General features: G+C 64.2%; 55 protein-coding genes and 1 tRNA gene (1 of these 56 running past the window's edge). 34 read left to right on the top strand and 22 right to left on the bottom strand.

The genetic code is table 11. The features are described 5' to 3' along the window. The 6 genes from argB to rpmH form a co-directional block, all read right to left on the bottom strand. Positions 1 to 615, bottom strand: the 5' portion of a protein-coding gene (argB, locus tag IVB48_RS34355; RefSeq protein ID WP_007597683.1) for an acetylglutamate kinase. 273 nt of this gene lie to the left of the window's left edge; 615 of the gene's 888 nt are visible here — the first part of the coding sequence; the start codon lies at positions 613 to 615; its stop codon lies off the left edge, out of view. Between the two features lie 82 nt (positions 616 to 697). After that, entirely contained in the window at positions 698 to 1,069 is a 372-nt protein-coding gene (locus IVB48_RS34350) for a DUF423 domain-containing protein (RefSeq protein ID WP_247407197.1), read from the bottom strand. After that, positions 1,069 to 1,722, bottom strand: coding sequence for a ribosome biogenesis GTP-binding protein YihA/YsxC (gene yihA, locus IVB48_RS34345; protein ID WP_027514321.1), 654 nt, complete (start codon positions 1,720 to 1,722; stop codon positions 1,069 to 1,071). Before yihA ends, IVB48_RS34350 begins: the two co-directional genes overlap by 1 nt. A 113-nt stretch (positions 1,723 to 1,835) precedes the next feature. After that, positions 1,836 to 3,710, bottom strand: a complete 1,875-nt coding sequence (gene yidC / locus IVB48_RS34340) for a membrane protein insertase YidC (RefSeq protein WP_027565786.1) — start codon at positions 3,708 to 3,710, stop codon at positions 1,836 to 1,838. 13 nt (positions 3,711 to 3,723) lie between these two features. Next, positions 3,724 to 4,152, bottom strand: coding sequence for a ribonuclease P protein component (gene rnpA / locus IVB48_RS34335; RefSeq protein ID WP_027565785.1), 429 nt, complete (start codon positions 4,150 to 4,152; stop codon positions 3,724 to 3,726). A gap of 27 nt (positions 4,153 to 4,179) precedes the next feature. Beyond that, positions 4,180 to 4,314, bottom strand: coding sequence for a 50S ribosomal protein L34 (rpmH, locus tag IVB48_RS34330; protein WP_008542748.1), 135 nt, complete (start codon positions 4,312 to 4,314; stop codon positions 4,180 to 4,182). A gap of 383 nt (positions 4,315 to 4,697) precedes the next feature. Here rpmH and IVB48_RS34325 point away from each other — a divergent pair, with 383 nt between their 5' ends. Continuing rightward, positions 4,698 to 6,197, top strand: coding sequence for a HAMP domain-containing sensor histidine kinase (locus IVB48_RS34325; RefSeq protein ID WP_027565784.1), 1,500 nt, complete (start codon positions 4,698 to 4,700; stop codon positions 6,195 to 6,197). 162 nt (positions 6,198 to 6,359) lie between these two features. Next, positions 6,360 to 6,436, top strand: a tRNA-Arg gene (locus IVB48_RS34320). Positions 6,437 to 6,493: 57 nt separating this feature from the next. On the opposite strand, the gene IVB48_RS34315 is transcribed toward IVB48_RS34320, so the two are convergent. Further along, positions 6,494 to 6,802: a hypothetical protein gene (locus IVB48_RS34315; RefSeq protein ID WP_247407194.1), complete on the bottom strand. Its 309-nt coding sequence runs from the start codon at positions 6,800 to 6,802 to the stop codon at positions 6,494 to 6,496. A gap of 271 nt (positions 6,803 to 7,073) precedes the next feature. After that, positions 7,074 to 7,298 carry a hypothetical protein gene (locus IVB48_RS34310; RefSeq protein ID WP_247407192.1) on the bottom strand — a complete coding sequence of 75 codons (225 nt, stop codon included), beginning with the start codon at positions 7,296 to 7,298 and terminating at the stop codon, positions 7,074 to 7,076. Between the two features lie 228 nt (positions 7,299 to 7,526). Here IVB48_RS34310 and IVB48_RS34305 point away from each other — a divergent pair, with 228 nt between their 5' ends. The 5 genes from IVB48_RS34305 (at position 7,527) to IVB48_RS34285 (ending at position 13,604) form a co-directional block, all read left to right on the top strand. Next, entirely contained in the window at positions 7,527 to 8,012 is a 486-nt protein-coding gene (locus tag IVB48_RS34305; protein ID WP_007597670.1) for a hypothetical protein, read from the top strand. Between the two features lie 196 nt (positions 8,013 to 8,208). Next, positions 8,209 to 8,367 (top strand): hypothetical protein, encoded by a 159-nt coding sequence (locus IVB48_RS34300; protein ID WP_197031098.1) that lies wholly within the window; start codon positions 8,209 to 8,211, stop codon positions 8,365 to 8,367. 271 nt (positions 8,368 to 8,638) lie between these two features. Next, positions 8,639 to 10,792 carry a GumC family protein gene (locus tag IVB48_RS34295; RefSeq protein ID WP_247407189.1) on the top strand — a complete coding sequence of 718 codons (2,154 nt, stop codon included), beginning with the start codon at positions 8,639 to 8,641 and terminating at the stop codon, positions 10,790 to 10,792. 2 nt (positions 10,793 to 10,794) lie between these two features. Continuing rightward, entirely contained in the window at positions 10,795 to 11,958 is a 1,164-nt protein-coding gene (locus IVB48_RS34290) for a cellulase family glycosylhydrolase (protein ID WP_247407187.1), read from the top strand. A 77-nt stretch (positions 11,959 to 12,035) separates the two neighbouring features. After that, on the top strand, positions 12,036 to 13,604 hold the full coding sequence (locus tag IVB48_RS34285; RefSeq protein WP_247407185.1) for a hypothetical protein: 1,569 nt from the start codon (positions 12,036 to 12,038) through the stop codon (positions 13,602 to 13,604). Between the two features lie 45 nt (positions 13,605 to 13,649). Here IVB48_RS34285 and IVB48_RS34280 read toward each other — a convergent pair whose 3' ends face one another. Next, entirely contained in the window at positions 13,650 to 14,672 is a 1,023-nt protein-coding gene (locus tag IVB48_RS34280; protein ID WP_247407183.1) for an LLM class flavin-dependent oxidoreductase, read from the bottom strand. 527 nt (positions 14,673 to 15,199) lie between these two features. Continuing rightward, a complete protein-coding gene (locus IVB48_RS34275) occupies positions 15,200 to 15,898 on the bottom strand; it encodes an outer membrane beta-barrel protein (RefSeq protein ID WP_247285619.1) in 699 nt (232 codons plus the stop codon). 362 nt (positions 15,899 to 16,260) lie between these two features. Between IVB48_RS34275 and IVB48_RS34270 the strand changes: the two genes are divergently transcribed. Next, positions 16,261 to 16,779: an AAA family ATPase gene (locus tag IVB48_RS34270; RefSeq protein WP_247407181.1), complete on the top strand. Its 519-nt coding sequence runs from the start codon at positions 16,261 to 16,263 to the stop codon at positions 16,777 to 16,779. 84 nt (positions 16,780 to 16,863) lie between these two features. On the opposite strand, the gene IVB48_RS34265 is transcribed toward IVB48_RS34270, so the two are convergent. Together IVB48_RS34265 and IVB48_RS34260 are read right to left on the bottom strand one after the other, a co-directional pair. Then, entirely contained in the window at positions 16,864 to 17,190 is a 327-nt protein-coding gene (locus IVB48_RS34265) for an HAD-IA family hydrolase (protein ID WP_247407179.1), read from the bottom strand. 70 nt (positions 17,191 to 17,260) lie between these two features. Next, entirely contained in the window at positions 17,261 to 17,506 is a 246-nt protein-coding gene (locus IVB48_RS34260; protein ID WP_247407177.1) for a hypothetical protein, read from the bottom strand. Between the two features lie 206 nt (positions 17,507 to 17,712). On the opposite strand from IVB48_RS34260, the gene IVB48_RS34255 reads away from it, so the two are divergent. Together IVB48_RS34255 and IVB48_RS34250 are read left to right on the top strand one after the other, a co-directional pair. Next, positions 17,713 to 18,219: a GNAT family N-acetyltransferase gene (locus tag IVB48_RS34255; protein ID WP_247407174.1), complete on the top strand. Its 507-nt coding sequence runs from the start codon at positions 17,713 to 17,715 to the stop codon at positions 18,217 to 18,219. Between the two features lie 672 nt (positions 18,220 to 18,891). Beyond that, complete coding sequence (locus IVB48_RS34250; RefSeq protein ID WP_247407171.1) at positions 18,892 to 19,125, top strand: hypothetical protein; 234 nt, start codon at positions 18,892 to 18,894, stop codon at positions 19,123 to 19,125. A 1,392-nt stretch (positions 19,126 to 20,517) separates the two neighbouring features. On the opposite strand, the gene IVB48_RS34245 is transcribed toward IVB48_RS34250, so the two are convergent. Continuing rightward, positions 20,518 to 22,539, bottom strand: a complete 2,022-nt coding sequence (locus tag IVB48_RS34245; protein WP_247407165.1) for a YgiQ family radical SAM protein — start codon at positions 22,537 to 22,539, stop codon at positions 20,518 to 20,520. 193 nt (positions 22,540 to 22,732) lie between these two features. Here IVB48_RS34245 and IVB48_RS34240 point away from each other — a divergent pair, with 193 nt between their 5' ends. Beyond that, on the top strand, positions 22,733 to 22,918 hold the full coding sequence (locus tag IVB48_RS34240) for a hypothetical protein (RefSeq protein WP_035961037.1): 186 nt from the start codon (positions 22,733 to 22,735) through the stop codon (positions 22,916 to 22,918). Positions 22,919 to 23,070: 152 nt separating this feature from the next. Next, on the top strand, positions 23,071 to 23,235 hold the full coding sequence (locus IVB48_RS34235) for a hypothetical protein (RefSeq protein ID WP_197031097.1): 165 nt from the start codon (positions 23,071 to 23,073) through the stop codon (positions 23,233 to 23,235). Positions 23,236 to 23,241: 6 nt separating this feature from the next. Here IVB48_RS34235 and IVB48_RS34230 read toward each other — a convergent pair whose 3' ends face one another. After that, the gene (locus IVB48_RS34230) at positions 23,242 to 23,907 is read right to left on the bottom strand and encodes a GntR family transcriptional regulator (RefSeq protein ID WP_247407162.1); all 666 of its coding nucleotides are present in this window, start codon (positions 23,905 to 23,907) and stop codon (positions 23,242 to 23,244) included. 8 nt (positions 23,908 to 23,915) lie between these two features. After that, a complete protein-coding gene (locus tag IVB48_RS34225; RefSeq protein WP_247407159.1) occupies positions 23,916 to 25,328 on the bottom strand; it encodes an FAD-binding oxidoreductase in 1,413 nt (470 codons plus the stop codon). Between the two features lie 116 nt (positions 25,329 to 25,444). On the opposite strand from IVB48_RS34225, the gene IVB48_RS34220 reads away from it, so the two are divergent. The 3 genes from IVB48_RS34220 (at position 25,445) to IVB48_RS34210 (ending at position 30,120) form a co-directional block, all read left to right on the top strand. Continuing rightward, the gene (locus IVB48_RS34220) at positions 25,445 to 26,329 is read left to right on the top strand and encodes a dihydrodipicolinate synthase family protein (protein ID WP_247407155.1); all 885 of its coding nucleotides are present in this window, start codon (positions 25,445 to 25,447) and stop codon (positions 26,327 to 26,329) included. Between the two features lie 206 nt (positions 26,330 to 26,535). Continuing rightward, on the top strand, positions 26,536 to 28,863 hold the full coding sequence (locus tag IVB48_RS34215; protein ID WP_247407152.1) for a TonB-dependent siderophore receptor: 2,328 nt from the start codon (positions 26,536 to 26,538) through the stop codon (positions 28,861 to 28,863). A gap of 63 nt (positions 28,864 to 28,926) precedes the next feature. Beyond that, positions 28,927 to 30,120 carry a PepSY-associated TM helix domain-containing protein gene (locus IVB48_RS34210; protein WP_247407149.1) on the top strand — a complete coding sequence of 398 codons (1,194 nt, stop codon included), beginning with the start codon at positions 28,927 to 28,929 and terminating at the stop codon, positions 30,118 to 30,120. Positions 30,121 to 30,177: 57 nt separating this feature from the next. Here IVB48_RS34210 and IVB48_RS34205 read toward each other — a convergent pair whose 3' ends face one another. After that, positions 30,178 to 30,846: a hypothetical protein gene (locus IVB48_RS34205; RefSeq protein ID WP_247407146.1), complete on the bottom strand. Its 669-nt coding sequence runs from the start codon at positions 30,844 to 30,846 to the stop codon at positions 30,178 to 30,180. 184 nt (positions 30,847 to 31,030) lie between these two features. Between IVB48_RS34205 and IVB48_RS34200 the strand changes: the two genes are divergently transcribed. The 3 genes from IVB48_RS34200 (at position 31,031) to IVB48_RS34190 (ending at position 35,350) form a co-directional block, all read left to right on the top strand. Continuing rightward, a complete protein-coding gene (locus IVB48_RS34200; RefSeq protein ID WP_247407143.1) occupies positions 31,031 to 32,263 on the top strand; it encodes a rhodanese-like domain-containing protein in 1,233 nt (410 codons plus the stop codon). 98 nt (positions 32,264 to 32,361) lie between these two features. Further along, positions 32,362 to 33,606, top strand: coding sequence for a phosphoglycerate dehydrogenase (gene serA / locus IVB48_RS34195; RefSeq protein WP_247407140.1), 1,245 nt, complete (start codon positions 32,362 to 32,364; stop codon positions 33,604 to 33,606). Positions 33,607 to 33,688: 82 nt separating this feature from the next. Then, positions 33,689 to 35,350 carry a tannase/feruloyl esterase family alpha/beta hydrolase gene (locus IVB48_RS34190; RefSeq protein WP_247407136.1) on the top strand — a complete coding sequence of 554 codons (1,662 nt, stop codon included), beginning with the start codon at positions 33,689 to 33,691 and terminating at the stop codon, positions 35,348 to 35,350. 94 nt (positions 35,351 to 35,444) lie between these two features. Here IVB48_RS34190 and IVB48_RS41035 read toward each other — a convergent pair whose 3' ends face one another. Next, on the bottom strand, positions 35,445 to 35,897 hold the full coding sequence (locus IVB48_RS41035) for an ATP-binding protein (protein WP_253075331.1): 453 nt from the start codon (positions 35,895 to 35,897) through the stop codon (positions 35,445 to 35,447). Continuing rightward, complete coding sequence (locus IVB48_RS34185) at positions 35,821 to 37,092, bottom strand: ATP-dependent Clp protease adaptor ClpS (RefSeq protein ID WP_253075332.1); 1,272 nt, start codon at positions 37,090 to 37,092, stop codon at positions 35,821 to 35,823. Before IVB48_RS34185 ends, IVB48_RS41035 begins: the two co-directional genes overlap by 77 nt. A gap of 209 nt (positions 37,093 to 37,301) precedes the next feature. Between IVB48_RS34185 and IVB48_RS34180 the strand changes: the two genes are divergently transcribed. From IVB48_RS34180 to IVB48_RS34165, 4 genes are all read left to right on the top strand, one after another. Further along, a complete protein-coding gene (locus tag IVB48_RS34180) occupies positions 37,302 to 37,751 on the top strand; it encodes a MarR family winged helix-turn-helix transcriptional regulator (protein ID WP_027565761.1) in 450 nt (149 codons plus the stop codon). After that, positions 37,748 to 38,518, top strand: coding sequence for an enoyl-CoA hydratase (locus tag IVB48_RS34175; RefSeq protein ID WP_247407133.1), 771 nt, complete (start codon positions 37,748 to 37,750; stop codon positions 38,516 to 38,518). The genes IVB48_RS34180 and IVB48_RS34175 overlap by 4 nt, the downstream gene beginning before the upstream one ends. 119 nt (positions 38,519 to 38,637) lie before the next feature. After that, complete coding sequence (locus IVB48_RS34170) at positions 38,638 to 40,719, top strand: methyl-accepting chemotaxis protein (RefSeq protein ID WP_247407131.1); 2,082 nt, start codon at positions 38,638 to 38,640, stop codon at positions 40,717 to 40,719. 123 nt (positions 40,720 to 40,842) lie between these two features. After that, positions 40,843 to 41,784: a dihydrodipicolinate synthase family protein gene (locus IVB48_RS34165; RefSeq protein WP_247407128.1), complete on the top strand. Its 942-nt coding sequence runs from the start codon at positions 40,843 to 40,845 to the stop codon at positions 41,782 to 41,784. A gap of 108 nt (positions 41,785 to 41,892) precedes the next feature. Here the strand turns inward: IVB48_RS34165 and IVB48_RS34160 are convergent, their stop codons facing one another. From IVB48_RS34160 to IVB48_RS34150, 3 genes are read right to left on the bottom strand one after another with little or no spacing between them, the layout of a single operon-like run. Further along, on the bottom strand, positions 41,893 to 42,591 hold the full coding sequence (locus IVB48_RS34160) for a DUF1045 domain-containing protein (protein ID WP_247407125.1): 699 nt from the start codon (positions 42,589 to 42,591) through the stop codon (positions 41,893 to 41,895). A gap of 18 nt (positions 42,592 to 42,609) precedes the next feature. Continuing rightward, positions 42,610 to 43,803, bottom strand: coding sequence for an alpha-D-ribose 1-methylphosphonate 5-triphosphate diphosphatase (locus IVB48_RS34155; RefSeq protein ID WP_247407122.1), 1,194 nt, complete (start codon positions 43,801 to 43,803; stop codon positions 42,610 to 42,612). Continuing rightward, complete coding sequence (locus tag IVB48_RS34150; protein ID WP_247407119.1) at positions 43,800 to 44,471, bottom strand: chloramphenicol acetyltransferase; 672 nt, start codon at positions 44,469 to 44,471, stop codon at positions 43,800 to 43,802. Before IVB48_RS34150 ends, IVB48_RS34155 begins: the two co-directional genes overlap by 4 nt. 183 nt (positions 44,472 to 44,654) lie before the next feature. On the opposite strand from IVB48_RS34150, the gene phnC reads away from it, so the two are divergent. From phnC to phnE (IVB48_RS34130), 4 genes are all read left to right on the top strand, one after another. Next, on the top strand, positions 44,655 to 45,464 hold the full coding sequence (phnC, locus tag IVB48_RS34145; RefSeq protein ID WP_247407100.1) for a phosphonate ABC transporter ATP-binding protein: 810 nt from the start codon (positions 44,655 to 44,657) through the stop codon (positions 45,462 to 45,464). A 63-nt stretch (positions 45,465 to 45,527) separates the two neighbouring features. Continuing rightward, positions 45,528 to 46,463 carry a phosphonate ABC transporter substrate-binding protein gene (gene phnD, locus IVB48_RS34140; RefSeq protein ID WP_027565753.1) on the top strand — a complete coding sequence of 312 codons (936 nt, stop codon included), beginning with the start codon at positions 45,528 to 45,530 and terminating at the stop codon, positions 46,461 to 46,463. 76 nt (positions 46,464 to 46,539) lie between these two features. Then, the gene (phnE, locus tag IVB48_RS34135) at positions 46,540 to 47,424 is read left to right on the top strand and encodes a phosphonate ABC transporter, permease protein PhnE (RefSeq protein ID WP_247407094.1); all 885 of its coding nucleotides are present in this window, start codon (positions 46,540 to 46,542) and stop codon (positions 47,422 to 47,424) included. 82 nt (positions 47,425 to 47,506) lie between these two features. Continuing rightward, entirely contained in the window at positions 47,507 to 48,268 is a 762-nt protein-coding gene (gene phnE / locus IVB48_RS34130; RefSeq protein WP_247285850.1) for a phosphonate ABC transporter, permease protein PhnE, read from the top strand. A gap of 99 nt (positions 48,269 to 48,367) precedes the next feature. Here the strand turns inward: phnE (IVB48_RS34130) and phnF are convergent, their stop codons facing one another. Next, positions 48,368 to 49,096, bottom strand: a complete 729-nt coding sequence (gene phnF / locus IVB48_RS34125; RefSeq protein ID WP_247407092.1) for a phosphonate metabolism transcriptional regulator PhnF — start codon at positions 49,094 to 49,096, stop codon at positions 48,368 to 48,370. A gap of 118 nt (positions 49,097 to 49,214) precedes the next feature. Between phnF and phnG the strand changes: the two genes are divergently transcribed. From phnG to phnN, 8 genes are read left to right on the top strand one after another with little or no spacing between them, the layout of a single operon-like run. After that, complete coding sequence (gene phnG / locus IVB48_RS34120; RefSeq protein WP_027565749.1) at positions 49,215 to 49,679, top strand: phosphonate C-P lyase system protein PhnG; 465 nt, start codon at positions 49,215 to 49,217, stop codon at positions 49,677 to 49,679. Between the two features lie 4 nt (positions 49,680 to 49,683). Next, entirely contained in the window at positions 49,684 to 50,292 is a 609-nt protein-coding gene (gene phnH / locus IVB48_RS34115) for a phosphonate C-P lyase system protein PhnH (protein ID WP_247407090.1), read from the top strand. A gap of 2 nt (positions 50,293 to 50,294) precedes the next feature. After that, positions 50,295 to 51,398, top strand: coding sequence for a carbon-phosphorus lyase complex subunit PhnI (locus tag IVB48_RS34110; RefSeq protein WP_247407087.1), 1,104 nt, complete (start codon positions 50,295 to 50,297; stop codon positions 51,396 to 51,398). Continuing rightward, a complete protein-coding gene (locus IVB48_RS34105) occupies positions 51,395 to 52,291 on the top strand; it encodes an alpha-D-ribose 1-methylphosphonate 5-phosphate C-P-lyase PhnJ (protein WP_247407084.1) in 897 nt (298 codons plus the stop codon). Before IVB48_RS34110 ends, IVB48_RS34105 begins: the two co-directional genes overlap by 4 nt. After that, complete coding sequence (phnK, locus tag IVB48_RS34100) at positions 52,284 to 53,081, top strand: phosphonate C-P lyase system protein PhnK (protein ID WP_247285660.1); 798 nt, start codon at positions 52,284 to 52,286, stop codon at positions 53,079 to 53,081. Before IVB48_RS34105 ends, phnK begins: the two co-directional genes overlap by 8 nt. 38 nt (positions 53,082 to 53,119) lie before the next feature. Then, positions 53,120 to 53,818: a phosphonate C-P lyase system protein PhnL gene (gene phnL, locus IVB48_RS34095; protein WP_247407082.1), complete on the top strand. Its 699-nt coding sequence runs from the start codon at positions 53,120 to 53,122 to the stop codon at positions 53,816 to 53,818. Positions 53,819 to 53,829: 11 nt separating this feature from the next. Continuing rightward, positions 53,830 to 54,984 carry an alpha-D-ribose 1-methylphosphonate 5-triphosphate diphosphatase gene (locus IVB48_RS34090; protein ID WP_247407079.1) on the top strand — a complete coding sequence of 385 codons (1,155 nt, stop codon included), beginning with the start codon at positions 53,830 to 53,832 and terminating at the stop codon, positions 54,982 to 54,984. Next, positions 54,981 to 55,577, top strand: coding sequence for a phosphonate metabolism protein/1,5-bisphosphokinase (PRPP-forming) PhnN (gene phnN / locus IVB48_RS34085; RefSeq protein ID WP_247285663.1), 597 nt, complete (start codon positions 54,981 to 54,983; stop codon positions 55,575 to 55,577). The genes IVB48_RS34090 and phnN overlap by 4 nt, the downstream gene beginning before the upstream one ends. The last annotated feature ends 3 nt before the right edge of the window (positions 55,578 to 55,580 follow it).

Genomic DNA, 55,580 nt, shown 5'->3' with positions numbered 1-55,580 from the left:
GCCGGCCACGGCGCCGGCGAAAGTGTCGGCGTTGACGTTCAGCGTCTGGCCCTCTTTCGAGGTCGCGAGCGGCGCGAGCACGGGGATCAGCTCGTAGCCGATCAGCTGGTTGAGCAGCGTGAGGTCGACTTTCTCGGGATCGCCGACGAAGCCGAGATCGACCGCCTTCTCGATGTGCGAGTCCGGATCCATGATGGTGCGCGTCGTCTTCGACGCCTTCACCATGTTGGCGTCCTTGCCGGACAGGCCTACGGCCTTGCCGCCCGCCTCGTTGATGTAGCCGACGATCTGCTTGTTGACGGAGCCGGCGAGCACCATCTCGACGATCTCGATGGTGGCCGCATCGGTGATGCGCAGGCCGGCTGCGAATTCCGAGACGATGCCGAGGCGCTTGAGCATGGTCGCGATCTGCGGGCCGCCGCCATGCACCACCACCGGATTGATCGCGGTCTGCTCGAGCAGCACGATGTCGCGGGCAAAATTCTTGGCGGTCTCCTCGTCGCCCATGGCATGGCCGCCATACTTAATGACGATGGTTTCCTCGTCATACTGCTGCATGTGCGGCAGCGCTTCGGACAGGATGCGGGCCTGGTCGAGCGGGGAGATTTCGGTCATGAGGCGGATCTCGCTGGCGGGATACTCGGGCCGCGTTCTATCCGATTGGCGGGCGGGGCGCAAAGTGGTCTTCGTCCCCGGGCTACGGACTGCGCTTCACCACCACCGCCGCGAGCGTCACCGCCACCCAGCTCAGAATCATCACCGATCCACCGGTCGGCGCCGCATAGGGAAACAGCGAATGGCCGGCATATTGCCGCAAGGTCAGATCGCCCGCGAACAGCGCGGCGCCGGCTGCGAAGCCGGACGCGGCGACGATGCCAATTCCGCCGTGCAGAAGGTCGCGGCCGAGCAGGGCGACGGCCGCTAGCACGGCCGTTGCATGAAACAGCAGCATGGCGCTTGCGGCGGCGAGCCGGCTCGCATCGCCGCCATGCGCGGAAGCGGCGGCCAGCGCGACGCCGGCGGCGCCCATCAGACCGGCAAGCCCGATCAGCAGGCGGAATGCCGCCATCACGAGGTCCGCTCTTCCAGCAGCTTTGCGATCGCGGCGCGCAGCTCGGCCATGCCGGTTGCGCTGCGCGACGAGGTCGCGAGCACGTTCGGGAACGCGGCCGGACGCTTGGCGAGCGCAGCCTCGGTCTCGACGATGCGCGATTGGAGCTCGGCGGCCTTGATCTGGTCGGCCTTGGTCAGCACGAGCTGGTAGCTGACCGCGGAGCGATCGAGAGTCTTCAGGACTTCGAGATCGACGTCCTTGAGGCCGTGCCGCGCGTCGACCAGCACGTAGACGCGCGCGAGACTGGCGCGTCCGAGCAGGAATTTGTGGATCAGCTCTGTCCAGGACGCGACCTGACTCTTCGGCGCCTTGGCATAGCCGTAGCCGGGCATGTCGACGAGGCGCAGCTCGCCTTTCCCGGGGACCTCGAAGAAGATCAGTTCCTGGGTGCGGCCCGGTGTGTGCGAGGTGCGCGCGAGCGCGTTGCGGCCGGTCAGCGCGTTGATCAGGCTGGACTTGCCGACATTGGAGCGGCCAGCAAAGGCGATCTCCAGCCCCGCCATCGGCGGCAGCGTTTCAGTCGAGGGCGAAGCCCAGATGAACTGCCAGTCGCGCGTGAACAGCTTTCGCCCGACCTCGATCAGCTTCGCATCTTTGTCGTCGGTCATGCGAAAGCTTTCTGTCTGTCCGCGTCATTGCGAGCGAAGCGAAGCAATCCAGAAATGCATCCGCGGAGGGACTCTGGATTGCTTCGTTGCTTCGCTCCTCGCAATGGCGACCGCTACGTCGCCTTCTTCGCGAACGTCGCCTTGAGATTGTCGAACAGCTCCACCTTCACGCCGTTGCGGCGCATGATGAAGCTCTGCTGCAGCACCGAGAGCGTGTTGTTCCAGGCCCAGTAGATCACGAGGCCCGCCGGGAAGCCCGCCAGCATGAAGGTGAAGATCAGCGGCATCCAGTTGAAGATCATCTGCTGCGTCGGATCCGGCGGCGTCGGATTCAGCTTCATCTGGAACCACATCGTGATGCCCATGATGATCGGCCAGATGCCGAGCGCGAGGTAGTGGCCGAACAGCGGGATCGTGGTCGGGTCGAACGGGATCAGCCCGAACAGGTTGAACAGGTTGGTCGGGTCCGGCGCGGACAGATCCTTGATCCAGCCGAAGAACGGCGCGTGCCGCATCTCGATTGTGACGAACAGCACCTTGTAGAGCGAGAAGAACACCGGGATCTGGATCACCACCGGAAGACAGCCGGCGACCGGATTGATCTTCTCCTTGCGGTAGATCTCCATCATCTCCTGCTGCTGCTTCACCTTGTCGTCGGGGAAGCGCTCCTTCAGAGCCTGAAGCTGCGGCTGGACCGACTTCATCTTCGCCATCGAGGCGTAGGACTTGTTCGCCAAGGGGAAGAACAACAGCTTCACGATCACGGTCACGAGCAGGATCGAGATGCCGAAATTGCCGAAGAAGCGGTAGAAGAAGTCGAGGCCGAGGAACATCGGCTTGGTGATGAAGTAGAACCAGCCCCAGTCGATCAACAGGTCGAAATGGTTGAGGCCGAGCTCCTTGTTGTAGCCGCCATGGCCGGCGAGCGGGAAGTTGATGCCGACCACGCCGGCTTCCTTGGCGCCCGCGAACAGCCGCGCGTTCGTTGTCGTCGTGCCGCCGATCGGGACCGTCTGCTCGCTTTGCAGATAGTCGGTCTGGTATCGGATCTGGGTGCCGGGTTCGGCGACGAAACGGGCCTTGAGCGTTGCCGACGTGTCGGGAAGGAGCGCAGACGCCCAATATTTGTCGGTAATACCGAGCCAGGCATTGGTGACGTTGTTGAATTCGAACCCGTGTCCGCCGTTGCCGATCGCGGGTGCTTCGCCGACAGCCTTATAGGCCTTCTCCTGCAAACCCTGCTCGCCCAGGTAACCGATCAGGCCTTCATGCAGGATGTAGTAGCCCGAGACCTGCGGCGTGCCGTGGCGCGAAATCAGTGCGAAGGGAAAGAGTTTGACCGGCGCGTTGCCGACATTGGTCACCTCGTCCTTGATGCTGAAGAGGTAGTGGTCGTCGATCGTGACGGTGCGGCGGAAGGTGAGGCCTTCGCCATTGTCGTATTTCAGCATGACCGGCGTGGACGGCGTCAGGCTGTTGGTGCCCTCCTGCTGCCAATCGGTGGTCCGGTCGGGCACCTTTGTGCCAGCCGTTCCGGCTACCCAGCCAAATTCGGCGTAATAGGGCTCCGCGGTGCCCGACGGCGAATAGAGAATGATCGGCGGCGACTTCGGGTCGACCGTTTCGCGATACTGCACCAGCGCAAGATCGTCGATGCGCGCGCCCTTCAAGGCAATGCTGCCGGTCAAGCGGGGCGTATCGATCTTGACACGCGGAGAGGCGGCAATCGCCGCCTCGCGGCTGACGGTCGGCTGGGCCGGTTGATTGGCGATCTGGGGAGCGGAGGGCGCGCCTGCGCTGCCGGGCTGCGGCGTGGCGCTCGGCGTCCCGGAAGCCGTCGGCTGCGGCGTGGTCTTATGCAGTTCGGCCTGCGTCTGTTGCAGGGCGCGTTGCTTCTCCATCGCCGGCATGTTGTAGAAATATTGCCAGGCGATCAGCACGAAGCCCGACAGAATGACGGCGAGGATGGTATTGCGGTTGTCAGTCATCATTCTCTCGTCATCAATCCGGTTTGCGGCTGGTCGCAGGAGCGGGGCCGGGCTTTGAGCCGTCGGTTCTTGAGTTGGTTTTTGGGCCGCGTCCCTTGTGGGTATGCCGCGCGGGCTTCGCGAACGCCATGCGCAGATCGTCGAGCATGGTGGCGAAGCCGCGCGAGAGCGCGTCCCTTCGGCCGACCAGCACATAATCATGATGGGGCTGCATCGACATCGGATCGAGCCGCTTCACCAGTTCGCGAAGCCGGCGCCGGATGCGATTGCGCTCGGGGGCGTTGCCGTTCTTTTTGGTGACGGTGAAGCCGATCCGGATCGGGCCGCGATCGTCGTGGTCAAGGCTTTGGCGGTCAAGGCGTTGCAGGACGAACGCAGGACTATTCACCCGCGCGCCATTGGCAACGGCGAGGAAATCCGCCCGCTGCCTCAGCCGATCCATGATGAAATCCCAAAAAGGGGGTCCGGCTCAGGCGCTCAGACGCTTGCGGCCGCGGGCGCGGCGGGCGGCGAGCACCTTTCGGCCGCCGGCCGTGGCGAGACGGGCACGGAAGCCGTGACGGCGCTTGCGCACCAGTTTGCTGGGTTGATAAGTCCGCTTCACGGGTTTTTCTCCGCTGACCGGGCAATTTGCCTGTAGAATTGATGATAAAGTCCGGAAGATGCTGCCCAAAACGGGCCTTTTTCGGCCCCAAGAGAGCCGCTCCCGGCGGTCACACCGGGTCATCGCGGACAATTGGCCGGCTTATAAGCGAGCGCCTTCTTTTCGTCAACGCCGCACAAGCGCTCAATTCCGGCGAATATCGCTGTTTGTGCGGGGTTTTTAACCCTTGAGGTGGCGACTCGCCAAATCTGCGCTTACATCCGACCTTGGCAGATTGACGATCTGTAATTTGACCGCGCTGGGGGCGGGCCGCATCTTGATACGCGCCAAGACCCTTCACCCGGCGACATCTTCAATCCGGTAAAGGCAGCGAGGGCGATTTCGTGGCAGCGACAGACCTCCAGCCGATCCAGGATGGGGATCAGCGGGACCCGCCGACGGCGCTGCCGCGGGGGACGCGCGGGCTTGGGCTGTCCGGCAAGCTGCTGCTGCTCACCGTTCCCCTGGTGATGATCGCGGCCATCCTGCTCTACGTGCCCGCCATCGCCAACTTCTGGGTCAACCGGCTCAACGACCGCGTCGCGGCGGCGAACACAGCGGCGCTGGTGCTCGATGCCGCGCCGCTCGGCATGGTCCCCGATTCGCTGTCGCGCCAGATCCTGAAGAGCATCAATGCCCGCGCCGTCGCCATCAAGATGGGCCAGCAGCGCCGTCTGCTCGCCAGCGACAATCTGCCCGCGGCGATCGAGCACGACATCGACCTGCGCGACATGACGGCGTGGGAGGCGATCACCGGCTCGTTCCGGATGATGCTGGAGACCGGCAACCAGGCCATCCGGATCGTCGGGCCGGGCGTCGGCAACGCCCAGTTCATGGAGATCGTCACCGACGAGCTGCCGCTGCGGCAGTCGATGTACCGCTTCTCCCGCAACGTCGTGGTGGTCGCGCTGATCATCGCGGTGCTGACCGCCGGCCTCGTCTATCTCGCGATGCATTATCTCTTCGTGCGCCCGATGCGACGGCTGACCGCGAGCCTGGTCGGCTTCCACGAAAATCCCGAGAGTTCGGCGGGGATCATCGTGCCGAGCCAGCGCAGCGACGAGATCGGGGTCGCCGAGCGCGAATTGTCGGACATGCAGCGCGACCTGATGTCGATGCTGCATCAGAAGAGCCGACTCGCCGCCCTCGGCCTCGCAGTGTCCAAGATCAATCACGATCTGCGCAATCTGCTGGCCTCGGCGCAACTCCTGTCGGACCAGCTCGCCAGCGTGCCGGATCCGCGGGTGCAGCGCTTTGCGCCAAAGCTCGTGCGCTCGCTCGAGCGCGCCATCGCCTTCTGCCAGTCGACATTGTCCTATGGCCGCGCCCAGGAAGCCGCGCCCGACCGGCGCATGATCATGATCGAGCCGGTGGTGCTGGAGGTGCGCGAGACCGCCGGCCTTGCCTCCGACGCGTCGATCTCCTGGGTCGCCGCAATCGAGCGCGGGCTCGCGGTCGACGCCGATCCCGACCAGCTGTTTCGCGTGCTGCTCAACCTCGTCCGCAACGCCGCCCAGGCGCTGGAAAGCCATGCGTCGGCCGAGGGCGGCGCGCAGCAAATCCGGATCACGGGAAAACGCGAGGGCGCGGTCGCCATCCTCGAGGTCTCCGATACCGGCCCCGGCGTGCCCCAGAGGACCCGCGATCACCTGTTCGAGGCGTTCCAGACCTCCGGCCGCCCCGGCGGCAGCGGCCTCGGCCTTGCCATCGCCGCCGAGCTGGTCCGCGCCCATGGCGGCGACATCCATCTGGTCGAAGGCACCATCGGCGCCACCTTCCGGATCGTCATCCCCGACCGCCCCGTGGAACTGCTCTCCGTCCGCAACGAGCGGGCGCGGGCATAGTCGGCTCGCGGTTGAGTGCGGAAACTCTCATTTCCCAGCAAAATCTCCCCAATCCGGACCTTGCCAATCGGGGCAAGAGCGGTTAGTCAGAGCGCTCTTTCGCACCCCTCCGGCGTCGCCGGGGGCTGCCTGCGGGCCACGCCCGCACTGTCAGCGAAAAACGCGCCCGTAGCTCAGCTGGATAGAGCATCAGACTACGAATCTGAGGGTCGGACGTTCGAATCGTTCCGGGCGCGCCATTTCGGTACCGACTGTCGCCTGGTCACGCGGACCGAAGTCATCCTTCCGCGGTGAAGTCATCCTTCCGCGGTCAAGGCTTCCAGCTCGGCGAAATAAGCCTCGTTCAGATCCTGCTCGAACCTCGTATCGAGGTCGCCGCCGCCCGACCTGAGTCCGCGCATCCGGTCGTTCAAGTATCCGACCAGCACCGAGCCGATCGCATGGATGGCTTCGTGACGATCGAGCCCCTCTGACATCAGCCGTTGCGCTGCGGCTCGGACCGGCAGTTCGCGATCCGCAATCTGGCTCTCGACGACGGCGTGAATAACGGCGTGCAATGTCGCGCGCGGGAGGCGGATCCGCGCACGCCGATGATACTTCTTCACGAGATCGATACGTTCTTGTTCGCCTAACGCGAGCCACTGCTCCGGGTCCGCTCCGTGAATGGATCGTAGGCTCGGATCTCTTCATTCCCTTGGTCGAGCACTGATCGGGCGAAGACGAATGCGATTTCCGAAAACCTAGGGCTACATTCCGCAGATCAGTCTCCATCCAATCGGCCGGCGCGCCGACGATGCCCTGCTCGCACCGCTCACCGAAGCCGCTGCAACTCGCTGCACTGCTTCCAGGATTCCGCGTGCCGTAACAAAGCCCGCTTTAGCGCCGGGCAACATCACGCGCCGCTGGATTCGAACCAAGCCCCCTGCTCGCCAGCAAACGGTTGAACTGATCGGCTGAAAAAAGCTGCCCGTCCGGAGCCGTGATCGAAACCACAAAACCATTCACCGCGTGCTTGCGGGCCAGGATCACCGCAACGATCGCGCTGTCACGGAAATCCACGGTGCGGCAGTCGTCTTTAATAGCTTCGATGATAAATGTCATTTGGTCCATGACCACAATTGGCACGCGCGAATTGCGCGCCCGGCAACTCAACCTCGTATCGGTGAAAATGATATTGCCGACAAGCCAGCTATTGACCCGATGGAACCGCGACCATACCCATATTGGGGGAAACAGCAGACCGGTCCTGCCTCACGCGCGGTGCGCCACGGATACATAGAACCGGCTTGTGAGCGTCGAACCGGACATCCGTAGAAGCAGGCACTGGCCATGGTTGGTACGACTGAAGGAGAGGACATCGCGGCGGATTTGATCCGAACCGTCTCTCGCCACTCGTTGGCCTACATGCTGTGCGCAGCCAGCGAAATGTTCCGCCACTACGATTTCGATCCGCTGGACTTGATGATCATTCATGCGGTCTTGAACGCCAACGTTCTCAAGATCATGAAGAACCCCGAACTGGACCGGCAATTTGGCAGTATCCAGGCGGTTGAGCCGGACAAGATCAAGCAGGGCGTTTCCCGTGCCGCCCTGTCCCGCTTTTTCGGTCTGCCGATCGAAACCGTCCGGCGGCGCGCCGATCGCTTGAAGAAGCAAGGCATTTTCCGCGAGACCGACCAGGGACTGATCGTAACCGAAGCCAATCAATTCAAGTTCGGCAATAATCACGAGCTGCAGCGAACCAACATGCTCCTGGTGCGGAAATTCCTCCGTGACCTGACGGAAGCGGGCGTTGAGCTTCCCGGCGGGATTTGACGGCCGGATCCAGCGTTTGTTTGCCCGGGGTATCGCGGCGCAAAGGCGAGACGATCCGGTGGGATTCTTCTTCGCACGTCGCCGCCGTGTGAGCTTCAGCACGCAACATCACCTGTAATCTGCTTCACACGCAAATGCGTCCAATGACGCTAGACAAAACAGGTCGCGCCTCCGCGCGGCCTGTTCGGAGCTTGCAATGATGGCCGCACTGGCAAAGGCGATATCCCGCGCGACGAGAACCAACGTCGATGTCGAAACTCTGAAAGTTGTCGTGATTTTCTCGGGCGCGGGTTTGCTGCTCTCTCTAGCGGCCGCAATGATCTACGGACAGGCTGCCAGCGCCGCCTTGTTTTGAGATCCGGCGCAGAACAATCCGGTGCGCCCGGTCGCCGAAGCGCAGGAAAGTCTTTCGCAAGCGTCCGCGCCAACCCATAGCGGACTTTATGCATTCGGTGTGGCCCGGTATCCGGACGCGCGGAACCCCTCTCCGCGCAGGGCTGTGGGTCGTCTCCTTAACGATCCGTTTACAGAGCTTCGCGGCAACCGTAACCGCGGGTTAACCATGGATATTTACGGTGTAGCAAGTCTCTAGGCTGTGCCTGTTAGTTGATTTCGAGTCCAACCCCATGGCGTTCGGTAGAAGCGCATCTCCGCGAAGCATCGCCCCGACGGAGCCCGCGGCTTCGTGGGAAGCGCCGCGGGCTGCGGCGGCGACGCCCGACAACACCGCCCCCGCGCTGATCAAGGGATCGCTGACCCTGCCCGGCGCGTTCGCTTTCCTGCGCGAGAACGGCCGGCGCATCCTGATGCTCGCGCTGGCACTGTTCGCGCTCGGCGTCGCCGTGCTGATGGTGCTGCCGGTCCGGTATGCCGCGACGGCGCTCGTCGTGGTCGATCCCCGCGAGCTGCGCGTGACCACGGACCAGGACGTGTTGCCTGGCATCGGCCAGGACGCCGCTGCGCTTCAGAGCCAGATCGAGATCGCCAAGTCGGACGGCTTTCTCCGGCCCCTCATCGAGAAGCTCAAGATCGCCGACGACGAGGATATCGCAGGGGGTCATACCGACATGACGCGCCTGCTCGAAAAACTCCGCAACCGTCTCGATATCTCGCGTCGCGGCCTGACTTACGTCATCGCCATCTCGTTCACCTCGAACAGTGCGGAGCGGGCGGCGTATTATGCCAATGCCATCGCAGAGGCGTTCGTCGCGACCCAGAGCCGCGTCCGCAGCGATGCGACGGACGTGGCGGCGGACTGGCTCAAGGACCGGCTGAAGGAGCTGAACGAGCGCCTGCGCGTCTCGGAAGACGCCGTTGCAGCCTTCCGGCTCGAGCACAAGATCCTCAATGCCGGCAAGGATTCCACCACCCAGCAATTGCGGGTGACTGACCTGAACCAGCAGGTCTCCGCGGCTCGCGCGCGCACCGAGGAAGCCAAGGCGCGTTACGACCAGGTGCAGCGCGATCTCAAAGCCAATGTCGAAGGTCCGGTGAAGCAGGATCTCCTGAGCATGCTGCGCGCGCAGCGCTCGACCCTGAACGACCAGATCGCACAGAAGAAGGCGGTGTACGGCGAGCGCCATCCTGATCTTGCGATCTCCTACAGCCAGTTGGCTGACATCAACAGGCAGATCGAGGTCGAGCGGAAGAAGAACATCGACACCGCGAAGTCCGAATACGAGGCCCAGCTCGAGCAGCAGGCCGCGCTGGAAAAGCAGCTCAAGGCGGTCGAGACGCAGATGTTGGTGGACGGCCAGGCGCTCGTGAAGCTGCAGGAACTGCAGCGCGATGCCGACGCCAACAAGAACATCTACGAGCAGTTTTTGTCGCGGTTCAAGACGACCAACGAGCAGCGTCAGCTTCAGAGCTCGCAGACCAAGATCGCCTCGCCCGCGATCCCGCCGCTGCGCTCGACGCGTCCGCCGCTCGCCCTGTTGCTCGCCGCGCTCGCAATCGGCTCGCTGCTGACGTCAACCGCTACGGTTGCGGCCATGACGGGCATGTCCGACAAGTCCGATCCGGCCGAGGCTCCGGCTCGAACGCACGTGCATGCGGAGGCGAGGGAGACGCCCAAGCGGCAAGCCCAGCGTCCGGCTCCGGCCGTGCCGCAATCCGAGGCGATGCCGAACCTTCCGGTCTGGTCCCGCATTCCCGAACTGGCGTCGGGAGCGGCGCCCAACACTGTCTGGCAACGACCGATTGCCGCCACAGCCGAGCTCGATCTCGGCGCTTATTTGCGTCCGCTGCTCGAGCGTATCGATCGTGCCCCGCTGCGTGGTTGCAAGGTCGCCCTCGTGCTGTCGGTCGGCAAGAGCGCCGGCGGCAACACCGTTGCGCGCTCGCTCAACCGCGCGGCCGTCAATCGCGGCATGATGAGCGTGCTGATCCGGCTGCAGCCGGAATTCGCGGGCGCCCAGCCGCCGGTGACTGAATGGCAGGACGGCTCCACCACGGCAGGACTCCAGTCGATCGACGAGCTGCTGAGCGCCGGCAGGAAGGCCGATGCGCGGCCGGAGGACGATATTCGCTCGGAGTTCGACCTGATCATCATCCATGCGAACAATCTTGCCTTGCAGCCAGATGCGATCGCGCTCGCCGCGCACGCGGACCTGATCATCCCGGTGGTGCGCGCCGGCGAGCTCGGTTCGGCGGCGATGCGACGGGTGACCGCCGCGCTGTCGAAGTACGACACCGTGTCGACCGGTTTCGTCGTCAATCACGCACCCGCGGGCTCTGCCGCGCCTCACCCTGACGGCGGCGCGCTTAGCAGGGCGGTTTGACAATGGCGACGCCGCGCCGTCGTCTGCTCCTTGCCGCGATCTTGCTGTCCACGATCTTGCTACCAACGTCGCTCGCCTCCGCGGCATCGGCCGAAACTTGCGTGCCTGTCCCGCAGACCGTCGCGCGCGACAGGCTCGCCGCGCTGTCGCGCGGGTTCAATGCCGACGGCTGGATCAACGGCGAAAAATCCGCGCCTCCAACTCGCGAGTTGCTGCAGCAACTTCGCAAGGCCGGGATGAGTCATGTGCGCTTGCCGGTGCCGGCCGAGCGGGTGATGCTTCGTTTCGCCTCGAAGGCGGAACGCGATGAGACGCTGCGGGCGCTCGACAAGGCATTGAAGCTGCTCATCTCGCTCGGCTATTCAATTTCCGTCGATCTTCATCCCGGCGATCGTTTCAATCGCCTGCACAAGGACGACGCGGACGCGTCGCTGCGCGAGCTGGAGGATGCGTGGGGCACGCTCGCTCAGGTCATTCAATCTTTTCCGGCCGACCGCGTCTTCGCCGAGCTGCTCAATGAGCCCGACATCGAAGCCGACAGATGGCAGAAGCAGGTCGAAACGCTCGCCGCCTTCGTTCGCCAATTGCTTCCCGCGACCACGCTGATCGTCGGCCCGGTCGACTGGCAACGCGCGGACTCGCTGCCGCGGTTTCGCCCGTTGCCGGATCCAAACGTCGTCTACGCCATCCATTTCTACGATCCCATGGTGTTCACACACCAGGGCCATTGGGACGTGCAGGATCCACTGCACGACATCACGGATCTGCCTTATCCGATCAACGCGGGCGATCCCGGGGTTCAGGCGCTCCGCCGGGATTTGCAGGACAGAGGCGCGACGAAGGCGCTCGGCATGCTCGACACGGCGATTGCCGCCGCCAGGGACAAGCCGGATGTCAGCCGCTGGCTCGAGCCCGCGGTCGCGTGGCAGCAGCAATTTTCGCGGCCGATCATCATCAACGAATTCGGCGTGTTGAAAGCCGCGGCACCCCGGGACAGCCGCGTGCGCTGGCTCGCGGCCGTGACCGCATATGCGCGGGCGCATTGCTGGGGCTGGGCGCATTGGGAGCTGGCGCAGGGATTCGGCCTGCTCGAAAACGGCACGGGCAAGCCCGATCCCGACGTCATGCGCGCGCTGCTCGGCGCGACCAAGCCCGGCCGGCGCTAAACCCGTGCGCCATCGTTAACGAATCCTTGCGCTTCCTGCCGCTATCGTTGCCGCCGCGCTGTGCCAAAGGACGAGTCATGAGTGGCGGGACCTCACCGCATCTTCAAGCCGTGCAGGGGGGCTGTCGCGAGCCTTCACGTTCGCCTTGGCGCGAGCTGATCCCGACGCTCTGCATCGCCATCGCAGTCATCGGCTTTGTGCCGGTCCTGCACGTGGCGAGCCCGGTCCTGTCTCTGACGGTCGAAGTTCTCGTCGCCGTCGCCATCGTGGTTGCGGTTCCTACCTACGCGCCGGCCATCGCGATCTTTGTGCTGTTCTTCCAGAACCTGTTCGTCTCGATCCTGTCGCCGCTGATTTCGGCGCCGTCCGACCTGGACTTCATCAAAGGCTATAATTTTCTCGTCTGCTCCGTGATGTGGCTGACGACATTTGGGCTCTACGTCGCCGGCCAAAGGAACCGCTCGACTGAGATCAACCAGATCATGCGCTGGGGCGTCGTGACCCTCGCGGTGGTGTCGTTGTATTTCGCGATCGGCTTCGTGCAGGATGGCCAGGCGGCGACGGTCTATCTGCGCAACATCGTGCTGCCGCTGTTCCTGTTTCAGCTCTCGCTGCTGACGGCGGCGACCTATGAGGTTCGCGCCACGCCATTCCTGGTGACGCTTGGAGCCATTCTGATCCTGTGCGGATACGTCGAGTTTGCGTTTCGGGATTTTTGGCTGGCCATCACCAACGGCTACACGTTCTGGGGTTTCGACGAGCTCAAGGCGGCCCGCTCCGGCGTTTGGGAAGCCGAGATGCGCGCCACCGGCAATGTGCCGGTCGATCTGAAGGATCGTTTCAGCTTCGACTTTCTCAATACGCCCCTGCTCGAAGGGTTCGGCCTGTCGAAGATCCTCCGTATCCACGGACCGAATATGCATCCGATCAGCTTCGCGTACGGGATCGGTTTTTTCGGGCTTTTCCTGTTTTCGGTAGGGCGTCCGTTTCTGGCCCTCGTGGCGTTGCCGCTGCTGATCGTTTGCAGCGTGAAGGGGGCGCTCATCGTGGTGGTGTTCGTCGCCACGGCCTGGATATCGACCCGTCTGCTCGGCGCCGTGGTGACGCTATGGCTCGGCTTCGTGGCCTTGATCATGTTTGCAATTGTCGCGATCCGCGTTGGCTTGCAGATCGGCGACTATCACGTTCTTGGCCTCATGGGAGGCTTGAACGGATTTCTCGAAAGGCCGTTTGGGCGCGGCTTGGGAGTTGGCGGAAATCTATCGGACGACTATTTCTCGATTGACTGGAGCGCCGCGCAGGCTGCCGGAACGACCAACGGCGCCGTCGAGAGTGCGATCGGCGTCCTGCTGTACCAGATGGGCATCGCAGCCCTCGTTCCGTTGGCGTTTCATTTCGCGGTGGCGCTGAAGGCCTGGCGTCTTTATGCATTCTCCGGATATTTGACGCAGGGGCTCGCGGGCTTCGGCGTCATGGTCGTGCTGCTGAATGGATTGTTTCAGGAAGAGGCCTTGTTCGCGCCGCTGGCGCTTGGGCTCATGCTCTCGCTCACGGGCCTCGTGATCGGCAGCCACATCAGGATGCAGACGGTCTCCGTCCCGGAGGCCGAGCCAGAGCGGCTGACGCACTATCAGGCCGCGACGTAGCCTTTAAGAGACGTAACCTTCAAAAATTGTGTGGCGGTCCAGGCGTCACCGCCACCCAAGCGCAGGCGCCACGTGCGTGAGGATCGCCTCGATGGCGTGCGCGCAATAGTCGACACCGAGCTGGTTCGGGATCGTCAGCAGCAGCGTGTCGGCCTCGGCGATCCCCTCGTCCGCTCGGAGCTGCTCGATCAGCACATCCGGCTCCGCCGCATAGGAGCGGCCGAAGATCGCGCGGGTCCGCGGGTCGATGAAGCCGACCTGGTCCTCGCTGCCGCGCTCGCCGCCGAAATAGGCGCGGTCGCGATCGTCGGCCAGCGCGAAGATGCTGCGGCTGACGGACACGCGGGGCTCGCGGGTATGGCCGGCCTCTTTCCACGCGGCGCGATAGGCGCGGATCTGCGCGGCCTGCTGCACATGGAAGGCTTCGCCGGTCTCGTCGTTCTTCAGCGTCGAGCTCTGCAGATTCATGCCGTGCTTGGCGGCCCAGACCGCGGTCGCGTTGGAACCGGCACCCCACCAGATCCGTTCGCGCAGGCCTTCCGCATGCGGCTCGAGCCGCAGGAGGCCCGGTGGATTTGGGAACATCGGCTGCGGGTTGGGCTTTGCAAAACCTTCGCCGCGCAAGATGTCGAGAAAGACCTCGGCATGACGCCGGCCCATCTCGGCGTCGCTCTCGCCCTCGGCCGGCTGGTAGCCGAAATAGCGCCAGCCGTCGATCACCTGCTCGGGCGAGCCGCGGCTGATGCCGAGCTGCAGCCGCCCGCCGGCGATGAGGTCGGCGGAGCCCGCGTCCTCCGCCATGTACAGCGGATTCTCGTAGCGCATGTCGATCACGGCCGTGCCGATCTCGATCTTGCTGGTCCTGGCGCCGACAGCGGCCAGCAGCGGAAAGGGGGAGGCGAGCTGCCGCGCAAAATGGTGCACGCGAAAATAGGCGCCGTCGGCGCCGAGTTCTTCGGCCGCAACCGCAAGCTCGATCGATTGCAGCAGCGTGTCCGCGGCCGAGCGGGTCTGCGATTGCGGCGAGGGCGTCCAATGCCCGAAGGAGAGGAATCCGATCTTTTTCATGAAGGCAACATATGGACGACGGGCGGAGTTTGCGACACCTCGGCCGTAGGAAAGACGGCAAACGTGAAAAGGCGTGTGCTCGTATGTGATGCCGCCCGGGGGAAGCACACTAAGCGGACAAAGCAGCAAGCACGCCATGCTTTGCACCGCTCAGACTGAGCGATTTAGCTAATTCACGAGCGAGGCTAACTCCTAAGCCGGCCGCGGTCTCGGCAAGTGATCTTGCCGATCTGGGCGCCGTTCCACCAGGCTTGTTTTACCACATCATCAGCGAGGAGTGGGTTGGTTTCCTTGACCAAGCGCGTACCCGTTAGGGCCCGGCTTCTCTTCAATTCATATGTCCGCTTCTAGCCCACCGCTGACTTGCCGCGCGCAGCCGGCCGCGGACCGCTGTTGCCCGTAGTTGACATCAAGTAGTTTCTGGAGAGCTTCGTAAAAACGCAAGCCGCCAACTCGCGCCAGCCATTCCGTCTTAGCAGAAGGGGCCAGCCCGTATGGCTGGCCCCTTGAGGATATTATGTAAGCCGTCAGTAACGAGAAGCCGACGCGGCGCCCCAATTGAACCGGTAGTTCAGGCCGGCCTTGATGGTGTGCTCGTCATTGCGGAAGCCGACGGCGGTAACAACACCGCCGGCGCTGGTGAAGAGAGCGTTCCGCGTGCCGAAGTCGTAGTACTGGTATTCGACCTTGCCCGACCAGTTCTGGGCGAACATGTATTCGAGACCACCGCCCACGGTGTAGCCGTCGCGACCACCGCCGTTGTTGGTGAAGGTGCCGCCGCCGAAACCGTTCGTAAGGCGGGAGTCAGCCCAGGCGTAACCGCCTTTGACGTACAGCAGCGCCGGACCCCAGGTGTAGCCGAGGCGACCGGTGACCGAACCGAGCCCACGGTTGACGAAGGGATTGTTGTTGGTGTCGAGGAAGCTGTAGTTCGCTTCAATGCCCAGCACCCAGTTCGGCGAGAACTGATGGTCGTAACCGACCTGCGCGCCGCCCATGAACACACCATCGTTGCTGCTGGTGCCGGTGAAGCCGGGGGCCAGAATGTTGTTGCTGCCGCCGAATGCGCCGCCGACGTGACCGCCGATGTAAAAGCCGGTCCAGTTGTAAATCGGCGAGGCGGCCATCGGTGGGGCTTTGGTGTAAGGACGCGCGGCCATATCAGCCGCCGATGCTGTACCCGCTAAGGCGGCGAAAGCGACAGTAGCGAGAAGGAACTTTTTCATTTCGAGTCTCTCAGGTTTAAAGAATGTGTGCCAAACGCTAACTCAACTCACCGAATTTGCTGTAGCGCGCGAGACACACGTCGCCGATCTACGTGTGGAACGCTCTGGTCATTTGTTAATTGAGGAACCGTGTCGACCCGGAACCGGGCGTCTGAGCGACGAGTTCCGCGGTTCCGCCATCGCGAAGGATTTATCATTGTGCATTCCAAAGCTCTGGCATGATTCAGAACTTTTGCCGCTCATACTGGAAGCTCATCGACCCGGGATGTCGCATCTTGTCCGCTAGCTGACCTGCCGCACGCAGCCGGTGGAGGACCGCCGGTGACCATTGCGGACTTCCGAATGCCGGCCGATGATGTCGCATGACAGGCCGTCCACCAGCGCTGATAGTCTTTGGTGGCCTTCCCGGCACGGGCAAGACAACAGTTTTCCGGGAGCTGACCAGACGTCTCGCGGCCACGTACCTTCGTATCGATGCCGTTGAGCAGACGCTACGGACCGCAGGTCATAGGGTCGGCGCGATGGGCTATGTGGTAGCCACCGCACTCGCGGCTGAAAAACTCGAGCTTGGTCGTGTCGTTGTCGTAGACTGCGTAAATCCAGTCCTGGCAAGCCGCGTCGGATGGCGACAGGTCGCCGCTCAGAAGTCGACATGCGTCGTTGAGATTGAAGTGGTTTGCAGCGACCTGATCTTGCATCGACAACGAGTGGAAACACGCACCTCAGACATCAGCGGTCTCAAGCAGCGAACGTGGGCTGAGGTAGTGAACCGAGACTATGAACCGTGGGATCGAGAACACCTGGTGCTCGATACGGCCGTTAGCTCGCTCGATCACCTGCTCGAACAGGCGGAGACGTATGTTCGCGCCCAGACTGGTTAGCCTCCTCTTGGCCCACCGCTGACCTGCCGCGAGCAGACGGTGCAGGTCCGCTTGTGACCCATACCGGAAGTAGCCCGTTAGCCATCATCCAACGCGAGCTTGCAGCAAATCCGGAAGATCACTCATTCGATGGAAAAGTTCTTCGCAGATTGCTCCCAATTGCAGTCCAGTTCCCGGATCGCCTCCGGTAAAACCTAAGACCCTCATCCCTGCGGCCTTTGCTGCTTGAACCCCGGACACCGAGTCCTCAACCACGATGCAGCGCGAAGGGTGAACGCCCAGCGTTTGGCCCGCGTGCAGGAACAGGCCTGGATCTGGCTTCCACGAACCGACGTCGTATCCGCTGAATATGCGTCCCTCGAAGCGGCCCAGCAGTTTCGTCAATCCGAGTGTGTGCGTGAGTTTCGACATCGGCCCGTTTGACGCCACACAAACGGAACGGCAATTTCGGCTAATGCTGCATGGACTCCTTCGATCGGCTTCAGTTCGGCATCAAACGCCAATGCGGTTGATCGTCTGACGTCGTCAATGAAGGTTTCACGAACGTCTCGGCCCAGCCGGCGCTCAATTGCTCGTACGCCATCGTTAGCCCTCGGAAAGACCGGATAGCCTCTTGCACGCCAATCGCGGCGCCTTCCTCAGATGCTGCTTTGGCCAAGACGGTCAGCGCAATGATCTCGCTATCGACCAAAACGCCATCCGAGTCGAAGATAATTAGCTCTGTCACGCCAAGGTCCAAGTGGGAACAATCTTGCGATGTAACACATAAGGCATTCGGTTTAGTAGAGCGATATTCGATGCTGCGCGCAATCGTCGTTTTGCGACACTCCGCGGCAGAACTCGGTGTGCTGCGCCTCAGCGTTCGCCCGTGGCAGGCCATCTGGTATTCTCTGCCGCGTGAAGCACATTCGCATCGATCCAAGGGATTAGCGCATGAAGGAAGCCATTATCCGCCGTGCGGCAGAACACGATCTGCCGGAGATGCTGAACCTTTACCGGCATCTTCATCCGCACGAAGCCCAACTGGAGCCAGCTACTGCTGAACGTGTCTGGTCTAATTTACTTACATCGAACTTCATGACCGTGATCGTTGCGCAAGCGGCTGAGCAGCTTGTATCTTCTTGCACCCTCGCAATTGTGCCTAATCTATCTCGGGGCGGTAGATCCTATGGGGTGATTGAGAATGTAGTCACTCACGCCGATCATCGTAAACTAGGTCTCGGACGACGAGTTCTTGCTCATGCGCTGGATGTCGCATCGCAGGCCGATTGCTACAAAGTCCACTTGGCGACGGGTTCGAAGCGTGAAGCCACCCTACGCTTTTACGAGGAAGTGGGGTTCGAACGAGGAGGCAAGACCTACTTCGAAGTACGGAGAGAGGTGGCGCTCTCCGGCAGGCATGTCGGGAATTGGCCCTCAGCGGACCAATCGGGAGCATAGGCGCCAAGGCCGCTTTTGACCCATAGCAGACGTCAGCTGTTTGGTCGGCCGCCTTTCCGCGCAAACAATATCAGTAGCGGATATGCCGCTCCGAGAATGAAGATTGCGTCGAATAAGTAGACCGTTAATCCGGGCCCGAACGACCCTCGGGCTCCGAACGTAAACTCTCGCGCGTCAGAGAACAGCATCGGCAGGTTGAGAATGGTCGAGATGATGCGACCGACCCAACCACCTCCGCAGGTGAAGCTTTGCTGTTCCTGGGGCAGACTGCACCCGATGGATTTCAGTATAGGGTAAGCGACAAGCTCCAAGGGGGCTACAACGACTGCAATCCCCACGATGCAAAGGCAAAGCAGGCTTACACCTCGAAAAACCTTGAGTAGTATCGACCCCGCCATTCACCAACAGTACCAAAATTGACCGCGATTGCGACTGTCCTTGGTGGCTCATCGAACAGGATCGAGGTGCTGGTAAACGGACCCTTGCGGCAGATGAGCTTCTGCTTGTGGCCCTCGCGGACCAATCGGGAGCATAGGTGCCCAAGCTGCTTCTGACCCTAAGCGGTCGTTTTGATTTAGATCAACAGGGCCAACTTGGTATCTTCTCTCTTGGTGCCTGATGAGAGCGCCAGAGCACAAGAGATTAAACCTTACGCCTGCGGTTCGTCGCGCGATGATCGCGACCAATGACCAGAAAGTGTTTCGCACTTATGGGCCGAACGGCAGCGCTTGGAAGAGCGAGCGCAATGGCGTCTCGCCGCGCGTGCTCTGGAAACTCCTTGCGAACGAACTGGTCGAGGACGAGCTACAGACGGCCGTCGCGACGGCTGAATCCACAACCGTCCGCATGCGCCTGAGTGAGGTTGGGCTGATCATTTTGAAAGCGAGCTTAGACCGGAAAGCATGAGGCGATTACTCCCAAAAAAAGCCGATAATGCTCGTCGACACGTGAGAGTGTCTTTTCAGCTGACCTACGCGCGTAGCAATTCAAGTATGTTGGTTGTGGCCCTTAGCTGACTTGCGCGCGCCGCCGGTCGAAGGCCGGTTGTGACCCGTAGCTGACTCCAGCCCAGCGAGTCTCTCCCTGGGATGGCACGAACTGCATAGACGCCCGGTCGTAGGAGGCGCATCATACCACCCGGTAAGCGTGTATCGGGGGACACCATGATCAGCTTGACCCGTTTGTTTGACCTCGGCGTGATCGCATTGGGCGCTTTCAACGTCGTGCTGGTGGCATTGCTTATCTTTTCATCGTGACGCTCCACCGCTGTCGCGGACCGCCGTGCGTATGCGGCGGGGTGTGCGCCTCAATTTCGCCGCCCGACTCGGGCTGAGGTTGTATTCGTTGCCGGCGTCTCGTCGGCGGCGGTTTTCGATCCCGAACCGGCGCGCGACGAAGCGGAGCCAGAGGCCCGGAGAGACCCCATCGAACCGGGCTTTTGCGCTGTCCAGCCGGGCGGCTCATCGCCGGGCAAGTCCGCCGCGCTGCTCTAAGCGCGAGCCAAAGCAAGGGGCCGCTGTGTGGCGCTAATCTGTTTGCATGCAGAAACCGTCGAGATCGCATCCAAATGCCCTTATAGACGATCCGCTATTTACCCAGTGCCAGGTTACGCGGGAGGAAAGTCGCAGATTGCTCGACCATGCCCGCGCGCTTCGCACCTCTTTGAAAGAAGAACGTGCACTTCTGCGGTTTGCACGGGCCGGAGCGGCAATGAGCCGGGCGGAGTCAATTGCTAAAGCGAGCAGATCAGCTCCCCTGAATGGAGAACTTCGCCGGTCCTTCTGCGCTGAAGCTTGAGCAAAGGGCCGATGGTTTGGCAGGCCCGCTTATGGCCCGTAGCTGACTCACAAAGCCGGACTGGCCATGTCCGGTTTCGCGGACAGAGCGGACACCGGCTACCCCGCGAGCTAGCGCGTTACGACTACGCTCCCCAGCGCATCCGGGCGCGCACCGAGTCTGCTGTGTTGAATGGATTCAAGTCTGAGGACGATTGCTTCGAGCCTGCGCGCGAGGTGGTGTGAAGCTCGAGGATATCGATACGGAGTAGCGGTTGGGGCTCGCCCTGTCACGCGTGCCGCGACAATAGCATCGTGCGCCTGTTTTGCCCGACGAGCCAATATTTCGCCAAAACCTAATTTTAGTTTTTCGCTATCTTGCCCGGCGGATTCAACGGATTCGCAAAGCACCTAAGTCATTGATCCCGCTCATGCCGGCTACTGTGCATGGGGTTGTTTTCGAGGTTTTTGTTTTGAGAGCACGACAGTGCGAGGATGAACCGGACCTGGCCCGGCTCGCCCGCTACTTCATCACCCGCAGATTCTTGGTCGTGAACCGCTGGGTCTTGCCGTCTGGACGAACCGGTCGCCGCGTGCCGGCGGCCTTGCCGGTGCGGGGCGGCTGGTGCGCGGGGACCAGCTGGTCGGGGCGCGAGCCGATCAGGTCGGCGCGGCCCATCTCTTTCAGGGCTTCACGCAGCACCGGCCAGTTGTCGGGATCGTGGTAGCGCAGGAAGGCCTTGTGCAGGCGGCGCTGCCGCAGGCCCTTGATGGCCTCGACCTTGTCGCTGCCGCCGCGCCGCACGCCGCGCAGCGGGTTGACGCCGGTGTGGTACATCGCCGTCGCGGTCGCCATCGGCGAGGGCAGGAAGGTCTGCACTTGATCCGCGCGGTAGCGGTTCTTCTTCAGCCACAGCGCGAGGTTCATCATGTCCTCGTCGGTCGTGCCCGGATGCGCCGCGATGAAATACGGGATCAGATAATATTTCTTGCCGGCCTGTTCGGCCGCGGCATCGAACATGCGCTTGAACTGGTTATAGGCGCCGATGCCGGGCTTCATCATCTTGTCGAGCGGCCCGCGCTCGGTATGTTCGGGCGCGATCTTCAGATAGCCGCCGACGTGATGGGTGACGAGCTCCTTGATGTATTCGGGGCTTTCGACCGCGAGGTCGTAGCGCACGCCGGAGGCCACCATTACCTTCTTGATGCCCTTGGTCTCGCGCACCTTGCGATAGAGCCGGATCAGATCGTCATGCGAGGTGTTGAGGTTCGGGCAGATCTCCGGGAAGACGCAGGACGGCCGCCGGCACGCCGCCTCGACCTTCGGGTCCTTGCAGGCCATCCGGTACATGTTGGCGGTGGGACCGCCGATGTCGGAGATCACGCCGGTGAAGCCGGGCGTCTTGTCGCGGATCTTCTCGATCTCGCGCAGGATCGAGCCCTCGGAGCGGTTCTGAATGATGCGGCCCTCGTGCTCGGTGATCGAGCAGAAGGTGCAGCCGCCGAAACAGCCGCGCATGATCGTCACCGAGAATTTGATCATGTCCCAGGCGGGGATTTTGGCTTCGCCATAGGACGGATGCGGGGCGCGCGCGTAGGGAAGATCGTAGACTGCATCCATCTCCTCGCTGGTCAGCGGGATCGGCGGCGGGTTGAGCCAGAGATCGCGATCGCCGTGACGCTGCACCAGCGGCCGCGCGTTGCCGGGATTGCTCTCCCGGTGCAGCACGCGTGACGCGCGGGCATAGGCCTCCTTGTCCTGCTCGACCTGCTCCAGCGCCGGCAGCCGGATCACGGTCAGGCCTTTGGTGCGCGAAGCGCCCTCGTCGGCGGAGTCGATATCGTCGGCGTGCAGCTCGACGTAGTCCTCAGGCACGCGGCGGAACAGCGCGACGCCCCTGATGTCGTCGAGCTCGCGCGGCGCCTCGCCGGCGGCAAGACGGTTCGCCACTTCGACGACGGCGCGCTCGGCATTGCCGTAGAGCAGCAGGTCCGCCTTGGCGTCGGCCAGCACCGAACGGCGCACCTTGTCGGACCAGTAATCGTAATGCGCGATCCGGCGCAGCGAGGCCTCGATGCCGCCGAGCACGACCGGGACACCCTTGAACGCCTCGCGGCAACGCTGCGCGTAGACCACGGTGCAGCGGTCCGGCCGCTTGCCGCCTTCGCCGCCCGCAGTATAGGCATCGTCATGGCGCAGGCGGCGGTCCGCGGTGTAGCGGTTCACCATCGAATCCATGTTGCCGCCGGTGACGCCGAAGAAGACTTTTGGCTTGCCCAATGCCTTGAACGGCTCGGCCGAATGCCAGTCCGGCTGCGAGATGATGCCGACGCGAAAACCCTGCGCCTCCAGCAGGCGGCCGATGATGGCCATGCCGAAGCTGGGATGGTCGACATAGGCATCGCCCGTCACCAGCACGATGTCGCAGGCGTCCCAGCCGAGCGCATCCATCTCGGCGCGGCTCATCGGGAGGAATGGCGCCGGCTCGTGCGGGCGTGCCTGCGCCATCAGGGGCTTTTCGGCGGCGATGATTTGGATGTCCATGGCGCCTACGCATAAGACTCCGGGACGGCGAATACAACCGATGGGCACGTGAAAGATGCGGTTCCGTGGGCGGCGGCCCGGGCGTGCGAACCCGTTAACCGTTCGCGAGCGCCGCCATCAGCTGTGTGACGCCGTCCACATACCGCCCAGCCTGCACCGCGTCATGCTCTGCCTCGTTTCAAGGGAGAGATCGATGTTTGTGGTCGACATGCTGCTGATCCTGGCGATGATGTTTTTCCTGTTCCTGCCGATCACCGATCGCAGGACAGTGCGGATGAGACTCTGCATGCTGTGCGCGCTGCTGGCGCTGTTCTCGGTCTCCGTCACCCGTACCCAGATCGCACCGGTGCAACTCGCGGGCGTAGGCTCGACCCATTAAGCGCGCCAGCGGATCCATGTTTCGGATCACGCGCAGGAACCAACTGCCCTCGCGAACATTCTGATGCAGGGTTTGCGCCGGCCCGGCTGGCGCGCGCTCGCGCCCGGGGTTTAGTATCGCCTCGATGTTCGCCTCTGGCGGATGGGGGAGCCGTGAGTACAGTCATAGAGAACTTGCTGCTTCGAAAGCAGAAGCTGGTTGAGCAGCTCGAGAAGGCGCCCACGGTCGAGGACCGCGACAAAATCGAACACCAGCTCGAACAGATCAACACCGCGCTGGATTTTCTGGACAGGCCCGGCACGAAAAATGCGCGGTAGCAGCGCTCAATCCACCTGCAGCGCTTTGGCGTAGACCACGCCCGAATTGGTGACGTGCGTGGTCATCAGCGTCGCGAAGGCGGCGAACTCGCCGCGGGCGAACAGATCGAGCAGCTTGCGATGCTCGTCGAAGGACGTGCGTGTGCGCACGTCGATCGGCGAAGTCAAATTGGTGCGCAGTGCTGCGACGCGGCTGGATGCGAGCTGATAGGATTCGGCGAGATAGCGGTTGCCGCAATGGGCGAACAGCGCCTCGTGAAAAGCGGCATCGGCGCGCCCGTAGGCGATATTGTCCCTGGCTGCGATCGCCGGCTCCATCGCCGCGATCGCATCGCTCATCGTCGCGATCGCACCGGCGCGATCATGGTGGAAGGCTAGCTCGGCTGCCTTGGGCTCCAGCGCGATTCGGAACGTGCAGAGCGCGGTGATGTCTTCGGCGCTTGGCGTAAAGACAAAACTGCCGACCTGCGGGCGGATCACCATGAGGCCCTGCGCCTGCAACTGACCCATCGCCTCGCGCACCGGGGTGCGGCTGACGCCGAAGGAGTTTGCCACCATCTCCTCCGAGATGGCTGCACCCAGCGCGAACTCGCCGTCGATGATGGCCTGGCGCAGCCGCTGCACGACCCGTTGCGACAGCGATTTCGGTGCATCGAGCTTCAGCGATCGCATCGGATCTCTCAGATCACCTTGCCGGGGTTGAGCAGATGATCGGGATCGAGTGCGGCCTTCAGCGTCCGCATCAGCGCGATCTCGACCTCACTGCGGGCATGACCCAGCCACTTCTTCTTCAGCGTGCCGATGCCGTGCTCGGCGGAGACGCTGCCGCCCATCTCACGCACGAGACCGTAGATGATCGCGTCCATCGCTTCCTTCGGCTGCTGCTCGACGGCAAGGCCAGTCACCCAGGAGACGAGATGCAGATTGCCGTCGCCGATATGGCCGTAATAGACGCTCTCGCATCCCTCGATGCCCTTTGCGAGCGCCGCCTTGCAGCGCGTCGCGAACTCGTCCATCCGCGCCACGGCGAGGCCGATGTCGTAGGAGATGTGCGGCCCCAGCACCTGGCCGAACTCGGCACAGATGTCGCGCACGCGCCAGAAGCTTTGCGTCTGCGTCAGCGATTGCGCCACGGCAGCGTCGGCGAGCAACCCGCGCTCCATCAGCTCTTCGAGCCAGCTTTGGAAGCGCGGCGCGTCGAGGCTCTCGTCGGTACCCTGCGCTTCGACCAGCACGTAGAGGCCGTGGCCTGCCGCGACCGGCGGCTTGACGCCGGCGCGATTGGTGATCACGTCCCAGTAATCCGGCCACATAACCTCGAACGCCGACAGCAGCGGGCCGAGCCCGCTTCGCGCGGCGCCGAGCAGCGCGATCACCGCGGCATAGTCCTCGAGCGCGCAGAGCGCGGCCATGGTCGAGCGCGGTTTCGGAAACAGCCGCAGCACCACGCGGGTGATGATGCCGAGCGTGCCTTCCGATCCGATGAACAGATGCTTCAGATCATAGCCGGCATTGTTCTTCATCAGCTTGTTGAGGCTGGTGATGATGGTGCCGTCGGGCAGCACGACTTCGAGCCCGAGCACCAGCTCGCGCGTCATGCCGTAGCGGATCACGCGGTTGCCGCCGGCATTGGTCGAGAGGTTGCCGCCGATCGCGCAGGAGCCGCGCGAGCCGAGATCGAGCGGAAAGAAGAAGCCGGCCTCGTCGGCCGCCATCTGGATCGTCTGAAGCGGCGCACCTGCTTTCACCGTCATCGTCATCGAAGCGTGATCGATCTCCTCAATGCCGCTCATGCGCTCCAGCGAGATCGCGACCCAGCCTGCTTCAGGCGATGCGCCGCGGCACAGCCCGGTCAATCCGCCCTGCGGCACGAACGGCAGATGTGCCTGCCGGCAAGTCGCGATCGCATCCGCCACGCCTTGCGCGTCGACCGGGCGGATCACCGCCATCGGCGTTTGCGGCAGGCTCGCGCTCCAGTCGTTGCAATTGCGCGCGGGCACGTCGGTGCCGACAAGCACAGCAGCCGCGCCGAGCCTGTCGCGCAGGGTGCCGAGCAGTTGGTCGGGCCGCTCGATGGGGGTCACCATGTTCATGCGAGACCTCCTCGGAATCTGGCTGCGTGTTATGTCCGCCATGATGGCGGAAAGGGTTTGCTCGCTTGTTGTATGTAAGGTACAAGGCGGAAAGTAAAGCAAAAACAGGGCTAGTGATGACCGAGGCAATTCGCGGGTTCTGGGTGGCGTCGGCGACGCCGCTGGCGACGGACGGCAGCGTGGACTCCGCAAAGCTCGCCGCCCATGCCAAGCAACTCTTCGGCAAGGGCGTCGACGGTGTCGTGCTGTTCGGCACCACCGGCGAGGGCACCTCGTTCAATGTCGCCGAACGGGTCGCGACCATCGAAGCCGTGCTCAAGGCCGGCGTTGCGCCGGACCGCATCGGAATCGGCGGGGGCTTCCCCGCGATCAGCGACAGCATCGCATTGACGCGTGCCGTGCTCGGACTCGGCCTGCGTCACGTGCTGTATCTGCCGCCTTACTTCGATCGCAGCGTCACCCCTGAAGGCGTCGAGGATGCCTTTGCGGCAATTCTTGACGGCGTCGCCGACGATCGCCTGCGTGCCTACCTCTATCATATCCCGCAGATCTCGGGTGTCGCGATCCCGACCGGCGTCGCCGCGAATTTGCGCAAGCGCTACGGCAAGGTCGTTGCAGGCCTGAAAGACTCCAGCGGCGACTTCAAGCAGTTCCAGGCGTTCCGTGCCGCCGCTCCCGAGCTCGCCATCACCGTCGGCAACGAGGTTGACATCGCCCGCGCGATCGCCGCCGGCGGTGCCGGCACCATCTGCGGCATGGCCAACATCGCGCCGGAGCTGGTCAAGGCGATGATCGACGGCAAGGATGTCGAAGCACGCATGCAGGCTGCCGTGGACATCGTGGTGAAATCGCCATCCTTCCTCACGGCGTTGAAAGCCATCCTTGCGGCACAGACGGGCGATGCGAGCTGGCTGCGCGTGCGGCCGCCGCTCCGGGCCTTGTCCGACGGCACCGCGCTCAAGCGGAAGCTCGACGAGCTGACGGCTCCCGCGATCGCGTGAGATCGCGCAGAACCACGACAGGTTGCCGCGAATTCGCGCGCTGCGTGTCGCGCCCGGTGTGAAATCAATCGACGATTGCCGAATAGCGGGATCGAAATCTAGAACCATTCAACACTAGAGCGATTCAAGGCCGCCTACGGTTCTCTTCGCGTACCACGACTGTTAGACGCGCCAGCTTCTGCGTCTGACCTGGAAGTGAATCGAAAGTGCGTGTCTATCTGGACGGCCAGCGCGTCAGCGGCCGTCGAACGCCTGCCGGCGACAGCCGCGCGGCTCTTCTCATCGGAGCGGCCGTGCTGCTCGCCGAATTTCTCGCCAGCACGACGAGCGCGCAGGCCCAATCGGCGCTGCCGCCGGTGACGGTGGAAGCGCCGGCGCCGCGGCCGAAAACGGCACGCGCATCGGAAACATCTCAACGCCGGACGCAAGCGGCCGCACGTCAGCGCAGCCGCAATGCCACCACCCCCGCGGCTCCGACGCCATCGGAACGCGCCGCGGCTGATGCCGCCGCGCAACAAGCCGCAAAGCTCGGTTACCGCGCGATGCCGAGCGCGACGACGCTGCGCAGCGGGGCCTCTCCGCTCGACACCTCGCAATCCGTTAACGTCGTGCCCGCGCAGGTGTTGAAGGACCAACTGCCACGCAATATCGACGACGCGCTGGTCAACATCAGCGGGATCACCCAGACCAACACGCTCGCCGGCACCCAGGATGCCGTGATCCGCCGTGGCTTCGGCGACAACCGCGACGGCTCGATCATGCGCAACGGCATGCCGCTGGTGCAGGGGCGCAGCCTGAACGCCGCGGTCGAAAGCGTTGAGGTGCTGAAGGGGCCGGCTTCGCTGCTCTACGGCATCATGGATCCCGGCGGCATCGTCAACACCATCAGCAAGCGTCCGGAGCTCTACCAGCACGGTTCGGTCACGCTGCTCGGCTCGACATTCGCGAACAATCGCAACGGCGCCGACGGCACGCTCGACATCACCGGTCCGATCGGCGACCAAGGCCTTGCCTATCGGTTCGTCGGTTACGGCGTCAGCGAGGACTATTGGCGCAATTTCGGCCGCCACAGGGAAATGCTGGTGAACCCGTCGCTGGCCTGGTACGGCGACACCACGACGGTCCAGCTCACCTATGAGCACCGCGAATTCATCTACCCATTCGACCGCGGCACTGCCTTCGTCAAGGGCGCTCCGCTGGCGATCCCGAAGACGCGCCGGCTCGACGAGCCCTTCAACAACATGTGGGGCATCTCCGACCTGGTGCAGGCCTCGGTCGAGCAGAAGCTCGACGACAATTGGAAGGTCACCGCAGCCTACAGCTACAACACCGAGACGTTCAGTGCCAACCAACTTCGCATCACCGGCGTCAACGCGACGACTGGCGTCGAGACCCGCAGCAACGACGGCACGCGTAACTCGCTGAGCAACGCCAGCTACGGCACCTCCTATCTGCAGGGTGACGTCTGGGTCGGCGGCTTCCGAAACGAGATCTTGTTCGGAGGCGAGGCGCTCTATCGCACGATCGACCGCCACGATTTGATTCGGCAGGCGACGGCGAGCTTCAATTTCTACAACCCGATCTACGGGCTGGTCGTGCCGGGCACGACCGTTTCGCCAGTGGACAGCGAGCAGACGGACAAACTCGGCACCCGCGGCTTCTTCGCCCAGGACACCTTCCGTCTGACCAACTGGCTGTCCGTGGTCGGAGGCGTGCGCTGGATGGAATACGAGCAGTTCGCGGGAAAAGGCCGGCCGAACTTCATCACAAACACCAATTTGGCGGGTGACAAGGTGCTGCCGCTAGGCGGCGTCATCTTCAAGCTGAACGATCAGCTCTCCTATTACGTGAGCTATACGCAGTCGCTGAAGCCGACATCGGTCATCGCGGCGTTCACCACCGGCTTTGTCGTCGACTCCACCATCGCGCCTGAAGAAGGAACGCAATGGGAGACCGGTCTGAAGTTTGATATCAACAAGCGGCTGTCGGGCACCCTGGCCGTCTACGACATCCAGAAGAAGAATGTGCTGGTGCTGGATGACATCGGCGGAGGCAAGTCGGCGGCGCGTGCCTCCGGCGCGGCCAGGTCGCGCGGCGTCGAATTGGACGTGACCGGCAAACTAGCCGATCAATGGAGCCTGATCGGAAGTTATGGGTATACCGATGCCCGGCTGATCAATGATCCCGCTGTCGGTAACGCCAAGCTCCTGAACGCCGCCATGAACACGGCTTCGCTCTATCTCGTCTACGATTTCGGCGATGCGCTGCCCGGACGTCTGCGGCTTGGCGGTGGCGCGCACTACGTCGGCGACCGGCCGGGCGACGCCGCCAACACGTTCTTCATGCCGGCCAATACCGTCGCGGACATCTTTGCGACCTACGACACCAAGGTCGACAATCTGCCGGTGACCTATCAATTCAACGTCAAGAACCTGTTCGACAAGCTCTACTATACGTCCACCACCGGAAACGCTTTAAACGTCGCGATCGGCGACGCGCGCAGGGTATCCCTATCGGCGACGGTGAAGTTCTAGCGATGACAGTGTGGCGCGAGGAAGCCGATTTCCCGGTCGTGCAGACCAGAAGGACCGGCGCCGATGCGTGAGTGCTGGCGCGCGATCAAGGCCGCCCTCCACCAGGTCCATTCCATCGCCGGCCTCGTGCTCGCGCTGCTGCTTGCTGTGATCGCGTTGAGCGGCGCGATCATGAGTTTTGAGGATGAGATCGTCGATCATCTCAACGCCGGCATCATGCAGGTCGCGCCGCGCCAGTCACCGGCGCTGATGCCGGACGAACTGGTTGCGCGCCTGACTGCGGCGCAGGATGTCGGCAAGGTCTCCGCCGTGACGCTAGCAAGTGATCCGGCCGCCGCGGTGCATGTGCGCTTCGCCCGCGACGAACGAGGCGCGCGGCCGTCCTCGCTCTATGTCGATCCCTATGACGCGCGCGTGTTGGGCGCACCTCGCGGCGAAGAGTTTTTCGCGACCGTGCGCAAGCTGCATCGCTGGCTGTTGATTCCCGGCGACGCCAAGGGCTGGGGGCGTCAGATCACGGGCGTGGCCGCGCTCGGCTTGATCGTGATGCTCATCTCGGGCCTCGTGCTGCGCTGGCCGCGGCGTGCAGGCAGCGCGAAGATGTGGCTGAAGCCCAATCTCGGCCTCAGCGGACGCGGGCTCCATCGCTCGCTGCACGCGGTGATCGGCACTTGGGTCCTGCCGGTCTATCTGGTGATGACGCTGACCGGGCTGTGGTACTCGTTCGACTGGTACAAGGACGGTGCCGTCTGGTTGCTGTCGCGCCCGCAGGCCGCCTCGGCGAAGATGCAGCCGAAGATGCCTGCAAAGGCGTCGCGTGGCGCCGGCGCCAGCGAGACGGCGCAGCCGATCGGCTTTGATCGCGCGTGGGGCGGCTTCCTGCACGAAGAGGGCAGCCGCTTCTCCCAGGCGTTGCTGACGTTGCCGGCCGGTCCGGGCACGGTGATCCGGATCCGCTCCTGGGGGAAAGACTCGACCCTCGACACCACCCGCGACGAATTCCGCGTGGATGCCGTCACCGGCCAATTCGTTTCTGCGGAACGCTACGCCGACAAGGCGTTCGGTGAGAAGATCATTGCGAATGTGCTCGACATCCACCGCGGTGCGATTCTGGGTTGGCCCGGCAAACTTGCGTTCATGATCGCGGCCGCGCTGATGCCGCTGTTCGTGGTCACCGGCATTTTGCTTTATCTGTCGCGCCGCAAGCTGGGGCGCCCTGCGCAGCCGCGGCTCGGGCGGATCGTGCCTGGCGAGTGAACGGGCGGACTGCTTCGACAGGGCTTGGTGTTGCCCGGGTGAGCCGCCGTCGTCGTATCACTTCGCCTGCATGCGCCGTTCGTCGAGGACGATGTCGTTGTTGATGGCGTAGACGAAGCAGCCGCCATCCCGGCCGTTCCGCGCGGGATCGCTGTTACATTTCGTAAGCGCGGAGGTCTGGGCGTCTTTAAGGCTGGGGTCCCCTGCCGAGATGAACAGCTTACCCCAGGGATGGATCGCGATCGCCTTGGGCTCCATGGCCTTGTCGTAGTTCTGCACGTCAGGGCGCTGTCGCGTGATCCGCCGGATGATTGGAATCTGCGACAAGTCGTACTTGCCTGCATAATGCAGCCGCGGCATGTCTCTCGACGCGAGCTCGCCTTCAGCGACGATTTCCTCGTTGACCGCCAGCAGGGCGCATGGCTTGCCGTAGCGAAGCTGACAGGATTCCAGTGCACGGTCTCCCGTCGCCGAAGCGTCGTCCTGTTCGCAGGTCCGAAGGTAGCTCGCATTGACGAGCTCCACGGCCTGTCCCTTGTTGGGTTTGCAGGCGAGATAGTCCTTGATCAGCGTGTCGCGAAGCGTTGGGTGTACGGCCGGCGTCGCTGCGGCCATGATCGAGGCCATTGCCCGCTCGAATTGCGATTTGCGTTCGGCATTGGTGAGCGCGGCCATGGCGACGCCCGGAAGCGCCAGAAACACCACCAGGAATTTTAGCACTTTCATATTGCGCCCCCCCAGACGATTCGGAACTTTAGCTCTCAAGCGCGGCATACGAAACGATTTTCAGCCGGGGACCACGGTGGGCGCGCCCGCCGGTCGGAGCCATACCCCCCGGATCGGGCTGGCCAACCGGCCGGCAATCATTCAAGAACCAGTCCCGTTCAAGTCTCCCAAGGTTGCCTGTCTCATGAAGCCTTCGATCGTCACTTCCGCCGATATCCGCCGGGCACTGCTGCTCCGCGAGGAGATCGCTCTGCTCGATCTCAGGCACGAGGCTGGTTTCGCGACGGGACATCCGCTGTTTGCTGCCAACATGGCCGCGGACCGGATCGGGATCGAAGCCGAGGTGCGGCTGCCGCGCAAGGACGTGGCGATCGTGCTCTATGATGACGGCGAGGGCCTCGTCACTGCCGGCGCCGAGCGGTTGGCCGCGCTCGGCTATACCAATGTCCGCGCGCTCGATGGTGGGCTGAAGGCCTGGCGCGACGCCGGCTATCAAATCTTCGAGGACGTCAACTCCTACTCAAAAGCCTTTGGCGAGCTGGTCGAGTCGCGCCGGCACACGCCGTCGTTCAGTGCCGACGAGGTGGCAAAACTCATCGCGGACAAGGCCAACATCACGATCCTCGACGTTCGCCGCTTCGACGAGTATGCCACCATGAACATCCCGGGCTCGGTCAGCGTGCCCGGCGCGGAGCTGGTGCTGCGGGCAGGGCAGGCGGCACCCGATGTCGACACCACCATCATCGTGAATTGCGCCGGCCGCACCCGCTCGATCATCGGCACCCAATCGCTGATCAATGCCGGCGTGCCGAACAAGGTCCGGGCGCTGCGTAACGGCACCATCGGCTGGACGCTGGCGCGGCATACGCTCGGCCACGGTGCCGACCGGCGTGGCGCGATCGGGCCGTTCGAGGGCGGCCTGGCCAATGCGCGCGACGTCGCCTATCGCGCCGGTGTCCGCCATGTCGACGCGAGCGAGATGGCTGCGCTTGTCGCGCAGACCGATCGCACGCTCTATCGCTTCGACGTGCGTGACGCCGAGGAATATGCCGCCGGCCATCTCCCGGGGTTTCGTCACTATCCCGGCGGACAGCTGGTCCAGGAAACCGATATGGCCGCACCGGTGCGCGGCGCGCGCATCGCGCTGAACGACGACAAGGGCGTCCGCGCCGACATGACGGCGTCCTGGCTCGCGCAGATGGGCTGGGAGGTCTATGTGCGGGAAGGTGGCTATGACGGCGCGCTCGAAACCGGTCCGCCGCACGTCCTGCCCAAGCCCGACCCCGCCCACCGTTACCGCCGCCCCTATGAAGGCACCGGTGTCGACGAGCGTGCGATGCAGGCCTATCTCGACTGGGAGTATGGCCTGGTAGAACAATTGCGTCTGGACGGCACGCACGGGTTTTACGTGATCTGACGAGCGCCCGCCATCTTCTCCCCGTATCCGAACCCTATTGTGCTGCGCATCCCCCGCGGTCTATGAGCTGCGGCGAAGCTGTGACCCACGGAGATTTCATGTCAGTCCCAGGCCAAAGCCCTGAGCGGAGCGCGAGGGCGCTGCTGCTTGAAGGCGTCAACGACAGCGCCGTGGACCTGTTCAGAACGGCGGGTTTCACCAATGTCGAGCGCCTGACCAAGGCACTGGACGGCGAGGATTTGCGGCGGGCGCTCAAAGGCGTGTCATTGCTCGGCATCCGCTCGCGCACCCAGATCACCGATCAGGTGCTGGAAGCGGCCGACCAGCTTCTCGCCGTCGGCTGCTTTAGCGTCGGCACCAACCAGGTCGATCTGCTGGCGGCGCGCAAGCGCGGCATTCCAGTGTTCAACGCGCCGTTCTCCAACACGCGCAGCGTCGCCGAGCTCGTGATCGGTGAGATCGTGATGCTGCTGCGGCGCATCTTCCCGCGCTCGGTGTCAGCCCATGAGGGCGGCTGGGACAAGTCGGCGACCGGCAGCCGCGAGGTGCGCGGCCGCACCCTCGGCATCATCGGCTACGGCAATATCGGCTCGCAGCTCTCGACGCTGGCCGAGGCGATCGGCATGCGCGTGATCTATTTCGACCGCACCGACAAGCTCCGCCACGGTAACACCGAGCCGGTCGAGAAGCTGGAAGAGCTGCTGGCGCAGAGCGACGTCGTCAGCCTGCATGTGCCGGAAACGCCGGAGACATCAGGGATGATCGGCGAGAAGGAGCTGCGGGCGATGAAGCCCGGCTCCCTCCTGATCAACAACAGCCGCGGCACCGTCGTCGATCTCGATGCGCTGGCGGGAGCTCTGCGCGACGGTCACCTCGCGGGCGCCGCCATCGACGTGTTTCCGGTCGAGCCGTCCTCGAACTCCGATCGCTTCAAGAGCCCGGTGCAGGGCCTCGGCAATGTCATCCTCACCCCGCATATCGGCGGTTCGACTGAGGAGGCGCAGGAGCGCATCGGCGGCGAGGTCGCGCGCAAGCTGGTCGACTTCTTCATCACCGGCTCGACCACGGGGGCGGTGAATTTTCCGGAGGTGCAGCTGCATCTGCGCCCCTCCGGCGCGCGCTTCAGCCACGTCCATCGCAACGTGCCCGGCATGCTGCGCCGGCTCAACGAAGTGTTCCTGCAGCGCGACATCAATATCGCCGCGCAATATCTGGAGACCTCCGGCGACCTCGGTTACGTCGTGCTCGACGCCGACCTCGGCGGCCAAGATTCAGGCGCGCTGCTGCAGCAGATCCGCAGCCTCGAGGGCACCGTCGGCGCGCGGCTGGTGTTTGAGCACTAGCGTCATTGACGGCCGGTCGGAAGGCGCCTTGAATACGGCCTGCTGGCGGAACGAACGAGAAAAGAAAGTGCAGGGGGAAACGATGGCGCAAGGGCGTGCGAAGCTGTGTGTATTGCTCGTGGGCGCAGTGACTGCACTGGGCGCGAACTCCGCTGCTGCGGTGACGCTGGCCGAGGATGCGGACGCCGTCTGCAAGGGCCTGGTCGGCGGCACTGACGCCGTGAAGATCGATTCGGCGACGTTGCTGGCGCCGTCGCAACTGGCCGTCGCCGAACGCGGCCCGACGCCGTCGGGGCGCGTCACGCCCGCCAATCCCGGCTTCTGCAAGGTGCTCGGCCATATCGATCCCACCGATCCCAAGGCGCCGCCGATCAGATTTCAGGTCAATTTGCCCGTCGAATGGAACGGCCGCTCGCTGCAATATGGCGGGGGCGGATTCAACGGCGTGCTGATCACGGGCCTGACGCTGCCGCCGGCCTATCCCTTCGACAAGCCGTCGCCGCTCGCGCGCGGCTTCGTCACCTACGGCACCGATTCCGGTCACGAGTCCAAGCCGGGCGAACCGCCGCAGCTGTTCGCGCTCAACGACGAAGCCTTCGAGAATTTCGCCCATCGCGCCTACAAGAAGGTGCGCGATGCGGCCGTCGCGCTGATGCAGCGCGCTTACGGCAAGAGACCTGAGAAAATGTACTTCATGGGGTCGTCCGAAGGCGGTCGCGAAGGCCTGACCATGGCGCAGCGCTATCCTGATGATTTCGACGGTATCTTTGCCCGCGTGCCCGTCATCAACTGGGTCGGCTTGCAGCATGCCGGCACCCGCTCGGGGCTCGTGACCATGGGTGACGGCTGGATCAATCCGGCGCAGGTGAAGCTCGTCGGCGATGCCGTGCGGGCCGCTTGCGACAAGGCCGATGGCTCCGACGACGCGCTGGTGCAAGATCCCGTGTCCTGCAAGGCGGCGTTCAAGGTCGAGACGCTGCGTTGCGCGAGCGGCAAGACGGGCGATCAGTGCCTCACCGACGCGCAGATCAAGGCGATCGACACCCTCCATTCGACCTACAAATTCCCGTTCCCGCTCGCCAACGGTCTCGATGATTATCCGGGCTGGGGCGTGTCGGGCGAGGACACGCCGGCGGTTGGCCCGACCGGCGGCTGGGTCGCATGGTGGCTCGGCACGGCGTCTCCTGCGCAGCCGCCTGCGCCCAATAACGGCATCGCCTGGATCTACGGTGCCGGCGGCATCCAATATGTGTTCGCGCGCGATCCCAAGCTCGACGTGACGACCTATAAGCCCGAAGAGCACAAGGGGCGGCTGCTCGAGGTCTCCAGCCTGATGGATTCCACCGACCCCGACCTCAGCCGCTTCCGCGCTCGCGGCGGCCGGCTGATCATGCTCGAACATATGGCGGACTACGCGCAGAGCCCCTATGCCGGCATCCGCTATTTCGAGAGCGTCGAACGCAAGCTCGGCAAGGCCGAGACGGCCGAATTCGCGCGGCTCTACACCGCGCCCGGGGTCGACCATGTCGGCTCCGGCGCGCCGGCCAATGTCGACATGCTGAGCGCGCTGGTCGACTGGGTCGAAAAGGGCAAGGCGCCCGGCGATTTGGAAGTCGCCGAGCAGAAGGTCGAAGCGCCGTCCTTTGCGACGCTTCGCGCGCTGCCGCTGTGCCGCTGGCCGGCCTGGCCGCACTACAAGAGCGGTCCGGTGACGGAGGCAGCGAGCTTCACCTGCGCGCCGTAGCCGGCGCGCCACTTCGGAGCGTCACCCGGCGGCCATTGCCTGCGCGCCGCCGAGCAGCTGCGCGTTGAGCCGGCCGCCGGAGAACAGCATGTCGTCAAGGGCTTCGTCGATATCGGCGGGAGATCACGGTGTTGCCGCCGTCCCGTGCGATGCTTCCTTGCGCCAGCCGCCGCATCAGCTCCTTGATGAAGGCGCAACTGGTGCCCTCGCTGCGTCGGGCAGCCTCCGCGATCACCGCCCCCTCGAGCGGCAGTCCCCTGCCGTAGAGCCGGACCAGCTTGCCGCGGCCGGTCTCGTCGGGCAGCGGCACTTCGATGGCTTGATCGATGCGGCCGGGGCGACCCGCGAGAGCTCCCTCGAGGTCCTCCGGCCGGTTGGTGGTCAGGACGAACAGGATGTCGGCGTCTTCCTTCAGCCCGTCCATCTCGTTGAGCAGCTTGTTCGGCATGGATTCCTCACACGGCCCCATGTCATCGCGGTCGCGGGCGATGAGATCGACATCCTCGATCACCACCATCGACGGCTGGAGCAGGCGTGCCAGGCTCATATAGGCCGCCGAGCAGACCGATCTGCTCGGCCGTGATGATCAGCGTCGTATGCCCGGGCAAATGCGTTGCGAGATAGCGGATCGTGTGGGTCTTGCCAGTGCCCGGCGGCCCGTACAGCAAGATGCCTTTGCGTGTCGATTGACCCAGCCGGCGCAATTGGTCTCGGGTGTTGACGAAGGTCAGAACGTTGCGATCGAGCAGCCGCAGGGTCTGCTCCGGCAGAATCACCTCGTCGCGCGCGACCTGCGGCAAGCGATGCACCGTGATGCCGCGCGAGCGACCGCGATAGTCGGAGTCGGCATCGAGCGACAGGATCTTGCCGCGATAGGTCCGCGCAGCCTGTACGGCTTCCTCCAATTCATTGAAGCATTGCTGGACGAGAGCCGCGCCTGCGGAACCTGAAGGCACCAGGATCTCGATCCGAATTCCGGGCTCGCGACTGTATTCGCGCTGTGCGCAGAGCAAAACCGCGTAGCGGAGATGATCCTGCTCACACAGCCATAGTCCGTTATCCAGACACCTGACCGGGCTCTTCTCGCCTACATCGACGTCGGAATATTGCAGCGGGGCAATCGCGATCGCATAGCGGCCCTCCTTGAGCAGTCGTGGGATCGACAGCGTTTCGTAGCGCTGCTCCTCGTTCAGTCCCACCAGCCGGATGGCCTTGCCGAAGAGCCGGTCGACCGCGGCTTGAAGATCGACCCGCATGTGGCCGGGAAATTGGCGGATCGTGGTCACGAGTTTGCTGCGCGCGGCGCTGGCAAGGTGCCAATCGAGAACGTCGCAAGCAAAGTCGAAATCTTCCTCTTGTTCGTTCGAGGGTTCATCCGCCGCACGCATGCAGTCGCTGCACAGCCAGACCGTTCGGTCGCCGATACGAACGTCGGTCTGTCCCTCAGGCTTGCCACAGAGTTCGCAAGGAGTCTTGACCGCCTCTAGCGTGACCTGCAGTTGGTGGCCGGCCAATTCGGTGGATTGTTGCGCAGATTTGAAAAGGGCTTCGGCAACCGATTGCGGGTAAGGCCCGCAAACCGCTTTTTCCTTCTGCTCGATCTGAGTGATCAGCGCTGTCGCTTCACGGTCTGATTTGCCGAAAACCTGCCGAAGCAGATCCATCACGAATCGGTCCGGCGTATCATCGTCATTATGAATTACGAGCTGGGTCGGCTGGTTCTCGCCACGCATACTGTTCATCACGAAAGGTCTCCGGGACAATCTATGATTGAACAGAACGAATAGGGAACACAAAAGAAGCGACCGTCAAGCTGGGCGGCGGCGACTAATTGCGATTGGTGGGTGAGGTTCTGGTGCGCCGGTGCGGCCCTGTTGCTCGACGATGCCACGGCACATCGATCCAGCTGCCGTCCTTTGACATCCCGGGCCGCCTCGACTATATATTTCGCATGCGAAATAAAGCGGCCGGCTCGGGGCATCATCGGCTGATCTACCTGTTGAGCGTGGCCCAACGCCGCGTGCAGCGCTGGATGGCGGGGCAGCCTTCGAGCGAGGTCACGCCGGCGCAGGCAGGACTCCTGTTCATCCTCGGCAAGCAGGACGGCGTCCTGATGGGCGAGGCCGGCGCGGCGCTCGACATGGGGCCGGCCGGCATCTCGGGGTTGGTCGACCGTACGGCGGCGGCTAAACTGGTCGAGCGGCGCGCGGATCACGAGGATGGTCGCGCCTGGCGCGTCTGGCTGACGCCGAAGGGGCGAACGGCGCTGGCGCAGGCGAAGGCCAGCGCAGCAAAGGTCAATGCGGCATTGACGGAAGGATTTACCGGCGCGGAGATCGACGTCGTCGCGCGCTGGCTGACGAGCATTCAGGATAAATTCCCAAGAGGAGCGAACGAATGACTGACCAAGTCCGGATCGAGAACAACGGCGGAATTCTCACGCTCACGCTGGCGCGCCCCGACAAGAAGAACGCGCTGACGGATGCGATGTACGGCATACTTGCCGACGCCATCGAATCCGCCAGGTCGGATGCGTCGGCCCGCGTGATCCTGATCCGCGGCGAAGGCGACATGTTCACTGCCGGCAACGACGTCGGCGAATTCGCCGCGGTCGCAGCGGGCAAGTCGGAAGGAAGCCGCAACGTCGTGCGCTTCATCCAGTCGCTGGCGCGCTGCACCCGGCCCTTGGTTGCGGCGGTGCAGGGCCGCGCCGTCGGCGTCGGCACCACGATGCTGCTGCATTGCGACCTCGTCGTGCTTGCCGACAACGCGCAACTGTCGACGCCCTTCGTCAGCCTTGCGCTGGTGCCGGAAGCCGCCTCCAGCCTGCTGATGCCGGCGCGCATCGGCTACGCGCGGGCCTACGAGATGTTCGCGCTGGGCGAGACCGTGCCGGCCAAATCCGCTCTGGAATGGGGGCTCGCCAACCGCGTGGTGCCGCTCGACAAGCTCGATGCCGAAGCGCTCGCGCTGGCGCAGCGTCTTGCCCGTCAGCCGGCCGGCGCGCTCACCGCCACCAAGAAGCTGATGCGCAATGGCGAGGCGCTGGTCGCGCAGATGAATGCCGAAGGCGAGCAGTTCGGACTGCGCCTGTGCACCGCCGAGGCGCGCGAGGCCTTCACGGCATTTGCGGAGCGCCGCCCGCCGGATTTCACCAAGGTTGCGTGATATCCGGGGCTGTACTGAGGCTCGTCGGGCCGGAACTTCAAGCCCATTCGATTAAAACCTTAACGGAACATTGGCATGTCGCGGGCAAGGTGGCGCTCGAAAGAATAGGCCCCGACACCATGGCAATGTTTAAGAAATCGGTAAGTTCGCTCCTCCTGACCTTGATGGCCCTGCTGGCCGCGGGTGCGCTGGCCTCCACGGCGATCCAGATGGTCGGGGCGTTCGGCCGCTATAGCGACAGTCTCGAGACCGCGCGGCTTGCCGCGGCCGACAAGGCGATCTTCCATGGCGTGCTGGCGCTGCGCAACAATCGTGGCGATGCGCAGAGCGCGATCCTCGGCGAGGATGATCCGCGAGCAAAACTAGAGGCGGCGGAGAAGGCCGAGCAGGGCGGCTATGACGCGATCGGAGCCGCGCTTGCCACCGTCGACTTCGCCCGCCGCGACGAACTCGCCGGCACATTGAAGCAGGGCTGGAGCGCCGCGGCGCCGCAATTCCAGCTGTTCTACGATGAAGCCAAGCGTCCGCGTGCCGAGCGCAAGATCGAGCGCACCAACTCCTGGTATGATGCCGTCACCAAGGTGATCGAAACGGCCAACCTCGCCTCCACCGCCGTGTCGAACCGTGCCTGGATGGACGACCCCTTCATTGCACGCATGATCCAGGTCCGGCGCTTCGCCTGGCAGGTGCGAGACCGCTATGGAATCCATTGTTCGTCGCTTCGCTCCAACGTCAACGGCAGCAAGCCGCTCGACGACGCTCAGAAGCGGTCAGTGGCGCAATGGGATGGCACGATCACCTCCGGCTGGGCGGGCATGGCCGAGTTGCTGGCTGCGCCGGGCGTGGCGGCGGAGCTGGTGACGGCAGCGACGGACGCGAAGGCCAAGACCGACGGTGCCCTCAAGCAGATCGGCGACCTCACCAAGAATTTCGACGGCAGCGGCAAGCCCGCGATGCCCGCCGCGGAATGGAATACGCTGTGTCAGTCACCCTTCGCGTCCATCGTCGCGGTGGCGAACAAGGCGCTCGACCAGTCGATCGTCCGGGCGGAGACGGTGCAGGCTAGGGCGCTCACCAATCTCGTCGTGCAGTCGCTCGCGTTCCTGCTCGCGCTCGCCGTGACCCTGGCCGGCGTGTACGTGATCCGCAACCGCCTCATGCGCCCGGTGCGTGCCATCCTGGATGCCATCGCCAAGATCAGCGCCCGCGATTACGCGACGCCCGTCCCGCAATCCAGGTATCCCGACGAGTTCGGCACCATGGCCGCCGCGCTCGAAAGCCTGCGCGAGAGCGCGGCGACCGCGGAACGTCTGGGCAAGGAGCGCGAATCGCAGCAGGCGCTGCAGCTCGCCCGCTCCGGTACCGTCGATGCGGCTTGCCGCAGTTTCGACGACACCGTGCAAGCCGTCATTCACAGCGTTGCGGCGTCGACGAAGGAACTCGATGCCACCGCGACCGACGTGCGCTCGCTGGTGTCAGAATCGAGCAGCCAGACCGCGGCGGTCTCGTCCTCCGCCGAACAGGCCACCAACAATCTCGAGACCATCGCGGCCGCAACCGAAGAACTCTCCGCGTCCGTCGGCGAGATCTCCGCGCAGGTGCAGGCCAGCGCACGCGAGGCCCGTGAAGCCGTGTCGCAGGCAGCGCAGACCAATGCGACGGTCGAGATCCTCGATCAGACCGCTGGCCGCATCGGCGAGGTCGTGAAGATGATCAACGCCATCGCAGGACAGACCAATCTGCTGGCGTTGAACGCCACCATCGAAGCCGCGCGCGCGGGCGAGGCCGGCCGCGGCTTCGCCGTGGTCGCCGGCGAGGTCAAGAGCCTCGCCTCGCAGACGGCGACGGCGACGGAAGAGATCTCCCGCCAGGTCGCGGAGATCCAGGGCGCGACCGGCCAGGCGGTCACCGCCATCCGCGCGATCGGCGGCGCGATCAGCGGCATCGACGAGAAGATGACGGCGATCGCGGCCGCGGTCGAACAGCAGCGCGCTGCCACCACCGAGATCTCCCGCAACTTCCAGCAGGCCGCGCAGGGAACCCGCGAGGTCACCGACACCATCGGCAGCGTCGCCAGGCTCAACCAGGAGACAGGCAATGCCGGTTCGGTGCTGTCGGTGTCCGTGTCGAAAATGTCCGCCGACGCCGATCGTCTCCGCGTGGCGGTCGAGGGCTTTTTGGGCGCGGTGAGGACCGCATAACTTCGACGATCTTCGTCCCACCGTCGCGCCATCGGCATTGCCGCCGATGCACGCGGCGGGTACATCTGTGACGCTGCGCGAGCGTCGCGGCAGGTGTAAGAGATATCAGGGATGGAGAGTTCGATGCCGGTCACGCCCCAACACAAGGCCCAGCGCCCCTATCGCGGCGTGTTCCCGGTCGCACCCACCATCTTCGACGAGCGCGGCGAGCTCGACCTCGAGGGACAGCGCCGCTGCATCGATTTCATGATCGACGCAGGCTCGAATGGTCTATGCATTCTCGCCAATTTTTCCGAGCAGTTCGTGCTCACCGATGCCGAGCGCGAGACCGTGATGCATGCGGTACTGGAGCATGTCGCGGGCCGCGTTCCCGTGATCGTCACGACCACGCATTTCAGCTCGGCCGTCTGCGCCGCGCGGAGCCAGCAGGCCGAGGCGGCCGGTGCCGCCATGGTCATGGTCATGCCGCCCTATCACGGCGCAACCTTCCGCGTGCCCGAGAAAGGCGTGGTCGAATTCTTCAAGGTGCTGTCGGGCGCAATCAAGATTCCGATCATGATCCAGGACGCGCCTGTCGCCGGCACGCCGCTGTCGGTCGAGCTGCTCGCGCGGCTGGCGCGCGACTTCTCCAACATCCGCTATTTCAAGATCGAGGTTCCAGGCGCTGCGTCAAAGCTGCGCAGCCTGATCGACGCCGGCGGCAGCGATATCGAGGGTCCCTGGGACGGCGAGGAAGCGATCACGCTGCTCGCCGATCTCGATGCCGGCGCCACCGGCGCGATGACCGGCGGCGGCTATCCCGACGGCATCCGCCAGATCGTCGATCCCTATTTCGCCGGCAAACGTGAAGAGGCCAAAGCCGCCTACGAACGTTGGCTGCCGCTGATCAACTACGAAAACCGCCAATGCGGCCTGATCGCCTGCAAGGCGATGATGCAGGCCGGCGGCGTGATCAAGTCGGACACGGTGCGGCATCCGCTGCAGCCGTTGCACCCGGCGACGCGGGCCGGGCTGCTGGAGCTCGCGAAGGAGCGCGATGCGCTGGCGTTGCGGTGGGGGAAGTAACTCACTCATCGTCGTTGCGAGCAGCGAAGCGACGAAGCAAGCCAGGCTATTTCCGCGGACGCAGTCTGGATTGCTTCGCTGCGCTCGCAATGACGGAGCTTGAGGAAGCTATCTCGCCAACGCCCACTCGCCTACAATGCGAAACCTTGCTCCCGCATCATCCTGCTTGAACAATGCAATGCGATCGATCGCCAGCGCATCAAGCCCGAGCGCCGCGAACCGCGCGCGCAGCGTCTCCAGAATTGGCCTGCGGCGCTCCGCGTCCAGCCGCCCCGTCAACGTCATGTGGAAGCGGAATTCCTCCATCACGTAGGGGTAGCCCCAGCGGTCGAGATAGTCGCGCTGCCGCTCGCTGAGCTTCTCGGGCTTGCGCCGCGCGCGATCTTCCGCCGTCAGGGCGGTGCGAAAGCCATCGAACGCGCGGACGCAATCGGCGGCGAACTCTTGGAGCGCATCGACCGGCTCGGCCGGAATGACCGCGATGAAGCCGCTGATGGCATCGACAATCGGGCGGATCACCGGGATCGACCGCGCCTCGCCAGCGAAGGCCACGCAGGCCGCCAAAAGCTCCGCCTCCGTCCTGCCCGGCGCGAGCGCCATCGGCGCTTTCAGCGTGCCATGAAAACCGTATTTGCGAGGATCGGCGGTGATGTCGCGCCAGTCCGGCGCGAGACGCGCTGCCTCGGCGGGAAAGGGCAGCTCGTTGCCGGTATAGACATCGTAACCGAGCAGCTCCGCGCCGAAGCGGGAGAGGGCGCTGTCGCTGCCTGCGGCAAAATAGATCGCGTAGCGGGAGGGGGCGGTCATCGTCCGAGCATAGCGGGTTTATGCCGCGACGACAGCTTCGCGCGGGGTAGCTGCCATGCCAAGCAACCGCGTCGCGTCGGTGAGATGCACGAGCTTGCCGCTCGATATCACGGCGATCAGCCGCGGCCGCAGCGGCACGCTGTCATCGACCAGCACAATGTCCGCGCGTCGGCCTTCCGCGAGCACGCCGCGATCGGCAAGGCCGGTCGCGCGCGCCGGCGCGGCGGAGACCAGGTTCCAGGCTTCGGTCAGCGGCAGCACGCCATCGGCGGCGAGGCGGAACGCAGCGAGCAGCTGCGCGGGATAGTAATAGTCCGAGGCCAGCACGGAGCAGAGCCCCTTGGCGATCATGTCGGATGCTTTGGTCCAGCCCGTGTGGCTGCCGCCGCGCACGACGTTCGGTGCGCCGTAGACGATGTCGTCGCCGTGGCTTGCCGCCGCCCGCGCCGTCTCCTCGTTGATCGGAAACTCCGCGAGCGCCACGCCCATGGCGCGAAAGCCCTGGCGCATCGCCGGCGTCGCATCGTCATGCGAGAGCATCCGCACGTCGGCGGCGCGCGCCGCCGCGGCGAGCCGCGACACGGAAGCCGGCACTTCACTGGCGCGGGAGAGCACACGCTCGACGAGGCGATCGAATTCCTCGCTCGACAGGCCGGTGCGCTCCACCATGCGGTTGCGCTTGCGCGGCTTGGCCATGTCCCCAACCGTGCCGTCCATGTGGTCGTTGAAGGCGAAGAGGTCGACGCGGCCATCGCTGAGCCACTGGCTGATCTCGGTTTCGGCGTCGAGATTGTAGGTCTCGTGGCGCAGGTGAAAGCGGGTGTCGGCCGCGAATTGCGGGCGCTGCCGTTCGATCGCCTCCATCAGGCCGCGCGCATTGTCGGCGCTGCGCAGGCCCGGCTCCCACGAACAGGTCGTGGCGTGAAACACCGTGGTGATGCCGTTGCCGATCGCCTGGCGGTCGCTATCGGCGAGCGCCACGTCGATTGGAAAATCGACCCCGGCGCGCGGCATCATCTGCCGCTCGAAGGCATCGCCATGCAGATCGACGATGCCCGGCAGGACCAGCAGGTCGCGCGCGTCGATAGCCAGCCGCGCCCGGCCGCGAGAGGCATCGATCTCTGCGATGTCCGTTCCGGACAGGGCAAGCGAAGTTTCGACGAGCTCGGAGCCGATCAGGGTTCGGCCGCCCTCAAGGAAAATGTCTGTCACGCGACTGCGCTTGGTTTGCTGCCAACAGAATTGTTGAGAGAACTTGCTCGTGCTTCGTATGTCGAGAGAAAATCTTCAATCCCGAGCTTGCGGAAATCGGGCAATGCTGTACGCAATTTGTCGTGATCCCAATCCCACCAGGCGAGGCTGGCGAGCCGTCCGGCAACCTCTTCCGAGAACCGCCGGCGCACGATGCGCGCCGGATTGCCGGCGACGATGGTGTAGGCCGGCACGTCCTTGGTGACGATGGCGCCGGCCGCGATCACCGCGCCGGTGCCGATGTTGCGACCCGGCAGCGCGATCGCGCCATGGCCGATCCAGACGTCATGGCCGATATGGACGTGATGCTGGCGCCGCCAGTCGAAGAATTCCGTGTCGTCGCTCTCGCCTTCGAAATAGGCGCTCGAACGATAGGTGAAGTGCGCCTGCGTGGCGCGGTGCATCGGGTGATTGCCCGGATTGATCCGTGTCATCGCCGCGATCGAGCAGAACTTTCCGATGGTGGCGTAGGTGATCTGGGCGTCGTTCACGACATAGGAGTAATCGCCCATCGTCACCTCGTGTAGCATCGTGCGCGCGCCGACCTCGGTATAGGCGCCAAGCCTGGCGTCGTGCAGCTTCGCCGAGGGATCGACAGTCGGCTGGACCGAAAGAGCTTTGGCGGCCATGTTGCATCCGAACGAGAGGGCGGGCGTTTCTCTTCGAGCGGCTTGATGACAATGTCATGACGACGCGATGACAGGGCATGAACAGGGGATGAGGTGCGTAGGATCGCCACACCGCAACGTCCGTGTCACACAAGTGTCAAGCGCCGGCGTTAGCGGTGGGTCCCAGCTACTCTGGAGCCCTGCATGCTGGTGGTTGAAGGTCTGACGTGTCGCTTCGGCGTGAAAGCCGCGGTGGACGACGCCTCGTTTCAAGTCTCTCCCGGCGGTTTCGTCGGCGTGATCGGGCGCTCCGGCGCCGGCAAGTCGACCCTGCTGCGGACCATCAACCGTCTCGCGGCCCCTTCGCAGGGCCGCATCCTGTTCGACGGTCTCGACGTCACCGCGCTACGCGGCAAGGAGCTGCGGCAGTGGCGGGCGCGCTCGGCGATGATCTTTCAGCAGTTCAATCTGGTCGGCCGGCTCGATGTTCTCACCAATGTCCTGATGGGACGGCTTGCGACGATGCCGGCCTGGCGCTCGCTGTCGCAGGCTTGGCCCGAGCAGGACAAGGCGCTGGCGATGTCCGCGCTTGAGCAGTTCGACATCGCCCCGCTCGCGGCCCAGCGCGCCGACCAGCTCTCCGGCGGCCAACAGCAGCGCGTCGCGATTGCCCGCGCGCTGGTGCAGCAGCCCGACATCATCCTCGCCGACGAGCCGATTGCCTCGCTCGATCCGCGCAACACCAAGATCGTCATGGATGCGCTTTTGCGCATCAACAAGCATTTTGGCATCACCGTGCTCTGCAATCTGCATTCGCTCGACCTGGCGCGCAGCTATTGCGACCGCCTGATCGGCATGGCGCAGGGACGCGTGGTGTTCGACGGCGCGCCGGCTGAGTTGACCGAGCACGTTGCGCGCGAGCTCTACGATCTCGAAGCCGCCGATGTCATGGGCGGCCCGCCCGCACCGGTGCGACAGGGCATTCCGGCGCTTGGAACGGCGGCCGCCGCCTGAGCGGCGCCGCATCAGGACCCACCAGTTTTGCGTCAACCGACCTCAAACGATGAAGAGTATATCATGATCACTCGCAGATTGATTCTTGCCGGCGCCGCCGCGCTCGCGTTCACGACCTCGGCTTCCGCCGAGGACTGGAAAGCTAGATATCCCGAACTGACCTTCGCGGTCATTCCGGCGGAAAACGCCTCGGGCGTCACCGAGCGTTGGGCGCCGTTCATGAACTATCTCTCCAAGGAATTGGGCGTGAAGGTCACGCTGCGCATCGCCAACGACTACGCGGCCGTCATCGAAGGTCAGCGTGCCGGCAACATTCATATCGCAAGCTATGGCTCGGCGTCGTTTGCCCGCGCCCGCCTGACCGGCGTCAAGACCGACGCCTTCGCCAACGACATCAACTCCGACGGCTCTACCGGCTACTACTCGGTGTTCTTCGTCAAGGCGAGCAGCCCCTACAAGAGCATCGACCAGCTCAAGGGCAAGAACCTCGGCCTGGTCGACCCGAACTCAACCTCCGGCAACAACGTGCCGCGCTTCGAGCTCGACAAAATGGGCATCGCGGACGCCGACACCTATTTCAGCAAGGTCGTCTTCACCGGCAGCCACGAGAACGCGATCCTGGCACTGGCGCAGGGCACGGTGGACGTCGCCGCCAACCAGTGGACCAGCGACGACGATTCGACGCTGGCGCAGATGCTGACCAAGGGCATGCTGAAGAATGCCGACGGTTCGGCGATGAAGAAGGACGATTTCCGCATCATCCACAAGTCGGCGCCGATCATCAACGGCCCCTATGCCTACAATTCCGATCTGCCGGAAGAGGCCAAGGCCGCGATCGCGAAGGCGTTCTTCGACGCGCCGGCCAAGGACAAGGCAGCCTTCGATCGCCTCCAGGACGGCCAGAAGAAGGGTTTTCATCCCGCGACCACCAAGGATTGGGATGGCACGATCGAGCTGATCAAGTTCGTCGATGCACTGCGTAAGAAGAAGGCGTCCTGAGTTTCGGGACGATGCCACTGGAGCCGGGTCGATGGACCCGGCTCTTTCTCTTTGATCGCTCAACTTTCCTGATCAGATGACCGTCGCGGTTTCGATCCTTCCCGAGCAGCAGCTCGCTGTGCTCAACGCCGCCTATCGCCAGGCGGTCGCGCGCAGGCGAGGGCGCCTCCTGTTCGGAGCCGTGGTGTTCGCCGCTGCGCTGCTTCTGGCGGCGATCGGCGCGGAAGTGAATCTGCGCACCCTGTTCGCCCATTACGGCAACTTCATCAGCTATTTCGACCGCATCCTCACACTCGACAGCGGACAGCGGGTCTGGACCGATGTCGGCGAGTGGCTCTGGGGCTGGCAGAAATGGCTGAGGATGCTGGGCGAGACCCTGTTGATCTCCTATGTCGGCACGCTGATCGGCGCGACTTTTGCATTCTGGCTGAACTTCTTCGCGGCTGAAAACACCTCGCCCGCGCCCTGGCTGCGGTTCGCGGTGCGGCGTCTGCTTGAATTCGCCCGCACGGTGCCCGGCATCGTGTTTGCGCTGATCTTCGTGATCGCCTTCGGGCTCGGACCGATGGCGGGCGTGCTGGCCATTGCGATTCACTCCACCGGCGCGCTCGGAAAGCTGTTCTCCGAGATCGTCGAGAACGCCGACATGAAGCCGGTCGAAGGCGTTCGCTCGACCGGCGCGAGCTGGCTGTCCTGCATGCGCTTCGCCATCCTGCCGCAGGTCACGGCAGGCTATGCCAGCTACGCGCTGCTGCGTTTCGAGATCAACGTTCGCGAGGCCTCCGTGATGGGATTCGTCGGCGCCGGCGGCATCGGCCAGGAGCTGGTCGTCGCCATCCGCAAGTTCTATTACTCCGACGTCAGCGCCATCCTGCTCACCATCATCGTCACGGTCTTCATTATCGACATCAGCACCGGCTGGCTGCGCGGCCGCCTGTTCGGCAGGGAGACGCGGACGTGACGGGGCCGCAGAGATCGACATCGCCGCGCTTCGAGCGCGCTACCCTGATGTGTTCGACCGGCCGGCCTCGGCGCGGCTCGCCATGCCGGGGATGATCGTCGCGGCGCTCGCGATCCTGATTTATGGCCTCGTCGATCTCGATTTCTCGCCCTCGCGCTTCGTCGCCGGCCTCAGCCAGCTCGGCTGGATCAGCTTGATGATGATTCCGCCGGATCCCGGCTCGTCGCTGCCGATCTATCTGAAGGCGCTGGGCGAGACCCTGTCGATCGCGCTGCTCGGCACGACGCTGGCTGCGGTGTTCGCGCTGCCGGTCAGTCTTCTTGCCGCGCGTAACGTGGTGCCGTCGAGTATTTTGCGCTTCCCGATTCGACGCTTCCTGGATTCGATCCGCGGCATCGACACGCTGATCTGGGCGCTGGTGTGGATCAACGTGGTCGGGCTCGGCCCGTTTGCCGGCGTGCTCGCCATTGCCGTGTCCGATTTCGGCGCCTTTGGAAAGCTGTTCTCGGAGGCGATCGAGGGCGCGGACCAGAAGCAGGTCGAGGGCATCCGCGCCTCCGGCGGCAGTGCGCTGCACGAGATCCGCTTCGGTCTGCTGCCGCAGGTCCTGCCCGTGATCGCCGGCCAGGTGCTCTATTTCATCGAGTCGAACACGCGTTCGGCTACCATCATCGGCATCGTCGGTGCCGGCGGTATCGGCCTCCAGCTCGCCGAGCAGATCCGCGTGCTGGAATGGCAGAAGGTGTCGTTCCTGATCCTGATGATCCTGGTCGCGGTCGCCGCGATCGATTTCGTCTCGGGAAAACTGCGCTTCGCGATTATTGGGCGAAGGGCGGTGGCCTGATCACCGATTTCGTAGGGTGGGTAAAGCGCAGCGTGCCCACCAGTTCAATCGCAGCACTGGATGGATGGTGGGCACGGCGCAAGTGCGCCTTTGCCCACCCTACGACTCCACCAGAAATTCCACCCGCTCCGCCGCAAAGCGCGAATGCTTGGTGACCAGCGGCTTGCCGTCGAGATCGTGATCGGTGGCGTCGACCACCAGGATCGGCCGTCCCAGCGCCAGATCGAGCCGTGCGGCGTCGGTTGCGTCAACGATGCCGGCGGTGATCCGGGTCGCGCCGCGGCGATAGTCGCGGACGCCGTAATGCTCGAGCAATTTCGTCATCGAGCGGGTCGCGGCAAAGACGTCGCCCGCACCCGGAAACAGCTGCGCCGACAGCCACGTCGTGGAGACGCAGATCGGCGTGCGGTCGGCGAGGCGCATCGCCTCGATCCGCACCAGCGGTGCACCAGTCTTGAGGCCGAGTTCCCGCGCGAGTTCGCGGGTCGCGACATCATCGGACGCCTCGATCAACCGGCCATGCGGTTCGCGGCCCTCCGCGCCGACGATCTCGGAGAAACGAGTCCGCGATCGCAGCGGATAGGCGAGCTTCTGCGTCTCGACATAGGTTCCGCTGCCGCGTTCGGCCCGCACGATGCCGCGCTCGGCAAGCGCGGCCAGCGCGCGCCGCACGGTGTGGCGGTTGACGCGATAGGTTTCGGCGATCTCCACCTCGCCCGGCAGCTTGTCGCCGGCCGCAAAGCGGCCATCGGCGATGCCGCGCTCGATGCCGTCGGCAACGAGGCGCCACAATGCGACGCCGGAGGAAGCTGTGTCTTGCATGCTCATGTGGCCGGGAAGCTACTCCAGAAATCACGCCCTTGTCACGAAACAGTCATGGCGCTCCGCTATCAAGTTGTCTAGTATCATAGACAACTTGGATTCGGCAAGTTCTGCAGAAAAGTCGGTGGATGTGGTGACCCAGCACAACAATCAGCAAGCCCAGCGCAAGGCCGCAATGGCCGTGCTGGCGCACGCGGAGGCGGGCGAGATCGCCGCTCGCCTCCGCGCTCTCGCTTTGCCGGCGCATCAGGATCTGCGCGCGCCGGAAAACGGCCTCGTCATGCTGCGCGGCCGGGTCGGCGGCGACGGCGCGCCGTTCAACCTCGGTGAAGCCACCGTGTCGCGCGCCGCGGTGCGGCTTGCGAGCGGCGAGGTCGGTTTCGGTTACACGCTCGGTCGCGACGGCGAGAAGGCGCGGCTGATCGCGCTGTGCGATGCGCTGGTGCAGTCCAGCGATTTCGGCGCCGCGGTGGAGCGGGATATTATCGCGCCGTTGCGTGAGCAGCTGATGGCCAAGCGCAAACAGGTGGCGGCCGAGACCGCCGCGACGAAGGTTGATTTCTACACCATGGTGCGCGGTGAGGGGTGAGATCATGACCACGATTGCGGAGCTGCCGCCGGGGTTCGCCGACAAGGTGCTGTCGGCGCAATCGACCTTTCGCTCGGTCATGGACGCGATGGCGCGGCCGGGATCGGTCCAGCGCATCGTGCCGACATCAGGAGCGCCTCAAACGATGATGCGCGGCACGGCCGCGATCGCGCTGACGCTGTTCGACCACGACACGCCGCTCTGGCTCGATGCGCGCATGTCGGAAAGCACCGACGTGACAAAATGGCTGAAGTTCCACACCGGCGCACCGGTGGTGCAGGATCCCTCGATCGCCAGCTTCGCGCTGATCGGCGACGGCGGAGTGCTGTCTTCGCTCGAGCGCTTCGCGCTCGGCACCAGCGAATATCCGGATCGCTCGACCACATTGATCTTCCAGGTCGATAGCCTTGACACCGGACGCAGCTTCGAGCTGCGCGGTCCCGGCATCGACGGCGTCGCCACGCTCCAGGCGTCGATCAAGCCGTTCGACCTGTTCGAGCGCCTGCGCGTCAACGAAACGCTGTTTCCGCGCGGCATCGATGTGGTGCTGGTCGCCGACGATGCCGTGGTTGCGATCCCGCGCACCACGCGCGTCGTGAATAAGGGAAGCTAAGCATGTATGTCGCAGTCAAAGGCGGCGAACGCGCCATCGAGAACGCCCATCGCCTGCTCGCCAGTGCGCGACGCGGCGATCAAAGCGTGCCGGAAATCACGCTCGACCAGATCTCGGAGCAACTCGGCCTCGCCGTGGACCGCGTCATGAGCGAAGGCTCGCTCTATGACCGCGAGCTCGCGGCGCTCGCCATCAAGCAGGCGCGCGGCGATCTGATCGAGGCGATCTTCCTGGTCCGTGCCTTCCGCGCCACGCTGCCGCGCTTCGGCGCCAGCGAGCCGGTCGAGACCGGCGCGATGCGGGTGCAGCGGCGGGTGTCCTCGACCTTCAAGGACATTCCCGGCGGCCAGATTCTCGGGCCGACCTTCGACTACACCCATCGCCTGCTCGATCCCTCGCTCGCCGAAGGCTTTGTGCCGGAAGCGCCAGCGACGGCCGAAGCATCGACAGTGCCCACGCCGCGGGTGACGGATATCCTCGGCCGCGACGGCCTGATCGAGCCCTCGCCGCAAGCGGAAGAGGGCGCCAGCGTCGGCGACCTCACCCGCGAGCCGCTGAACTTTCCGGCGGATCGTGACCTGCGCCTGCAAAATCTCGCGCGTGGCGACGAAGGGTTCTTGCTGGCGATGGGCTATTCCACCCAGCGCGGCTACGGCCGCAACCATCCCTTCGCCGGCGAGATTCGCTTCGGCGAGGTCGATGTTGAATTTTCGACGGAAGACGCCGGCTTCGTCGTGCCGCTCGGCTCGATCGAGCTCACCGAATGTCAGATGGTCAACCAGTTCAAGGGCTCCGCGACCGAAGCGCCGTGCTTCACCCGCGGCTATGGCCTCGCCTTTGGCCAGAGCGAGCGCAAGACCATGTCGATGGCGCTGGTCGACCGCGCGTTGCGTGCGCGCGAGCTCGGCGAAGAGGCACTCGCCCCTGCGCAAGACGAAGAATTCGTGATGTCGCATTCGGACAACGTTCAGGCGACCGGCTTCGTCGAACATCTGAAGCTGCCGCATTATGTCGACTTCCAGTCCGAGCTCGGCCTGCTGCGCAAGCTGCGCAAGGAATTCACTGAAGCCAATGCGCCTGATGCCATGAAGGAGGCCGCGGAATGAACGCGCCCGCCTACAATTTCGCCTATCTCGACGAACAGACCAAACGGATGATCCGCCGCGCAATCCTCAAGGCGATCGCGATCCCCGGCTATCAGGTGCCGTTCGCCAGCCGTGAAATGCCGATGCCCTATGGCTGGGGCACCGGCGGCGTCCAGGTCACCGCGGCGATCCTCGGGCCCGAGGACGTGCTGAAGGTGATCGACCAGGGCTCCGACGACACCACCAACGCGATCTCGATCCGCCAATTCTTCGCCAAGACCGCCGGCGTCGCCACGACGACCGCGACTGAAGATGCGACCGTGATCCAGACCCGTCACCGCATCCCGGAGACGGCGCTGCACGCAAATCAGGTGCTGGTCTATCAGGTGCCGATCCCGGAGCCGCTGCGTTTCCTCGAGCCGCGGGAGACCGAGACGCGGCGCATGCATGCGCTCGCCGAATACGGCCTGATGCATGTCAAGCTCTACGAGGACATCGCCCGCTTCGGCCATATCGCGACGGCTTACGCCTATCCGGTGAAGGTCAATGCGCGCTACGTCATGGACCCGTCGCCGACGCCGAAATTCGACAATCCCAAGATGGACAATTGCCCGGCGCTGCAACTGTTCGGCGCCGGTCGCGAGAAACGCATCTATGCGATCCCGCCCTATACGCAAGTCGTGTCGCTCGACTTCGAGGACCATCCCTTCGAGCCGTATCGCTTCAACGCGCCTTGCGCACTGTGCGCCGCGGAAAATTCCTATCTCGACGAGATCGTCACCGACGACAAGGGCGGTCGCATGTTCGTCTGCTCCGACACCGATTACTGCGAGGGCCGCCAGGCCGCCGGCCATCACGGCAGCCTCAGCGCCGCGCCGTACAAGGACAAGGCGCAGGAGGCATCGAATGGCTGATCAAGACATGCTCGAGAACGACGAGCCGCTGCTGGTCGCAAAATCCCTCAGCAAGTCCTATGGCCGCATCGCGGCATGCCGCGACGTGTCCTTTGCGCTCTATCCCGGCGAAGTGCTGGCCATCGTCGGCGAATCCGGCTCGGGCAAATCGACGCTGCTGCAGCTCCTGTCCGGTCAGCTCGCGGCCAGCGGTGGGCACGTCTCCTATCGGATGCGCGACGGCGTCATTCGCGATCTCGCCACGCTGGGCGAGGCCGAGCGGCGCTTCCTGTTCCGCACCGATTGGGGTTTCGTTCATCAGGATCCCGCGCAGGGGCTGCGCATGGCGGTCTCGGCCGGCGCCAATGTCGGCGAACGGTTGATGGCGGTGGGCTGGAATCATTACGGCCGCATTCGCGATACCGCGTCGGACTGGCTGACCCGCGTCGAGATCGACATCGCACGCATCGACGATGCGCCGCGGACCTATTCCGGCGGCATGCGCCAGCGTCTCCAGATCGCCCGCAACCTCGTCACCGAGCCGCGGCTGGTGTTCATGGACGAGCCGACCGGCGGACTTGATGTTTCGGTGCAGGCGCGCCTGCTCGATCTCGTGCGCAGCCTCGTCGCCGAGCTGCACCTCGCGGTCATCATCGTCACCCATGATCTCGCGGTCGCGCGCCTACTGTCGCACCGTGTGATGGTGATGAAGGGCGGCCGCGTGATCGAGACCGGCCTCACCGACCAGGTGCTCGACGATCCCCGCGAGCCCTATACCCAGCTGCTCGTCTCCTCGATTCTGCCGCCATGAGGCTTCAACGCCATGAGCCTTGCAAGAAGAGTTTTCCAATGACCGCCATGATCGACATCGCCGACGCCAACAAGACTTTTACGATGCACCTGCAGGGCGGCATCGAATTGCCTGTCGTCAGCGGCGTGACCTTCCACGTCGACCCCGGCGAATGCGTCGTGCTGTCTGGGCCATCAGGCGCCGGAAAATCGTCGATCCTGAAGATGATCTTCGGCAATTATCGCTGCGACTCCGGCCGCATCGGCATCCGCCATCGTGGCGAGGTGATCGATCTCGCCACCGCCGAGCCACGGCAGGTCCTCAACGTCCGCCGCGCGACCATCGGCTATGTCAGCCAGTTCCTGCGCGCGGTGCCGCGCGTCGCGACCGTCGACGTGGTCGCCGAGCCGCTGATCGTCAACGGCCTGGCGCGCGCGGACGCACAAGCCCGTGCTGGCGAATTGTTGCATCGTCTCAACATCCCCGAGCGGCTCTGGCAGCTGCCGCCCGCGACCTTCTCCGGCGGCGAGCAGCAGCGCGTCAACATCGCGCGCGGCTTCATCTCCGACCTGCCGATCCTGCTGCTCGACGAGCCCACCGCCTCGCTCGACGCAGCCAACCGCGCCGTCGTGGTCGGGTTGGTCGCCGAAAAGAAGCGCCAGGGCGTCGCCATGGTTGCCATTGTCCATGACGACGAAATCCGTCATCACATTGCCGACCGCATCGTCGACGTCACCAGCTTCGCCGCCGCGGCCTGAAGGAAATGGACATGAACGCCAAGAAGGACATCGTGATCGCCAACGCCAGGATCGTGCTGGCGGACCGGGTGATCGAGCAGGGCTGGCTTGCTCTCGCCGATGGACGTATTGCCGAGATCGGTGAGGGCAGGGTGCCTGCGGGGGCAGAGAATGCCGGCGGCGATCTGATCATGCCCGGCCTGATCGAGCTCCACACCGACCACCTCGAGGCGCACTACGTGCCGCGGCCAAAAGTATTCTGGAATCCGGTCGCCGCCGTCGTCTCCTATGACGGCCAGCTCGCGACATCGGGCATCACCACGGTGTTCGACTCGCTCCGGGTCTGGCGCGAGGACGGCGCCGAGGAAGTCGACGGACGCGCCGGCACGCTCGCAGCCGCCATCACGACCGCGCGCGATGCCGACCTGCTGCGCGCCGATCACTTCCTGCATCTGCGCTGCGAAATCCCGATGCCGAGCGTGGTCGAGGAGGCCAGGGAGCTGATCGACCGCCCCGACGTGCGGCTGATGTCGCTGATGGACCACACCCCCGGCCAGCGCCAGTTCCGCGACGAAGGCAAGCTGCGCGACTATTACCGCGGCAAGGGCGGCGGCAAGACCGACGCCCAACTCGACGAACTGTTCGCGAAGCGTTTCGAGTATCAGAAGGCCTATGCCGCGACCAACATGCGCGAGATCGTGGCGCTGGCACACAAGTACAAGATCCCGCTGGCGAGCCATGACGATACCACCAAGGAGAACGTCGTGGACGCCGTGCGCGATGGGGTTTCGGTCGCGGAATTCCCGACTACGCTGGAGGCCGCGCGCGGCCTGCACGAGGCCGGCATCGACATCCTGATGGGCGCGCCGAACGTCGTGCGCGGTGGCTCGCATTCCGGCAACATCGCCGCGGTCGATCTCGCCCGCGAAGGCCTGCTCGATATCCTGTCGTCGGATTACATCCCCTCGAGCCTCCTGATGGCCGCGCTGCATTTGCCCGAGCATGTGCCCGCCATCAGCCTTGCGGCGGCGATCCGCACGGTGACGAAGGCGCCCGCCGAGGCGGTCGGCCTGTCCGACCGCGGTGAAATTGCCGCCGGCAAGCGTGCCGATCTGATCCGCGTGCATGTTGCCGGCAGCGTCCCCGCGGTCCGCAGCGTCTGGCGCGAAGGAAGCCGTGTCGCATGAGCGAGACCGTCACCTCGGCGGGACAGACGGCGGGCGCGATCGGGCCCGGGCGGCTCGTGCTCGTAGTCGGTCCCAGCGGTGCCGGCAAGGACACGCTGCTGCGGCTGGCGCGGGCGGCGTGCATCGAGGACCACGACATCGTCTTTCCGCGCCGCGTCGTGACGCGCGAGTCCTCGGCCGACGAAGACAATGTCGCGGTGAGCCCTGACGAGTTCCGCCGCGCGCTCGAGCGTGGGGATTTCGCCGTGCATTGGGAAGCGCATGGGCATTGCTACGCGCTGCCGCGCAACCTCAACGACGATATTCGTTCCGGACGCGCCGTCGTGGCCAATGTGTCGCGCACGGTGATCGGCGCGTTACGCAAAGCTTACGCCAACGTCGTGGTGGTCGCGATCACGGCGCCGCCGGATGTGTTGGCGCAGCGGCTTGCCGCACGCGCCCGGAACAGTGACGGCAATATCACGGAACGGCTGACGCGCAGCGTCGAGGACGCATCGGCGCAAGCCGACGTCACCATCCTCAACGCGGGCAGCGCAGAGTATCATGGCCACCAGCTTCTGCGCGTGATCAAGAACCAGGGCTGGCACGAATAGCCC

Origin of the sequence: Bradyrhizobium sp. 76 (genome assembly GCF_023073025.1) — a bacterium.
Classification (GTDB): Bacteria; Pseudomonadota; Alphaproteobacteria; order Rhizobiales; family Xanthobacteraceae; genus Bradyrhizobium.
This window is presented reverse-complemented; position numbering and strand designations above follow the sequence as displayed.

What these genes read in the sequence shown, in the direction of transcription:
- IVB48_RS34090 (WP_247407079.1), top strand. Translation starts at nt 53,830, where the DNA reads ATGAACGCCAAGAAGGACATCGTGATCGCCAACGCCAGGATCGTGCTG.
- phnE (WP_247407094.1), top strand. Translation starts at nt 46,540, where the DNA reads ATGACCGTCGCGGTTTCGATCCTTCCCGAGCAGCAGCTCGCTGTGCTC.
- phnH (WP_247407090.1), top strand. Translation starts at nt 49,684, where the DNA reads ATGACCACGATTGCGGAGCTGCCGCCGGGGTTCGCCGACAAGGTGCTG.
- IVB48_RS34200 (WP_247407143.1), top strand. Translation starts at nt 31,031, where the DNA reads ATGAAGCCTTCGATCGTCACTTCCGCCGATATCCGCCGGGCACTGCTG.
- phnL (WP_247407082.1), top strand. Translation starts at nt 53,120, where the DNA reads ATGACCGCCATGATCGACATCGCCGACGCCAACAAGACTTTTACGATG.
- phnC (WP_247407100.1), top strand. Translation starts at nt 44,655, where the DNA reads ATGCTGGTGGTTGAAGGTCTGACGTGTCGCTTCGGCGTGAAAGCCGCG.
- IVB48_RS34165 (WP_247407128.1), top strand. Translation starts at nt 40,843, where the DNA reads ATGCCGGTCACGCCCCAACACAAGGCCCAGCGCCCCTATCGCGGCGTG.
- IVB48_RS41035 (WP_253075331.1), bottom strand. Translation starts at nt 35,897, where the DNA reads ATGAGCCTGGCACGCCTGCTCCAGCCGTCGATGGTGGTGATCGAGGAT.
- IVB48_RS34205 (WP_247407146.1), bottom strand. Translation starts at nt 30,846, where the DNA reads ATGAAAGTGCTAAAATTCCTGGTGGTGTTTCTGGCGCTTCCGGGCGTC.
- phnK (WP_247285660.1), top strand. Translation starts at nt 52,284, where the DNA reads ATGGCTGATCAAGACATGCTCGAGAACGACGAGCCGCTGCTGGTCGCA.
- IVB48_RS34190 (WP_247407136.1), top strand. Translation starts at nt 33,689, where the DNA reads ATGGCGCAAGGGCGTGCGAAGCTGTGTGTATTGCTCGTGGGCGCAGTG.
- IVB48_RS34275 (WP_247285619.1), bottom strand. Translation starts at nt 15,898, where the DNA reads ATGAAAAAGTTCCTTCTCGCTACTGTCGCTTTCGCCGCCTTAGCGGGT.
- IVB48_RS34250 (WP_247407171.1), top strand. Translation starts at nt 18,892, where the DNA reads ATGATCGCGACCAATGACCAGAAAGTGTTTCGCACTTATGGGCCGAAC.
- IVB48_RS34185 (WP_253075332.1), bottom strand. Translation starts at nt 37,092, where the DNA reads ATGAACAGTATGCGTGGCGAGAACCAGCCGACCCAGCTCGTAATTCAT.
- IVB48_RS34150 (WP_247407119.1), bottom strand. Translation starts at nt 44,471, where the DNA reads ATGGCCGCCAAAGCTCTTTCGGTCCAGCCGACTGTCGATCCCTCGGCG.
- IVB48_RS34285 (WP_247407185.1), top strand. Translation starts at nt 12,036, where the DNA reads ATGAGTGGCGGGACCTCACCGCATCTTCAAGCCGTGCAGGGGGGCTGT.
- IVB48_RS34300 (WP_197031098.1), top strand. Translation starts at nt 8,209, where the DNA reads ATGATGGCCGCACTGGCAAAGGCGATATCCCGCGCGACGAGAACCAAC.
- IVB48_RS34305 (WP_007597670.1), top strand. Translation starts at nt 7,527, where the DNA reads ATGGTTGGTACGACTGAAGGAGAGGACATCGCGGCGGATTTGATCCGA.
- IVB48_RS34210 (WP_247407149.1), top strand. Translation starts at nt 28,927, where the DNA reads ATGCGTGAGTGCTGGCGCGCGATCAAGGCCGCCCTCCACCAGGTCCAT.
- IVB48_RS34105 (WP_247407084.1), top strand. Translation starts at nt 51,395, where the DNA reads ATGAACGCGCCCGCCTACAATTTCGCCTATCTCGACGAACAGACCAAA.
- IVB48_RS34225 (WP_247407159.1), bottom strand. Translation starts at nt 25,328, where the DNA reads ATGAACATGGTGACCCCCATCGAGCGGCCCGACCAACTGCTCGGCACC.
- IVB48_RS34175 (WP_247407133.1), top strand. Translation starts at nt 37,748, where the DNA reads ATGACTGACCAAGTCCGGATCGAGAACAACGGCGGAATTCTCACGCTC.
- IVB48_RS34280 (WP_247407183.1), bottom strand. Translation starts at nt 14,672, where the DNA reads ATGAAAAAGATCGGATTCCTCTCCTTCGGGCATTGGACGCCCTCGCCG.
- IVB48_RS34180 (WP_027565761.1), top strand. Translation starts at nt 37,302, where the DNA reads ATGCGAAATAAAGCGGCCGGCTCGGGGCATCATCGGCTGATCTACCTG.
- IVB48_RS34230 (WP_247407162.1), bottom strand. Translation starts at nt 23,907, where the DNA reads ATGCGATCGCTGAAGCTCGATGCACCGAAATCGCTGTCGCAACGGGTC.
- IVB48_RS34255 (WP_247407174.1), top strand. Translation starts at nt 17,713, where the DNA reads ATGAAGGAAGCCATTATCCGCCGTGCGGCAGAACACGATCTGCCGGAG.
- IVB48_RS34290 (WP_247407187.1), top strand. Translation starts at nt 10,795, where the DNA reads ATGGCGACGCCGCGCCGTCGTCTGCTCCTTGCCGCGATCTTGCTGTCC.
- phnN (WP_247285663.1), top strand. Translation starts at nt 54,981, where the DNA reads ATGAGCGAGACCGTCACCTCGGCGGGACAGACGGCGGGCGCGATCGGG.
- IVB48_RS34265 (WP_247407179.1), bottom strand. Translation starts at nt 17,190, where the DNA reads ATGTCGAAACTCACGCACACACTCGGATTGACGAAACTGCTGGGCCGC.
- IVB48_RS34270 (WP_247407181.1), top strand. Translation starts at nt 16,261, where the DNA reads ATGACAGGCCGTCCACCAGCGCTGATAGTCTTTGGTGGCCTTCCCGGC.
- phnE (WP_247285850.1), top strand. Translation starts at nt 47,507, where the DNA reads ATGCCGGGGATGATCGTCGCGGCGCTCGCGATCCTGATTTATGGCCTC.
- IVB48_RS34160 (WP_247407125.1), bottom strand. Translation starts at nt 42,591, where the DNA reads ATGACCGCCCCCTCCCGCTACGCGATCTATTTTGCCGCAGGCAGCGAC.
- IVB48_RS34110 (WP_247407087.1), top strand. Translation starts at nt 50,295, where the DNA reads ATGTATGTCGCAGTCAAAGGCGGCGAACGCGCCATCGAGAACGCCCAT.
- serA (WP_247407140.1), top strand. Translation starts at nt 32,362, where the DNA reads ATGTCAGTCCCAGGCCAAAGCCCTGAGCGGAGCGCGAGGGCGCTGCTG.
- IVB48_RS34295 (WP_247407189.1), top strand. Translation starts at nt 8,639, where the DNA reads ATGGCGTTCGGTAGAAGCGCATCTCCGCGAAGCATCGCCCCGACGGAG.
- IVB48_RS34245 (WP_247407165.1), bottom strand. Translation starts at nt 22,539, where the DNA reads ATGGACATCCAAATCATCGCCGCCGAAAAGCCCCTGATGGCGCAGGCA.
- phnD (WP_027565753.1), top strand. Translation starts at nt 45,528, where the DNA reads ATGATCACTCGCAGATTGATTCTTGCCGGCGCCGCCGCGCTCGCGTTC.
- phnF (WP_247407092.1), bottom strand. Translation starts at nt 49,096, where the DNA reads ATGAGCATGCAAGACACAGCTTCCTCCGGCGTCGCATTGTGGCGCCTC.
- IVB48_RS34220 (WP_247407155.1), top strand. Translation starts at nt 25,445, where the DNA reads ATGACCGAGGCAATTCGCGGGTTCTGGGTGGCGTCGGCGACGCCGCTG.
- IVB48_RS34350 (WP_247407197.1), bottom strand. Translation starts at nt 1,069, where the DNA reads ATGGCGGCATTCCGCCTGCTGATCGGGCTTGCCGGTCTGATGGGCGCC.
- yidC (WP_027565786.1), bottom strand. Translation starts at nt 3,710, where the DNA reads ATGACTGACAACCGCAATACCATCCTCGCCGTCATTCTGTCGGGCTTC.
- IVB48_RS34240 (WP_035961037.1), top strand. Translation starts at nt 22,733, where the DNA reads ATGTTTGTGGTCGACATGCTGCTGATCCTGGCGATGATGTTTTTCCTG.
- yihA (WP_027514321.1), bottom strand. Translation starts at nt 1,722, where the DNA reads ATGACCGACGACAAAGATGCGAAGCTGATCGAGGTCGGGCGAAAGCTG.
- IVB48_RS34310 (WP_247407192.1), bottom strand. Translation starts at nt 7,298, where the DNA reads ATGACATTTATCATCGAAGCTATTAAAGACGACTGCCGCACCGTGGAT.
- IVB48_RS34170 (WP_247407131.1), top strand. Translation starts at nt 38,638, where the DNA reads ATGGCAATGTTTAAGAAATCGGTAAGTTCGCTCCTCCTGACCTTGATG.
- rnpA (WP_027565785.1), bottom strand. Translation starts at nt 4,152, where the DNA reads ATGGATCGGCTGAGGCAGCGGGCGGATTTCCTCGCCGTTGCCAATGGC.